Origin of the sequence: Streptomyces sp. NPDC020299 (genome assembly GCF_044387825.1) — a bacterium.
Classification (GTDB): Bacteria; Actinomycetota; Actinomycetes; order Streptomycetales; family Streptomycetaceae; genus Streptomyces.
The window spans coordinates 57,672-114,141 of the sequence record NZ_JBIRWL010000021.1 but is presented as its reverse complement, the minus strand read 5'-3'; the positions used below and the strand labels follow the sequence as shown (position 1 = coordinate 114,141).

Genomic DNA, 56,470 nt, shown 5'->3' with positions numbered 1-56,470 from the left:
CAGCGACAGCGCGTGGGCGTGGCCCTGGCTGCCGTAGCCGATGACCGCGACCTTGCGGCCCTGGATGATGGACAGGTCGGCGTCAGCGTCGTAGAACAGCTCGGCCACTTTGGGTTCTCTCCTTGGTGTGCAGGTGTTGCTCCCACCGTATGACGGCGGGCGGGAGGGAGGTTTCGGGATCTCGCGATACGGGCGGCCGGTGTCGCCCGGCCGCCGCAACGAGGGTTACGCCGACCGGTCGAGCGCGCGCAGCGACCGGTCCGTGATCGAGCGGGCGCCGCGGCCGATGGCGATCGTGCCGGACTGGACCAGTTCCTTGATGCCGTACGGCTCCAGCATCTTGAGCATGGCCGACAGCTTGTCGCCGCTGCCGGTGGCCTCGATCGTCACGGCCTCCGGGGAGACGTCGACGGTCTTGGCGCGGAAGAGCTGGACGATCTCGACGATCTGGGAGCGCGTCTCGTTGTCGGCGCGCACCTTCACGAGGACGAGTTCGCGCTGAACGGCCTGCGTGGGCTCCAGCTCCACGATCTTCAGCACGTTGACCAGCTTGTTGAGCTGCTTGGTCACCTGCTCCAGCGGCAGGTCCTCGACCTGCACCACGATGGTGATGCGGGAGATGTCGGGGTGCTCGGTGACGCCGACGGCGAGCGAGTCGATGTTGAAGCCGCGGCGGGAGAACAGCGCGGCGATCCGGGCGAGGATGCCCGGGGTGTTCTCCACCAGGACGGAGAGCGTGTGCTTGGACATGTCTGGTCTTCCTCTTCGCTCTTCCTGGCTCAGTCGTCTTCGTTGTCGCCGAAGTCGGGGCGGACGTCCCGGGCGGCCATGATCTCGTCGTTGGAGGTGCCGGCGGCGACCATCGGCCACACCATCGCGTCCTCGTGGACGATGAAGTCGACGACGACCGGGCGGTCGTTGACGGAGTTCGCCTCTTCGATGACCTTGTCGAGGTCCTCGGGGGACTCGCAGCGGATCGCGTGGCAGCCCATGGCCTCCGACAGCTTCACGAAGTCGGGGACACGGGTGCCGGCGCTCGGGCCCTTGGGCTCGTCGCCCGGGCCGGAGTGCAGCACGGTGTTGGAGTACCGCTGGTTGTAGAAGAGGGTCTGCCACTGGCGGACCATCCCGAGGGCGCCGTTGTTGATGATGGCGACCTTGATCGGGATGTTGTTCAGGGCGCAGGTGGTGAGCTCCTGATTGGTCATCTGGAAGCAGCCGTCGCCGTCGATCGCCCAGACCGCCCGGTCGGGCACGCCCGCCTTGGCGCCCATCGCGGCCGGGACCGCGTAGCCCATGGTTCCGGCGCCGCCGGAGTTCAGCCAGGTGGCGGGCTTTTCGTACTGGACGAAGTGCGCCGCCCACATCTGGTGCTGGCCGACGCCCGCCGCGAAGATCGTGCCCTCGGGCGCGAGCTGCCCGATGCGCTCGATGACCTGCTGCGGGGAAAGGGAGCCGTCCTCGGGCTGGTCGTAGCCGAGCGGGTAGGTCTCGCGCCAGCGGTTGAGGTCCTTCCACCAGGCGGTGTAGTCGCCCTTGGACCCCTCGCTCTGCTCCTTCTGCACCGCCTGGATCAGGTCGGCGATGACCTCGCGGGCGTCCCCGACGATCGGCACGTCGGCGGCGCGGTTCTTGCCGATCTCCGCGGGGTCGATGTCGGCGTGGACGATCTTCGCGTACGGGGCGAAGCTGTCCAGCTTGCCGGTGACGCGGTCGTCGAAGCGGGCTCCGAGGGCGACGATCAGGTCGGCCTTCTGCAGCGCGGTGACGGCGGTGACCGAACCGTGCATGCCCGGCATTCCCACGTGCAGCGGGTGGCTGTCGGGGAACGCGCCGAGCGCCATCAGGGTGGTGGTGACGGGCGCTCCGGTGAGCTCGGCGAGGACCTTGAGCTCGGCGGTGGCGTGGGCCTTGAGGACACCGCCGCCGACGTAGAGGACGGGCCGCCTGGCGGTGGTGATCAGCTTGGCGGCCTCGCGGATCTGCTTGGCGTGCGGCTTGGTCACCGGGCGGTAGCCGGGCAGGTCCATGACGGGCGGCCAGGAGAAGACGGTCTTCTTCTGGAGGATGTCCTTGGGGATGTCGACCAGGACCGGTCCGGGGCGGCCGGTGGAGGCGATGTGGAACGCCTGCGCGATCACCCGCGGGATGTCCTCGCCCTTGGTGACCAGGAAACTGTGCTTGGTGATCGGCATGGTGATGCCGACGATGTCCGCCTCCTGGAAGGCGTCCGTACCGATCGCGGAGGACACCACCTGCCCGGTGATCGCGACCAAGGGCACCGAGTCCATGTTGGCGTCGGCGATCGGGGTGACCAGGTTGGTGGCGCCGGGTCCCGAGGTCGCCATGCAGACGCCCACCTTGCCGGTGGCCTGCGCGTAGCCGGTGGCCGCGTGGCCGGCGCCCTGCTCGTGCCGGACCAGGACGTGGCGGACCTTGGTGGAGTCCATCAGCGGGTCGTACGCCGGGAGGATGGTGCCGCCGGGGATGCCGAATACCGTGTCAGCGCCGACCTCCTCGAGGGAGCGGATGAGGGACTGCGCGCCCGTGACGTGCTCGACGGGGGCGGAGTGCTGTCCTCCGGATCGGGGCCGCGGCTGCGGATGGTTGGCCCCGGTGGCCTGCTCGGTCATCGGCATTCTCTTCTCGATGCTGAGGTTTTTGCGAGGGTTTCGCGAAGTGTTTCGCGAGGTTTGTGCGGTGTACGACTGCTGTACGACAGGTGCCTGTGCAACAAAAAACCCCTCGTGCCGTAAGGCAAGCGAGGGGAGCGCGCCGGTGAGGGTCGCTGGGGTTTCCGGATCGTCCTCCGGTGGGTCCCAGCTCAGCCGACGCGCTGTCCAAGTACGAGGATTCGGGTGCGCATGGCACTGACCCTCCCCCCGACGCGCACCACGTGTCAAGTGGGTGGGACGGGAGTCTCATTATGTGAGCGTAGGGCACTGCCGCCTCCGAAGACCGCGGAGACACCGCCGGTGACACCACTGGTGTACACCCCCGCCGCACCGCCCGCGAAGGCCGGCGCCGGCTCGGCCGGTGCGTGCGGAACCGGATAGTGGCCGGATCCGAGCGCTCTGCGCAGCCGGTACTCGTCCAGCGGCCCGGAGAAGGCCATGCCCATCCCGTGGGTGCAGCCCATCGCGCGCAGCGCCGCGACCTGCTCGGGCAGGTCCACGCCCTCGGCCACGGACTGCAGCCCGAGGTCGGTGGCGATGCGGAGCAGCCCGCTTGTGATCTTGTGCAGCCGCGCCGACTCCACGACGCCCTCGACCAGGCCGCGGTCGAGTTTCAGTACGTCGACGGGGAGTCTGCGCAGTGCCGTGATCGCCGCGTAGCCGCTGCCGAAGCCGTCCAGCGCGATGCGGACGCCGAGCCGGCTGAGGGCGGTCAGGCGCCGCTCCAGCTCGTCCAGGCTGACCCGGGGGTCGGTGTCGGACAGTTCGAGGACCAGCGAGCCGGAGGCCAGCCCGTGCCGGGTGAGGAGGGCTTCCACCGAGCCGAGCGGCATGGAGCGGTCCAGCAGCCGCCGGGCGCTCATCCGGACGGACACGGGCACGGTGAGCCCGGTCGCGGCCCGCTCGGCGGCCTGTTCCACGGCCTCCTCGAGGATCCAGCGGCCGAGTTCCGAGGTCTTGTCGCTGTCCTCGGCCACCCGCAGGAACTCCGCCGGGGTGAACAGCACCCCTTGAGAGGAGCGCCAGCGGGCTTGCGCGGAGACCGATGTGATCCGGCCGTTCTCCAGGCACACCACCGGTTGGTGCAGCAGTGCGAACTCGCCGTCGTGCAGCGCGGCACGCAGCCGCGTGGCCAGCTCCGCCTTGCGCACCACGTCCTGCTGCATCTGGGGCTTGTACAGCTCGACGCGGCCCTTCCCGGCCGACTTGGCCCGGTACATCGCCAGGTCGGCGTTGCGCAGCAGCTCACCCGCGCCGAGGTCGGGTTCGGCGAAGGCGACGCCGATGGAGGCGTTGACGCGGACGTCGTTGCCGTCGATGAGGTACGGCTGGGAGAGGGTCAGCCTGAGGCGGTCGGCGAGCTCCAGGATGTTCCGCTCCCGGGCGGCACGGTCACGGGTGCCGTCCCCGACGATCAGGGCCGCGAACTCGTCGCCGCCCAGCCGGGACGCGGTGTCCCCGTGCCGGACCGCGTCCTGGAGTCTGCGGGCGGCCTGGACGAGCAGTTCGTCCCCGGCCTGGTGCCCGATCGTGTCGTTGACGGCCTTGAATCCGTCCAGGTCGATGAAGAGGACGGCCGTGCCGCGCAGATGGGCACCCCGGTCGGAGGCGCGGCGGCCGGACAGGGCCTGCTGCACGCGCTTGGTGAACAGGGAGCGGTTGGGCAGGTCGGTGAGCGGGTCGTGCTCGGCGTTGTGCTGGAGCTGCGCCTGCAGCCGCACTCTCTCGGTCACGTCCCGGCTGTTGAAGATGAGGCCGCCGTGGTGGCGGTTGACGGTGGACTCGACGTTGAGCCAGCGGCCCTCGCCGGACCGGAAGCGGCACTCGATGCGGGTGGTGGGTTCCTCGAGCGGGCTGGCGGCGAGGAAGCGGCGCACCTCGTGCACCACGCAGCCCAGGTCCTCCGGGTGGATGAGAGCGGCCAGTTCGGTGCCCACCAGTTCCTCGGCGGGCCGTCCGTAGACCCCGGCGGCGGCCGGGGAGACGTACCGGAGGATGCCGTTGGGCGCGGCGATCATGATGACGTCGCTGGAGCCCTGCACCAGGGAGCGGAAGTGGTTCTCCGTCTGGGCCAGTTCCTGGGTGAGGGTGATGTTGTCGAGCAGCATGATGCCCTGGCGTACGACGAGCGCGAGCACCACGCAGCCGGCGGTGATCAGCACCACGTGGTCGGGGCTGCGGCCGTCGAGGACGTTGTACAGGATGCCCAGCGTGCACACCGCCGCGGCCAGGTACGGGGTGAGCGCGGCCAGGGAGCCGGTCAGGGGCGGGGCCGCCGGGTACCGGCTGTGATCACCTCCCGGCGCGGGCTCGGGGGCGGTGGCCGCCGTCTTGTGGTGGCCGCCGCCGCGCTGTCCGGGCACGTGCTCGTGGACCACGCGCGTGTGGCCGTCGGCGGCACTCCGGTCCCGGTCGGCGTTCTGCTGACCCTGGTGCCGGGGAGCGGCCCAGGGGGCGTACGCCAGGAGCAGGGAGCCGGCGAACCAGCCCGCGTCGAGCAGTTGGCCCGAGTGGTAGCTGCTGTGCAGCAGCGGAGAGGTGAACAGGGCGTCGCACAGCACGGTCAGGGCGAGCGCGCCGATGGCGGTGTTCACCGCCGTGCGGTTGCCCGGTGCGCGCCGGAAGTGCAGGGCGAGCACCATGCTGACGAGCGCGATGTCGAGCAGCGGGTACGCCAGCGACAGGGCGGCGTGCGCCACGCTCGGCCCCTCGAACCGGGCGGCCTGGGCGAGCGCGAGGCTCCACGACAGGGTGAGCAGCGAGCCGCCGATCAGCCAGGCGTCCAGCGCCAGACAGATCCAGCCCGCCTTGTTCGCGGGGCGCTTGGCGAGGACCAGCAGCCCCACGATGGCGGGCGGCGCGAAGCACAGGAAGAACAGGTCGGCGTAGCTGGGACTGGGCACGGCCTGGTCCAGCACGACCTCGTACCAGCCCCAGACCGCGTTGCCCAGGGCCGCCATCGCCGACGAGAGGGCGAACAGCAGCCAGGCGGGTCGAAAGCGGACCCTGGGGCTGCGGGCGTAGAGGAAGCAGGAGACCGCGGCGGTGCCGGCCGCGCCGGTGAGCCCGAAGTCGCCCATGAACAGCGCGACTTCGTTCGAGCCCCAGCCGAACGCGGAACCGACGGCGTATCCCGCGCAGATCAGGGCCAGGACCAGCTGGTGGACCAGGCGTGAGCCGTCGCCGGATGCCGGCGGACGGGGCAGCAGCGTCCCCGACGGGCGCTGCGGGCGCAGTGCCGTGTCGAGGGTCGTCACGGGCGGGGGGCTCACCGGGCCCTCCCGGTCCGTGGGTGGTGGCTGGTGTGGTGGTGGCTGGTGTGGTGGCCGCGCTTGCGCGTGGCCTTGCGCCAGGGTCGCCGTCGGCGGCTCCGCCGCGTCGGATCGTTCGTCCATAGGCCGTGCATCGCCCGTCGCCCCCCTCACAAATTCTGAAATGTCCATCCCCGGCGCCGAACGGTCCGCGGCGCAGCCCCTGTCGGGACGATACACCAGTCTCGTCACTCAGGGACATAGCTTCTCTACGCTCCGTGACGATCAACGGCGAGGTGCGTACGCGCTGCGTCCACAAGGTCGCGGAGGGTACGCGAAACGGATTACGACCCTGCCGGGGAGCCTGTTGTAAGGATCACGTTGCGCAGGGGCTCCTGGTTCACGAAACGGCGCAACTGGTCTGCCAGCAGCCGTTCGGCGCGCGGCAGGAACGCCGAGGTGGGGCCGCCCACATGGGGGCTGATCAGCACGCCCGGTGCCCGCCACAGGGGGTGCGCCGGGGGCAGCGGCTCCGGGTCGGTGACGTCCAGGGCGGCGGTGATGCGCCCGGTGTCCAGCTCGGCGAGGAGCGCCTTGGTGTCGACGACGGGCCCCCGGGACACATTGACCAGGAGCGCCCCGTCCTTCATCCGGGCCAGGAAGTCGGCGTCGACCAGGCCTCGGGTTTCCGCTGTCAAGGGGGTGGCCAGGACGACGACATCGGCTTCCGGGAGCAGGGAGGACAGTTCGGTGAGCGGGTGCACCGGACCGCGCGCCGTGGTGCGCCTTGAGCGCGCGACGCGCGCCACCCGCGCGAGTTCGAACGGCGCGAGCCGGTCCTCGATGGCTGCGCCGATGGCTCCGTAGCCGACGATGAGGACGGTCCGGTCGGCGAGGGCCGGACGGAAACCGGCGCGCCATTCCCCCTTGTCCTGCGCCCGTACGAAGTCGGGGATGCCGCGCAGCGAGGCGAGGATCAGCGCGAGCGTGAGCTCGGCGGTGCTGGCCTCGTGCACCCCGCGCGCGTTGCACAGCCGCACGCCCGGGTGGACCTGGCTCAGGCCCCGTTGCACGTTGTCGACACCGGCGGAGAGCGTCTGCACGACCTGGAGCGAGCGCATGTACGGCAGCGGGCGTACGCACAGGGCGCTGGGCTTCATATAGGGCACGACGTAGAAGGCGCAGTCGGCCGGGTCCGCGGGGAACTCCTCCTCCCCGTTCCAGAACCGGTAGCGGAGTTCCTCGGGGAGCCCCTCGATCTCCTCGGCCGGGAGGGGGAGCCACACGTCAGCAGTCATGCTCTGGAGGCTATGTCAGGGACCTGCGGGCGCAGAGGTTAGGTTGGGGGCCGGTCAGAGGGAGGTTCACGGCAGGTGGAGCGCAGGACGATCGGCGCGGGGGCGCTCGCGGTGGGGTCCGTCGGCCTCGGGTGCATGCCGATGAGCTGGGCGTACAGCGGGTCGCGGCAGCGGGGCGAGGAGTCGGTCAGGGCGGTGCACCGGGCGCTGGACCTGGGCTCGACGCTCCTGGACACGGCCGACATGTACGGGCCCTTCACCAACGAGCTGCTGCTGGGCCGGGTGCTCAAGGAGCGGCGCGCGGACGCCTTCGTGTCGACCAAGGTCGGCCTGCTGGTCGGCGAGCAGCACATCGTGGCCAACGGGCGGCCGGGGTATGTGAAGCGGGCGTGCGACGCGTCGTTGCGCCGGCTCCAGACGGATGTGATCGACCTCTACCAGTTGCACCGCGCGGACCCCGAGGTGCCGGTCGAGGAGACGTGGGGTGCGATGGCGGAGCTCGTGCGGGCCGGAAAGGTACGGGCGTTGGGGCTGTGCGCGGTGGGTGCGCGGGCCGGCCGCCGTTCGGGCCGCGGGCTGCACGACGCCACGCTGCGGCAGCTCGAGCGGGTGCAGCAGGTCTTCCCGGTGAGCGCGGTGCAGGCCGAGCTGTCGGTGTGGTCGCCGGAGGCGCTGGCGGGGCTGCTGCCCTGGTGCGAGGCGCGGGGTGTCGGTTTCCTGGCCGCGATGCCGCTGGGCAACGGCTTCCTGACCGGGACGATGACCCCGGGCGAGGGTTTCGAGCGGGACGACGTCCGGGCCCGCCACCCCCGGTTCACGGCCGAGATGATGGCCGCCAACCAGCCGATCGTGGTCGGCCTGCGCCGTGTCGCGCGCCGGCACGGCGAGGAGGTGACCCCCGCCCAGGTGGCCCTGGCGTGGGTGCTGGCCCAGGGCCGCCATGTCGTCCCGGTTCCCGGCGCCAAGCAGGAGCGCTGGGTGGCCGCGAACGCCTCGGCGGCCGGGCTCCGGCTGACTGCGGAGGACCTGGCGGAGGTGGCGGGGCTGCCCGCGGCACAGGGGTCGTGGGACTGAACGCGCCGCGTGCCGGATGCGGGGGCGCGGAGTGGGAACCCGGCCCTCATGGGCGGTGTGTGAGAGACAGTGGAGGTTCCGCTGGAACCGCCGCTGTGAAGGGACCATGATCGTGCAACGTCGAGCTGTGACGGCCGCGTTGGCCGCTGCCGCGCTCCTGCTGGCGGCCGGCTGCTCCTCGGACGGGGGTTCGTCGCCGGGTGGCGGCGGGAGTACGACGGCGGGGGGAGCGTCGTCCGGTGCGTCCCCCTCGGGGCGGGCGGCCGAGCGGACACCGCCCGCCAAGGGCACGGTGCGGGTGGTGCGCACGGTCGCCGAGGGACTGAAGTCCCCGTGGGGCCTCGCTCCCCTGCCGGACGGCGGCCTGCTCGTCTCGTCCCGGGACGACGGGACGGTCGTCCGGGTCGACGAGAAGACGGGCAGGAAGACGGAGCTGGGCAAGGTCTCCGGGGTCTCCCCGGCCGGCGAGGGCGGCCTCCTGGGCATCGCCCTCTCCCCCGACTACGCCTCGGACCACATGATCTACTCCTACTTCACCTCGGCCTCCGACAATCGCATCGTCCGCATGCTCTACGACGAGCACAAGCCCGCCGGCGAACAGCTCGGCGCCCCCGACACGGTCTTCAAGGGCATCCCCAAGGGCTACATCCACAACGGCGGCCGGATCGCCTTCGGCCCGGACGGCATGCTCTACGCGGGCACGGGCGAGAGCGGACAGCGGGGCCTGGCCCAGGACAAGAAGTCGCTGGGCGGCAAGATCCTCCGGATGACCCCGGAGGGCGAACCGGCGACGGGCAACCCCTTCCCCGGCTCGCCGGTGTACAGCTACGGGCACCGCAATGTGCAGGGTCTCGCCTGGGACGGCGAACAACGCCTGTTCGCCTCGGAGTTCGGCCAGGACACCTGGGACGAGCTGAACGCGATCAAGCCCGGCGGCAACTACGGCTGGCCGGACGCCGAGGGCAGGTCGGACGACCCCCGGTACCAGAACCCCGTCGCCCAGTGGCACACCGACGACGCCTCCCCCAGCGGCATCGCCTACGTGGACGGCGTCATCTGGATGGCCGGCCTGAAGGGGCAGCGCCTGTGGCGCATCCCGCTGAACGGCACGAAGGCCTCGGCGGACCCGCAGGCCTTCCTCACCGGTACGTACGGCCGCCTGCGCACCGTGGCGGCGGCGGGCGGCGACAAGCTGTGGCTGGTCACCAGCAACACGGACGGCCGGGGCAAGCCGAAGAGCGGGGACGACCGGATCCTGGAAGTACGGGTGAAGTAAGGCGGCGACGCTCACTCCCCGGCACGCTCAGTCTTCGGCGGTGTCCTCCTCGGGTTGCTGCGGCAGCCGTACGAGGACCTGTCCGGAGGCGAGATCTATCGGCCCGCGTCCGGGATCGCCGTCGCCGACGTCCTCCCGGGTCAGCTCCAGCCGGTTCTGCTCGTCGCGGGTGTGTTTGCGGCCGGGCGCGAACAGCTCCTCGAAGACGTTGAACACGCGCTGCCTCCCCGGGCCGACATCCCATCCAGCGTAGGCCTCACCCCGCCGACCGGGACGTGGGTGTTTCGGCCGGAAACAGCCGCTGCCGATGCGCCACCGCCGCCGCCTCCCCCCGTCCGGAGACACCGAGCTTGGCCAGGATGTTCGACACGTGGACGCTTGCCGTCTTCGGGGAGATGAACAGTTCCTCGGCTATCTGGCGGTTGGTGCGGCCGGCGGACACCAGACGCAGGACGTCCCGCTCCCGGCTGGTGAGGCCGAGCGCCTCGGCGGGGTCGGTGGCGACTACCGGCCGCGGGGCACGGGCCGGGGTGAGGCGGGCGCGCTGGGCGAGCAGGGTGACGGCGTCGGCGAGCGTGCGGGCGCCCAGGTGGTCGGCGACGGCCCCGGCGAGGCGGAGCAGCTCCGCTGCGCGGTCGCGCTGGTCGTCGCCGCCGTCGGACAGCAGGGCCTGGGCGAGCCGGTGCCGGACGCGGGCGAGGTCGTAGGGGCGTTCCAGGCACTCGAAGGCGGTCACCGCCTCCGACCAGATGTCCGCGGTGTCCTCGCCGGTGGCGCGCAGCAGTTCGGCGCGGGTCCATCTCTCGTACGCGTGCCAGACGGGCAGGCCGGTGGTGAGTTTCCTGACGGCCTCCGAGAGTCGGTCCAGGAAGTCGGCCCGGCCCTCCGTCGTGGCGGGAAGGGTACGGGCGTCGGCCTCGGCGGTGGCGGCGGCCACCAGCAGGGGCCAGGCGTAGCGGTGGGTGCCGGGCGGGAAGCCGGGTTCCACGACGCGCAGCAGTTCGGCGCGGGCGTCGAGCAGTCTGCCCTCCGCCGCGGCGATGCCGATGGCGATGCGGGCCAGCGGCAGCCAGTGCTGGGGCATGGGGTCGTGGGGGCCGTAGTGGGCGCGGGCGGTGGCCAGATGGCGGCCGGCCTCGGCGATGTCGCCCCGGCCGAGCGCCAGGTCGGCGAGGCGGAGGGCGCCCATGCCCCGGGGTTTCGCGCTGTGTCCTACGGCGAGCGCGTTGGCCGCGGCCTCGTTGGCCTCGTCCCACTGGCCGAGCCCGTACTGCGCCGCGGAGAGGTTGCCCCACACCCACGCCTCGGTGTCCAGCAGGCCCAACTTGCGGGTGAAGGTGATCCCCTCCCGCAGGATCGGGAGGGACTCCCGGGCGCGGCCGACCGCCCCCAGTTCGCTGGACAGGTTCACATAGGCGCGGCCCGCGACGCGTGTGACGCCTTCCTGGAGTGCCTGCTCCTTGACCTCGCGCATCTGTGCGAGCCCGGCTTCGGCGTCGCCCGCGTCGACCATGAGGCCGCCGAGGGTGAGCCGGGCGTGCAGCTCGGTCTCCCGGGCGCCCACCATGCGCGCGTACTGCAGGGCCCGTTCGGCGGCGGCGAGGGCGTCGGGTCCGGGCTCGTGCAGCATGGACCAGTTGGCGACATAGGCGAGGACCTCGGCGTGCACCTCCGACGGCGGCAGTCCGCGGACCAGTTCCTGCGCGGTGGCCAGCTCCTTCCAGCCGTCGCCGCGGGCCTGGTCCTGGACCAGGCGGGAGCGCTGTACCCAGAACCAGGCGGCGCGCAGCGGGTCGTCCTCGTCCTCCAGCAGCCGCAGCGCCCGTTTGGCGATCTTCATGGCGCGTTCCCGTTCCCCGCAGAAGCGGCCCGCGACGGCCGCCTCCGCCATGAGGTCGAGGTAGCGCAGGGGTGTGGTGGCGGGGTCGCAGCCGCAGGGGGGATAGACCTCGGTGTAGTCGACGGGGCGCAGGGCTTTGCGTACGTCCTCGGGGACGGTGTCCCACAGCTCCATCGCCCGCTCCAGCAGGCGCAGTTGTTCGCTGTAGGCGTGCCGGCGACGGGCGACGACCGAGGCGTCCAGGACGGCCGGCAGGGCCTTGGCGGCGTCATGGGCGTGGTACCAGTAGCTGGCCAGGCGCATCACGCGTGCGTCGGCGGGGACGAGCGCCGGGTCGGCCTCCAGGGCCTCGGCGTAGCGGCGGTTGAGGCGGGAGCGCTCGCCGGGGAGCAGGTCGTCGGCGACGGCCTCGCGGACCAGGGAGTGGCGGAAGCGGTAGCCGTCGCCGGCGGGTGTGGCGCTGAGCAGGTTGGCGTTGACGGCGGCGCGCAGCGCCTCGATGAGGTCGTCCTCGGGCAGCCGGGCGACGGCGGCGAGCAGCCGGTATTCGACGGTGGAGCCGCCTTCGGCGACGATCCGGGCGATCCGCTGGGCGGCTTCGGGGAGTGCCTCGACGCGGACCAGGAGCAGGTCGCGCAGGGTGTCGGTGAGGCCCGTGCAGCAGCCTTCGCAGGAGGCGACGGCGAGTTCCTCCACGAAGAAGGCGTTGCCGTCGGAGCGTTCGAAGATCTCGTCGACCTGGGCGGGGTCGGGTTGGGTGGCGAGGATGCCGGCGATCTGGCGGCCGACCTCCTCGCGGGTGAAGCGGGCGAGTTCGAGGCGGTGGACGGTGCGCAGCCGGTCGAGTTCGGCGAGCAGGGGGCGCAGCGGGTGGCGGCGGTGGATGTCGTCGGAGCGGTAGGTGGCGAGGACGACGAGCCGGCCGGTGCGCAGGGTGCGGAAGAGGTAGGCGAGGAGGTGGCGGGTGGAGGCGTCGGCCCAGTGCAGGTCCTCGAGGGCGAGGACGACGGTGCGTTCGGCGGCGACGCGTTCGAGGAGGCGGGCGGTGAGTTCGAAGAGGCGGGCCATGCCCTGCTCGTCGTGCCTGCTGGAGGTGGCCTCGCCGAGTTCGGGCAGCAGCCGGGCGAGTTCCTCCTCCTGTCCGGCGGCCGCGGCGGCCAGTTCGCCGGGAAGGGCCTGGCGCAGGGTGCGCAGGGCGGTGGAGAAGGGGGCGAAGGGCAGCCCGTCGGCGCCGATCTCCACGCAGCCGCCCAGCGCGACCACGGCGCCGTGGCGGCAGGCGGCGGTGGCGAACTCCTCGACGAGCCGTGTCTTGCCGACGCCTGCCTCGCCGCCGACCACCAATGCCTGCGGCTCCCCCGCGGCGGCACGGGCGAGCGCGTCGTTCAGGACGCCCAGTTCGTCGGTGCGGCCGACGAATACGGGACTGACGGATCTGGTCTCCACGGGCCAGAGCATCGCATGCGGGCCGGATGGCGTGGGACGGGTTTTCCACAGCACCGGCACGCTTGTCGTACGACCATATGGGAGAGGGCGGCCGACCCCCGTCCGGCCGCCCTCCTCCGCCTCCGCCCTCATGCGGCGCGGGCGAGCCGGTCCCGGCGTGGGCGGTGGGTATGGGCCTCGGTCTCGGCGGCTCGGCGGGCCGCCTCCTCGCGGCGGGCCGCACGCCGGCCGCGGACGGCCTCGCGGGCCAGGCGCTCGGCCTCGGCACGGCGGTGCAGCTCGGTGGAACGGGCATGGTGCAGTTCAAGCTCGAACATGGTGACTTCCCTGGTGAGAGGTGGTTTCCGGATCGGTTCCGGTGATGACTCCACTGTCGTCTCCCAGGGGGGTGTGCCACATCGGGAAAGTTCCGCATCTTGGGCGGGCCGACGGGGCCGGGACACATGTAAGGGGCCTCAGACCGTCCGTGAGGTGTTCACGGACCGCCTAAGGCCCCTCAGATCGGGTGGTCGGCTCAGCTCGCGGAGGGCACGGCGAGCAGGGCGTCGGAGTACTTCAGGACGGCCAGGAGCAGGCCGATGACTCCGAGCGAGACGCCCGCCCAGGCGACCGACTTGATCCACGCGGCCTGCGGCTTCCCCGGGGCGCCGAAGGCGGGCCGGGCCAGGACCACGACGCCGGTGATCAGCGCGACCAGGGCGAACAGGCCGGCCCACAGCGCGGTGGTGTGCCAGGAGTCGCCGTAGACCTTGAGCTGCTCGGCGACGCCCGAACTCTGGGACATCTTCATCTGGCCGATGAGGGTCTCCCGCGAGGCGGCCACGGTGCCGATCCAGCCGCCGGTGAGCGAGACCACGCCCAGGGCGGCGGAGGCCACGGCACCGGCACCCTGTCCGACACCGGAGGGACCCGCCTCCTCGGTCACGCCGGCCGGCTCCTCGATGTCGCTCTCCTCGTTCTCGGCCGTCACCTGGCCGGCGGCACGCTCCTCCTCGGTCTTGGTGACGTCTGCCGTCGCCTCGCCCTTCTTGGCCTCGGCTCCGGTCTCGGCTTCGTCCACTGTCTTCGTTCCCATGCCTCGCACCGTACGGACGCTGTCTGAGAGGTCTCTTAATGATCGTCGTGGGCGGCACGCGCGCGTGCCGTACGCCACTCGGGGGCGAGCACCGCCCAGATCTCGGTGCTGGTGCGCACGCCCCGGTAGAGATCGTTTTCCCTGAGCACGCCCTCGCGGGTCATGCCCAGCCGTCGCGCCACGTTGATGCTGGGTTCGTTGGCCGACGACACGTACCACTCCACACGGTGCATGCCACGCTCGTCAAACGCCCATTCCAGCAGGACCCGCATACCGCGCGTGACCAGCCCGCGTCCGGCGGCGGAGGGCTCCACCCAGCAGCCGGCCTCGCAGACCCCGCCGGCCGTGTCCCAGACGCGGAACATCAGCCCGCCGACGAGCCTGCCGTCCAGCCACACCCCGTGCAGGCTGCCGGCGTCCGCGGCGCGCTTGTCGGCGTAGGTGCGCAGCCAGGAGCGGGCCGACTCCAGGTCCCTGACCACGTCCGGCAGACCGACGTGGCGGCCGATGAACTCCCGCCCCCGGTCGATGTTGGCGATGAGTTCCTCGGCGTGCCAGGTCTCCAGGGGGCGAAGCTCGGCACCGTCGTCACCCAGCGATATCGCGTACATCGCGCTGCTGCTCCTCCTGCAGTACCACCACGGCCTCCGTGAGCCTCTCACGCGGGACACGGCACTCGGGCGGCTCGATGCTGATGCGCGGGAGACGGCTCTCCAGCCAGTGCGGCAGCCACCAGTTGGCGCTGCCGAGCAGGTGCATCAGGGCGGGGACGAGGAGGGTGCGCAGCACGAAGGCGTCCAGGGCGACGGCGGAGGCCAGCGCGATGCCGAACATCGCGATCACCCGGTCGCCGCTGAGCACGAAGGCGAGGAAGACCGAGATCATGATGACCGCGGCGGAGTTGATCACCCGGCTGGTCTCGGCGAGGCCGACGCGGACGGCCCGCCGGTTGTCGCCGGTCTCGAGCCACTCCTCGTACATCCGGCTGACCAGGAAGACCTGGTAGTCCATGGAGAGGCCGAAGAGCACCGACACCATGATCACGGGGAGGAAGGGCTCGATCGGACCCGCCCTGCCGAGGCCGAGCAGCTCACTGCCGCAGCCCCACTGGAAGACGGCGACGACGATGCCGAAGGCGGCGGCGACGGCGGCGATGTTCATCACGGCGGCCTTCAGCGGGATGCCGAGCGAGCGGAAGGCGACCAGGAGCAGCAGGCAGCCGAGCCCGATGACGACCGCGACGAACAGGGGCAGCTTGCCGATGATCACGCCGGCGAAGTCGTCGTAGCTCGCGGTCACACCGCCGACGCGCACATCGAGCGAGGTGCCGGCCTCCGCGCGCGGGAGGACCTCGGTGCGCAGCCGGTCGACGAGCTCGCTGGTCCGCTGCGACTGGGGCGCGGAGTCGGGGACGACGGTGAGGTAGGCGGTGTCGCCGCCGCTGTCGTAGCGCACGGGCGTCACGGACGCGACGCCCTCGGTGGCGCGCAGGGTGGCGTCGAGGTTGTCGAGGGCCAGTCGGCCGGCGCCGCCGTCCACCCGTGTCACCAGGGTGAGCGGCCCGTTGACGCCGGGTCCGAAGCCCTCGGCGAGGAGGTCGTACGCCTGGCGTGTGGTGGACGGCTTCGGGTCGTTGCCCTGGTCGGAGGTGCCGAGGCGGAGGGCGAGCGTGGGCAGTGCGAGGAGGGCGATGACGGCCACGGCCGCGGAGCCGAGCAGCTTGGGGTGGCGTTCGACGAAGGCGGACCAGCGGGCGGCGAGGCCCGTGGGCAGCTCCGGCTGCGGTCCGTGCTCGGCCAGCCGGCGGCGCTCGCGCCGGCTCAGGGCGCGCGGGCCGATGAAGGACAGCAGCGCGGGCAGCAGGGTCACGGCCGCCGCGACGGTGAGCACCACGGTCAGCGAGGCGGCGACGGCGACACCGTTGAGGAAGCCCAGCCGCAGCATGACCATCCCGAGCAGGGCGATGCACACAGTGGCGCCCGCGAAGACGACGGCACGTCCGGTGGTGGCGACGGCGCCCACCGCGGCCTCGGTGACCTCCAGACCGCGCTTCAGTCCACGCCGGTGCCGGGTCACGATGAACAGCGCGTAGTCGATGCCGACGCCGAGCCCGATCAGCATGCCGAGCATGGGGGCGAAGTCGGCGACGGTCATGGCGTGGCCGAGCAGCACGGTCGCGGCGTACGCGGTGCCGACGCTCACCAGCGCGGTGGCGATGGGCAGCAGCGAGGCGGCGAGCGAGCCGAAGGCGAGGAACAGCACGACCGCGGCCACGACCACGCCGGCCGCCTCGGCCAGGTGACCGCCGGAGGGCTTCGTCAGCGCGATGGCGCTGCCGCCCAGCTCGACCTGAAGTCCGTCGGCCTCGGCGGACTTGGCGGCGCGTACGACGGCCCGGGCCTCGGACTTGCTGACGTCCTCGGCCTGCCGGTCGAAGGTGACGGTGGCGTACGCGGTGTGTCCGTCGCGGCTGATCCTGCCGGTGCCCGGTCCGTCGTACGGACTTGTCACCGCGGCCACGCCCGGCAGGCCGGCGATCCGGTCGAGGGCCTGGGTCATGGTCTGTTCGACGTCGGCGGCGCGGACCGTGCCGGAGGTGGTGTGCCAGACGACGGTGTCTCCGTCGCCGGCCAGGTCTGGGAAGCCCTGCCGCAACAGCTGGGCGGCGCGGCCGGATTCGGTGCCGGGTACCTCGTAGTCGTTCGAGTAGGCGGAGCCGGTGAAGGCCGCGGCCGCGGTCGCCCCGCCGAGGGCGAGGAGCCACAGCAGGACGGCTACCAGGCGGTGCCGGACACACCAACGGGCAAGGAATGCCACGGACGTGCTCCCAGGGGCGGAATGTGGGTCTTTGGCCGGGAACGATCGTCCAGAAATGGAACAGCCCGCAAAGAACGTGTGAGCAAGGGGAGTACAACTCTTGCAGGCGGAAGTGACCGATTACCGCGGTCCCGGGCTTGTGCACGCGACTGGGAGGCACATCACAGGACAGTCACGCTGACTCTGTCACCCCGCGGGGAAGTTCAGTCGAACTGGTCTCCGAGCGCCATGATCATCGTGCCCACGATCAGCAGCCACAGCGCCCGCCGGGTACGGCCCTTGGCCCCCAGCACCCCGGCGAGCGCGCACACGCCCGCACCGACGCCGTACGCGGCCGGCACGAGGGCCGGTACGTCGCTCAGGCGCATCAGCGACGCGGTGACACCGGCCAGCGTCAGCACGGCTCCGGTGCCGCCGGCCATCCAGCGGGCCCGGCGCGCGTCCTCGGCCGGGTCCTCGTCCTGCTCCTCGGCGAGGTCCTCGGCCTGGCCCTCCGCCTGGCCCTCTGTCCGGTCCTCCGTCCGGTCCTCCGTCCGGTCCTCCGCCTGATCCTCCGCCTCGTCCTCAGCGGGCTCCTCGGCAGGGACCTCTACGTCGTTCACCTCGGCTATCTCAGATCGCGTGCCGGAAGCAATACGTCCACTCATGGCGGGCGAGCGTAGTACCTGTCGCTGAGTGGTCCAGGTGCGGGGAGCGGCGTCGACTGCTATCGAACTCTTGCGCATACCTTCTCGGTACGCGGCACGCGAGGCGCCCGTTCAAAGCGGCAGGCAGGCGAACGGCCCCGGAGGTCCTGCCTCCGGGGCCGTACACCGTGCGGACTCAGCCCTCGCTGACGCCCAGCTTCTCCAGGATGAGCTCCTTGACGCGGGCCGCGTCGGCCTGGCCCCGGGTGGCCTTCATGACCGCGCCGACCAGGGCGCCGGCCGCGGCCACCTTGCCGCCGCGGATCTTGTCCGCGATGGCCGGGTTGCCGGCGATGGCCTCCTCGACGGCGGTGGTGAGCGCGCCCTCGTCGGAGACGACCTTCAGACCGCGCTTGTCGACGACCTCGTCCGGGGTGCCCTCCCCCGCGAGGACGCCCTCGATGACCTGCCGGGCCAGCTTGTCGTTCAGATCACCCTTCGAGACCAGCTCGGTGACCCGGGCGACCTGCGCCGGCGTGATCGCCAGCTCGTCCAGGGACGTGCCGGACTCGTTGGCGCTGCGCGCCAGTTCGCCCATCCACCACTTGCGGGCGGAGGCCGCGTCGGCACCGGCGTCGATCGTGGCGACGATCGGGTCCAGCGCGCCCGCGTTGAGGATCGCCTGCATGTCGGTGGCGGAGATGCCCCACTCGGCGAGCAGCCGGGTACGGCGGGCCAGCGGCATCTCGGGCAGCGCCGCCCGGATCTCCTCGACCCACTCGCGGGACGGGGCCACCGGGACGAGGTCAGGCTCCGGGAAGTACCGGTAGTCCTCGGCCTCCTCCTTCACGCGGCCCGAGGTCGTCGACCCGGTGTCCTCGTGGAAGTGCCGGGTCTCCTGGATGATCGTGCCGCCGGACGACAGCACGGCCGCGTGCCGCTGGACCTCGAAGCGGGCCGCGCGCTCCACGGACCGCAGCGAGTTGACGTTCTTCGTCTCGGAACGGGTGCCGAACTTCTCGGTGCCGTTCGGGCGCAGCGACAGGTTCACGTCGCAGCGCATCTGGCCCATCTCCATGCGGGCCTCCGACACGCCGAGCGCCCGGATGAGCTCGCGCAGCTCACGCACGTACGCCCGGGCGACCTCGGGAGCACGCTCGCCGGCGCCCTCGATCGGCTTGGTGACGATCTCGATCAGCGGGATGCCGGCGCGGTTGTAGTCCAGCAGGGAGTGGGACGCGCCGTGGATCCGGCCGGTGGCGCCGCCGACGTGCGTCGACTTGCCGGTGTCCTCCTCCATGTGGGCGCGCTCGATCTCCACGCGGAAACTCTCGCCGTCCTCCAGCTGCACGTCGAGGTAGCCGTTGAAGGCGATCGGCTCGTCGTACTGGGAGGTCTGGAAGTTCTTCGGCATGTCCGGATAGAAGTAGTTCTTCCGGGCGAAGCGGCACCATTCGGCGATCTCGCAGTTCAGCGCGAGGCCGATCTTGATCGCGGACTCGACGCCGGTCGCGTTGACGACCGGGAGCGCGCCGGGCAGGCCGAGGCAGACCGGGCAGGTCTGCGAGTTGGGCTCGGCGCCCAGCTCGGTCGAACACCCGCAGAACATTTTGGTCTTGGTGCCGAGTTCGACATGGACCTCGAGGCCCATGACGGGGTCGTACGACGCCAGCGCGTCCTCGTACGACACCAGGTCGGTCGTGGTGGTCACGGTGAAACTTCCCTCTCAGCCCAGCAGGACGTCGTCGTCGCCCAACCGCTTCAGCTCGCGGTAGAGGATGGCGAGGCCGGTGACGATGGCGGCGGCGGACACGGCGGCGTCGACCAGACGGAGCGTGTCGCTCTCGGCGCGGGCCAGCTTGGCCTGCTTGGCGACGCCGACCGCGCCGAACGCGGTGGTGGCCATGGACAGGTAGAGGCCGGACTTGGACTTCTTGAAGCCCTTGGCCTTCGACATTGCCTTGCTCACAGCGACGGAGCCTCCTCCAGGAGCGGGTGCCCCCACCTTTCCACGAAGGCGGCCTCCACCGCGGCACCGACCTTGTAGAGCCGGTCGTCCTTCAGTGCCGGGGCGATGATCTGCAGACCGACCGGGAGGTTGTCCTCCGGGGCGAGACCGCAGGGCAGCGACATGGCCGCGTTGCCCGCCAGGTTGGTCGGGATGGTGCACAGGTCGGCCAGGTACATCGCCATCGGGTCGTCGGCGCGCTCGCCGATCGCGAAGGCGGTGGTCGGGGTCGTCGGGGAGACGATCACGTCGACCTGCTCGAAGGCCTTCTCGAAGTCGCGCGTGATGAGCGTGCGGACCTTCTGCGCGCTGCCGTAGTAGGCGTCGTAGTAGCCGCTCGACAGGGCGTACGTACCGAGCATGACGCGGCGCTTGACCTCGGGGCCGAAGCCCGCCTCACGGGTGAGGGAGGTGACCTCCTCGGCCGAGTGGCCGCCGTCGTCGCCGGTGCGCAGGCCGTAGCGCAGGCCGTCGAAGCGGGCGAGGTTGGAGGAGCACTCGGACGGCGCGATGAGGTAGTACGCCGACAGGGCGAGGTCGAAGGACGGGCAGTCCAGCTCGACGATCTCGGCGCCCAGTTCCTTCAGCAGCTCCACGGACTCGTCGAAGCGCTGGATGACGCCGGCCTGGTAGCCCTCGCCGCGGAACTGCTTGACCACGCCGACACGCATGCCCGCCACGCTGCCGCTCAGGGCGGCCTCGACGACCGGCGGGACCGGGGCGTCGATGGAGGTGGAGTCGAGCGGGTCGTGGCCGGCGATCACCTCGTGCAGGAGGGCCGCGTCCAGGACCGTACGGGCACAGGGGCCGCCCTGGTCCAGGGAGGACGAGAACGCCACCATGCCGAAGCGGGAGACCGCGCCGTAGGTCGGCTTCACACCGACCGTGCCGGTGACGGCGGCCGGCTGGCGGATGGAACCGCCGGTGTCGGTACCGATGGCGAGCGGGGCCTGGAAGGAGGCGAGGGCGGCGGAGGAGCCGCCGCCGGAGCCGCCGGGGATCTTGGTGAGGTCCCAGGGGTTCCCGGTCGGGCCGTATGCGCTGTTCTCGGTGGAGGACCCCATGGCGAACTCGTCCATGTTGGTCTTGCCGAGGATGACGACGTCGGCGGCCTTCAGCCGCTTGGTGAGCGTCGCGTCGTACGGCGGGATCCAGCCCTCGAGGATCTTCGAGCCGACCGTGGTCGGAATGCCCTCGGTGGTGAAGATGTCCTTGAGCGCGAGCGGGACGCCGGCCAGCGGGCCGAGCTTCTCGCCGCGGGCCCGCTTCTCGTCCACGGCGCGGGCCTGGGCGAGGGCGCCCTCGCGGTCCACGTGCAGGAAGGCGTGCACCTTCTCGTCGACGGCCTCGATGCGCGCGAGGTGGGCCTCGGTGACCTGGACGGCCGTGAGCTCGCCGGAGGCGATCTTCTCGGCGGTCTGGGCCGCGGTGAGCTTGATGATGTCCGTCATGACTTCTTAGTCCTCCCCCAGGATCTGCGGCACCTTGAAACGCTGCTGCTCCTGGGCCGGGGCGCCGGAGAGCGCCTGCTCGGGGGTGAGCGAGGGACGGACCTCGTCCGGGCGCATGACGTTCGTCAGCGGGAGCGGGTGCGAGGTCGGCGGTACGTCTTGGTCGGCGACCTCGCTGACGCGGGCGACCGCGCCGATGATGTCGTCCAGCTGTCCCGCGAAGTGGTCGAGCTCTTCGGGCTTCAGCTCCAGACGCGCCAGCCGGGCGAGGTGGGCGACCTCCTCGCGCGTGATGCCAGGCATGCAGCGTTCCTCTGGGGTGAGTGTGTGTGGTTTGGGGCGGGGGGCTGGCGTCGCATTCCCGCCCTCCGCCCGGAGAGCGGGCCACGCGGCGTCTGGCGCGTGCGATCGCAAGGCGCCGGAGCGCCCTCGTGGCGGAGCCACGTGGGCGATTCGGCAACGCCGCGAGCGTGCGTGCCAGGCGTCGCGGGGCAGGCGGGAATGTGACGCCAGTCCCCAATCCTATGGGGCGGGGCGGCGTGCCCGTGAAACGGTTTGCCCTGTCACCGGCGGGAGTCCCAGGCGGGGCTGCGCAGGAAGTGGTTGTCGTACAGGTCCTGCACCTCGAGAAGGCTCTCCGGGGTGGCCTCGCCGAGGGCTATGCGCTGCAGGTGGCGGAAGTACTCGAAGCGCTCGACGCCCGGGGTGAGGACGATCAGCAGATCGGCGTCGGCGCCCGGCACGGCGGCGAAGGCGTGCGGCCTGCCGGGCGGGACGATGACGAGGTCGCCGGGGCCGGCGGTGACGACGTCCTCGCCGGAGAGGATCTCGGCGGCGCCGTCGAGCAGGAAGAACATCTCGGCGGAGTTGTCGTGCCAGTGCGGTTTGGCGCCGTCGGCGCCGCCCGTGAGGGTGACGCGCTGGGTGGACAGGGCGCCGCCGGTCGCGCTGCTGTCGGCCAGCAGGCGGATGGTGGTGGGCGCGCGGCCGACGACTTCGGCCTCGGCCTCGCGGACGATCACGGACTCGTCGAACTTCGGAACGAACAGCGACATGTCCAAACCCCCGGTCGATGCGGTTGACGTGCTCGGAAGAGTGCTGTGGTCAGACGAGGAAGAGCAGGGCGGCGCTGATCAGTACAACGACCGCGGTGGCGAAGTGGATCCCGAACGCGACGGCTTTCGTACCGCCGTGCCGCAGGACTATCAGCGTGTCGCCGAGCGGCAGGAGTGCCACGCAGAGCATGAACCAGGCCTCGGGGCGCGCCCCGGCGAAGGCCAGCAGTACCAGGCCCACCACACCGAACGTGCCGTCTTTGAGGCCCTTGTTGGTCAGGTAGGCGCCGGCGTCGCCGCCGGGGTCCGCCGGGACGCCGTAACCGGCGGCCGCGGGGCCGGGCTGGAACAGGAACCGGTAGCCGAGGAACAGGCAGAACACGTCGAGCACGATGGCCAGGGTGTACGCGGTGACGGTCATGTCGCTTCTCCTTGCTAGCAGCGCTAGGGACAAGAGCGAAGCTAGCAGAGCATCGACAGATTGGCTAGCGGTGCTAGAATCAAGAGCATGTCGATCCAGACGCGCCGGGAGCGCGAACGAGCGGAGCGCGAGCGGTTGATCGTCACGGCCGCGCGCGAACTGGCGGAAGCCGAGGGCTGGGACGCGGTGACGACCCGACGGCTGGCCGCCGAGATCGAGTACAGCCAGCCCGTCCTCTACAGCCACTTCAAGGGCAAGGACGCGATCATGGCCGCGGTCGCGGTGCAGGGCTGCGCGGACCTGGCCGTCGAACTACGGGCGGCGCGTACGGCGGCCGAGGGCGCCCGGGCCACGCTGACGGCGGTGGGCGAGGCGTACACCGCGTTCGCCCGGCGCCGGCCGGCCCTCTACGACGCCATCTTCACGCTCACCGTGGACCTGCCGTTCGCGACGCCCGAGGCCCCGGCAGCGTTGCAGGAGGCGTTCGGTGAACTGCTGCAGACCGTGCAGCCGATCGCGGCGGACGGGGACGACCTCGGCGCCCTCACGGAGACGTACTGGGCCTGCCTGCACGGGCTGGTCACGCTGATGCGCAGCGGCCGTCTGCCCGAGCACGCCCACGAGACCCGGCTGGCGCTGCTGATCGGTCACTTCACGGCGCGGGCGGACTGACGGGACTCCGCGGGAAGATCACTCGGCGGCCGGCAGAGCCGCCCGTGGCCGCTGCCATCCCCGCGGTCCGCGGGCCAGCAGCCAGGCGGTGGTCTCCTCGGGGGGCATCGCCGCGGCCACCAGCCAGCCCTGGACGGCGTCGCAGCCGAGATCCCGCAGGCGTTCCCAGGTCTCGTCGTCCTCGACGCCCTCGGCGACGACGAGCAGGCCGAGGGAGTGGGCGAGGTCGACCGTGCAGCGGACGATCGCCGCGTCCTGTGTGTCGACGGCCAGCCGGGCCACGAACGAGCGGTCGATCTTCAGCTCGCTGACCGGCAGCCGGCGCAGATGAACCAGCGAGGAGTACCCGGTACCGAAGTCGTCGAGGGACATCTTCACGCCGTGCCCGGTCAGTCCGGCGAGGGTGTCGGCGGCCCGCTGCGGGTCCTCCAGCAGCACGTGTTCCGTTATCTCCAGTTGGAGCGCTCCCGCGGGCACTCCGTGCCGGGCCAGCCGCGCGGCCACCGAGCCGGCGAAGCCGGGGGTGTGCACATCGCGCGGGGAGACGTTGACGGCCACCGGCACGAACAGGCCCTGCGCGCGCCACACGGCGACCTGCCCGAGGGCGGTCTCCAGTACGTACTCCGTCAGATGGGGCATCAGCCCCGAGGACTCGGCGATCGCTATGAACTCGTCCGGCGGCACCTTCCCGCGCTCCGGATGCACCCAGCGGACCAGCGCCTCCAGACCGGCCACCTGGCCGTCGAAGCGGACCTTGGGCTGGTAGTGCAGCTGGACCTCGTGCGCGTCCAGGGCCCGGCGCAGATCGCCCAGCAGACCCAGCCGGTCGGGCGTGTTGGAGTCCCGCTTGGACTCGTAGACCTCCACGCCCGTACGGTCCCGCTTCGCCTGGTACATCGCCACGTCCGCGCGGCGCAGCAACCCCTCGGCGTCCAGGGCGTGGTCGGGGAAGACGGCGACGCCCGCACTGGCCTCCAGGACGAGGGTGAGTCCGTCGAGGTCGAGCGGGGAGCTGAGGGCGGTGACGAGGCCGCGGGCGACCCGGGTCGCCGACGTGGTGGAGTCGGCGACGGGCAGTAACACGGCGAACTCGTCGCCACCGAGCCGGGCGGCCTCCGCACCACGCGGCAGCGCCAGGCGCAGCCGGTCCGCTATCTGCAACAGCAGCCGGTCACCGGCGAGATGGCCGAGGGTGTCGTTCACCGACCGGAAGCGGTCCAGGTCGATCAGCATGAGGGCGGCGCGGGCACCGATGCGCTCGGCGTCGTCGAGGGCCGTCCAGATCCGCTCCAGGAGCCACTGCCGGTTGGGCAGCCCGGTCAGCGGATCGCGCAACTGCTCCTCCGCCCGGGCCCGGGCTATCCACAGGGTGGAGTCGAGCGCGATGAGCGGGATGGCGAACAGCGGGAGCAGCAGCGGCTGGGCGACGGCGACCACGCAGACCAGCGGTGCGATGCCGAGCAGCGCCACGGCGACCAGGCCGTGCCGGACCAGGGCGGTGCGGGCGACGGTGGGCAGACCGACGCGCGGGGCGTGCAGGTACCACAACAGGATGCGGGTGACGCCGAGATAGGCGCACGCGACGAGGACGACCTCGGGGGCGGTGGTGACGGTCCAGCTCTCGGGATTCCAGGGCCGCTCGACGGTGGGTACGCGGCCGAAGGCGCCCAGCACCAGGGCGCCCGCGCCGATCCCGAGGATGTCCACCGCGCCCTGCAGTACCCCTTGGCGCCAGCGGTGGCGGCGGGCTATGCCGACCAGGACGACGACGGTGAGGCTGACCATGCCGGCGGGCACCCAGCCGTACAGCAGCAGGACGGCGCTGGTGAGGGCGGCGCCGGAACCGGTGCCACCCCACCAGCGGGAGCGGCCGAGCATGACCAGATGGCCGACGATGACACCGGTCAGCACGGCCAGGGACCAGCCGACGGTGCCGGACGGGAAGAGCGCGTGGTGGCCGGTGAACGCGCGGAGGAAACCGGCGCCCAGGGCGATGGCGGCGGCCGCCACGACGGCCGCGTGCAGCGCGGGCCAGGGCAGGGGCCGTTCGGGTTCGGCGCCCGGCAGGGCGGCGGGCTCGACGGCCAGGGGTACGGGGGCGGTGCGCGCGTCCGTCGCGGTGGGCGGCCCGGCGGCACGTCCCTGCGCGCCCGGGCGCTCCGCGGTCCGCCCCGGCCACCGGCTCGTCCGCCATGCGTCCGCCATGCGGCGCAGGCGCAGCCGGGAGTCCGGAGCGGCGCTCTCGGTCGGTTCCATTCCCGTCCCTCTCACAACCGGCGGTGCCCACGCCACGCGGCCCGACGCCCGACAACCCTCAGCGGCTCCGCGTTGGAAAGCCCTTCCCCTTGCCCCGCACGGGCAGGGGGATGCCCCGACCGCAGCTGGGCACGGCAGGCGCACACGTCAACAGTAGGCCGCGGAACGCTTCCACGGGCAGCGGTCGTCGACGGTTGCCCGAATGCACCCCGGCCACCCGTATGCATCTGATATGCGCCGTTCGGGAGGCCTTCAACCGCTACTCTTCGGTCGGAAGCGCGACTTCGGCCGCCGCCTCGGGGCCCTGTTCCAAAAGGACGCCGAAACCGTCCTCGTTCAGAACCGGCACCTTGAGTTGCATGGCCTTGTCGTACTTCGATCCCGGGTTGTCACCCACGACGACGAATGACGTCTTCTTCGATACAGAACCGGTCACCTTCGCACCTCGGCTCTGCAGCGCCTCCTTGGCGCCGTCGCGCGTGAAGTTCTCCAGCGTGCCGGTGACGACCACGGTGAGCCCTTCCAGCGGACGCGGCCCCTCGTCCTCGCCGGAGCTCGCCTCCTCCAGCGGGACTCCGGCCGCCTTCCACTTGCGGACGATCTCGCGGTGCCAGTCCTCGGCGAACCACTCCTTCAGGGCCGCGGCGATGATGGGGCCGACGCCGTCGGTGGTCGCCAGCTCCTCCTCGGTGGCCTGTTCGATGCGGTCGAGGGAGCGGAACTCGCGCGCGAGGGCCTGCGCCGCCACGGGCCCCACATGGCGGATGGAAAGCCCGTTCAGGAAGCGGGCCAGCGGACGGGTCTTGGCCTCCTCGATGTACTGGAGCAGCGCGAGGGTGTTCTTCTTGGGCTCGCCCTTCTGGTTGGCGAAGACCGTGACGACCTTCTCCTCGCCCGTCCTGGGGTCCCGCTTGGGCAGACCGCTGTTCGGGTCGAGCACGTACGCCTTGATGGGGAGCAGCGCCTCCACCGTCAGGTCGAACAGGTCGCCCTCGTCCACCAGCGGCGGGTCGGCCGGCTCCAGCGGGCGGGTCAGCGCCGCCGCCACCACCTGGCCGAAGTGCTCGATGTCCAGGCACTCGCGGCCGGCGAGATAGGAGACGCGTTCCCTCAACTGCGCCGGGCAGGTGCGGGCGTTGGGGCAGCGGAGGTCGATGTCGCCCTCCTTCATGGCCCGCAGCGGCGTACCGCACTCGGGGCACTCGCCCGGCATCACGAACTCGCGCTCAGTACCGTCGCGCAGGTCGACGACGGGCCCGAGGATCTCCGGGATGACGTCACCGGCCTTGCGGATCACCACGTTGTCGCCGATGAGGACGCCCTTGGCCTTGACGACGTCCTGGTTGTGCAGGGTGGCGAACTCGACCTCGCTGCCCGCGACCGTGACCGGCTCGACCTGGGCGTACGGCGTGACCCGGCCGGTGCGGCCGACGCCCACCTTGATGTCGATCAGCTTGGTGTTGACCTCTTCCGGCGCGTACTTGTACGCGATCGCCCAGCGCGGGGCGCGGGCCGTGGAACCGAGCCGGCCCTGGAGGCGGATCTCGTCGAGCTTGACCACCACACCGTCGATCTCGTGCTCCACGGAATGGCGGTTCTCGCCGTAGTACGCGATGAACTCCCGTACGCCGTCGAGGTCGTCGACCACCCGGTTGTGCCGGGAGGTGGGCAGGCCCCAGGTCCCCAGCAGGTCGTAGCCCTGGGAGAGACGGGTGAGGCCCTCGTAGCCCTCCAGGGCGCCGATGCCGTGGACCACCATGTGCAGGGGGCGGGTGGCGGTGACCCGCGGGTCCTTCTGGCGCAGCGAACCGGCGGCCGCGTTACGGGGGTTGGCGAAGGGCTTGTCACCGGCCGCCACCAGCCGTTCGTTGAGCTCCGCGAACTTCTCCATCGGGAAGTAGACCTCGCCGCGGATCTCCACCAGGTCGGGGACGCGGTCGCCCTTCAGACGGTCCGGGATCTCCGCGATCGTGCGGACGTTGGGCGTGATGTCCTCGCCCGTGCGGCCGTCCCCCCGGGTGGCGGCGCGGGTGAGGCGGCCGCGCTCGTAGGTGAGGTTGACGGCGAGGCCGTCGACCTTCAGCTCGCACAGGAAGTGGTACTCCTGCTCGCCGAGTTCGCGGGCGATGCGGTCGGCCCAGGTGGCGAGGTCGTCGTCGTTGAAGGTGTTGTCCAGGGAGAGCATCCGCTGGCGGTGTTCGACCGACGTGAACTCCGTCTGGTACGACCCGGCGACCTTCTGGGTCGGCGAGTCCGGCGTGCGCAGCTCCGGATACTCCTCCTCCAGCGCCTCCAGAGTCTTCAGGAGCCCGTCGAACTCGGCGTCGCTGATGACGGGAGCGTCCTTCACGTAGTACCGGAAGCGGTGCTCCTCGATCTGCTCAGCGAGCTGCGCGTGCTTCTCCCGTGCCTCGGCGGGCACTGCCGTCTCCGCCTGCTGCTTGTCGCCGGCCACCGTGTTGTCCTCCCGTTACTCTGGGTTGTCCGCGAGGGATCTCGCCGCCCGGACGCAGTGGGCGAGCGCCCGGCGCGCGTACTCCGGGGAAGCACCCGCGAGTCCGCACGCCGGGGTGAGGGTCACCGCCCGGGCGAGCAGCCCCGGATGCAGCCCCAGCCTGCGCCACAACGTCCTGACACCCATGACGCTACCGGCAGGGTCTGACAATGGGCCGTCCGTGCCCGGCACGACTCCGGTCAGGAGCCAGGTGCCGCCCTCCACCGCCTCGCCGATCGCGTCGTCGTCACGCTCGGTGAGAAGCGAGAAGTCGAAGGAGACCCCGGCCGCGCCTGCCCGGCGCAGCAGGGCGAAGGGCACGTCCGGGGCGCAGGAGTGGACCACGACGGGGTCCGGCGCGTGCACGCCGACCAGGTCGCGGAGGGTGGCCTCGACGACCTGCCGGTCCACCGCACGGTGGGTGCGGTAGCCGCTGGCGCTCTTCACCTGGCCGCGCAGGACGGCGGTGAGGGAGGGCTCGTCGAGCTGGAGCACGAGGCGGGCACCGGGGATGCGGCGGCGGACCTCGGCGAGGTGCTGGCGCAGGCCTTCGGCGAGGGAGGCGGCGAGGTCGCGGCAGGCGCCGGGGTCGGAGAGGGCGGCCTCGCCGTTCCTCAGCTCCAGGTTCGCCGCGAGCGTCCACGGGCCGACGGCCTGCACCTTCAGCGGGCCCTCGTAGTCCTGCGTGAACTCCTCCAGCGCGTCGAGGTCCTCTCCCAGCCAGGAGCGGGCCCGCTTGGTGTCCCGGCCCGGCCGGTCGCCGATCCGCCAGCCGCTGGGCTCCACGCGCGCGTACAGCTCGACGAGCATTCCGGCGGTGCGGCCGATCATGTCGGCGCCGGGGCCGCGGGCGGGGAGCTCGGGGAGGAAGGGGAAGTCCTCGAAGCTGCCGGTGGCTGTTTTGGCGGCTTCCCGGGCGTCGGTGCCGGGGAGGGAGCCGATGCCGGTGGCGGGGCCGAAGAGGTGGTTGTCGGTCACGGGTGAAGCCTACGTAGGGAGGGCGGGCCTTGGTTGTCTCGCCCCCGCCGCCCTTACCCTTCCCGTCCCCAGGGGCTCCGCCCCTTCGACCCCGCCAGGGGGCCGCGCCCCCTGGCCCCCCATCGGCCTGAACGGCCTCGTCCTCAAACGCCGGACAGGCTGATGGGAGCCGGCCGCGACGGGAGAGGAGAGCCGCGCCCTCCAGCCCACTCGCACGGGTGGTGGGTGGGCATGGGCCGGGGGTCTGGGGGCGGAGCCCCCAGACGGGAGTGGACCGCCTCGGCGTCGAACCCCGGACGGGCAAGCCGCGCTCGCGGAGTGTCACAGACCCGGTCGTACCGTCACGTCGTTGAGTTCCGCGTCCCTGGGGAGGTCCAGGGCGGTGAGGATCGTGGTGGCCACGGACTCGGGGGCGATCCACTGGGTGGGGTCGTACTCCTTGCCCTCCTGCTGGTGGACCTTGGCCTGCATGGGGCTGGTCGTGCGGCCGGGGTAGACCGAGGTGACGCGCACACCGTTGCCGTGTTCCTCGTGGCGGAGGGAGTCGGCGAGGGCCTTGAGTCCGTGCTTGGAGGCGGCGTAGGCGGACCAGCCGGCGTGGGCGGCGAGGCCGGCGCCGGAGTTGACGAAGACGACGTGGCCCCGGGCGGCACGGAGCTGGGGCAGGAAGTGGCGGGTCAGCTCGGCCGGGGCGATCAGATTGACGTTGAGCTGGTGGCGCCAGGACTTGGGGGTCAGGTCGCCCACCTCGCCGAGGTCGACGACTCCGGCGATGTGGAGGAGGGAGTCGACCCGCTCGGGAAGCGTCTGGTGGGAGAAGGCCCAGGACAGCCGGTCCGGGTCGGCGAGGTCGCCCACGAGCGTCCTCGCCCCGGAGAACTCGGCCGCCAGCTCCTTCGCACGGCCGGCGTCGCGCGCGTGCAGGACGAGTTCGTCCCCGCGCGCGTGCAGAAGGCGGGCCACGGCCGCGCCGATGCCGGAACCCGCCCCGGTGATCACATGAGTAGCCATGCGGCCATGCTCGCACCGCCCGCCGCTCACGCGACGTCCTGGTGCTCCTCCAGGTAGGCCAGCGCGGCCACCGGCTCCTCGGCGAAGAACATCAGGTCGGCCAGCGGGCGGGGCAGGAAGCCCTCGTCCTCCATACGGCGGAACTGTTCCTTCAGCCCGTCGTAGAAGCCCGCCGTGTTCAGCAGCACCACCGGCTTGTCGGTGCGGCCGTGCTTCTTCAGCTCCAGGATCTCGGTGGCCTCGTCGAGCGTCCCGGTGCCGCCCACCATGATCACGACCGCGTCGGCCTTCTCCAGCAGCAGCTTCTTGCGCTCGGCGAGGTCGCGGGCGATCACCATCTCGTCGGCACCGGGCCGCGCCCGGTTCGCCAGGAACCCGACGGAGACGCCGACGAGCCGGCCACCCGCCTCCTGCACCCCGTCCGCGACCACCTTCATCAGGCCGACGTTCGAACCTCCCCAGACCAGGGTGTGCCCCGCCTTGCCGATCAGTTCGGCGAACTCGCGCGCGGGGCGCGTGTAGCGGTCGTCGAGCTCGGCGGCGGAGAGGAAGACGCAGATTCGCATGCGGCCAGCGTACGAGGGAACAACCCGGGGGCCTCGAGCGCTCTCCTGTCATGGCTGCAGGACACACGATCACGATCGAGCAGGTCGAGCGGCACGTGCGCGTGCTGCACGGCGAGCAGGTGCTGGCCGAAAGCGACCGTCCCCTGGTGCTGCGGGAGACCGGCTGTCCGGTGCGGTACTACATCCCGCCCGAGGACGTCCGGCTGGACCTCCTCACCCCCTCCGACACCCACACGTACTGCCCCTTCAAGGGGACGGCCTCCTACTGGTCGCTCCCGGACGCGCCCGACCTGGTGTGGGCGTACCCCGATCCCAAGCCGGACGTCGCACCGATCAAGGACCACCTCTGCTTCTACGAGGTGGAAGTCGGCGAAGTCGGCGAAGTCGACGTGTCCTGACCGATGAGATCCGTGTCGTGGGGCAGTCTGCACAGGTATGGACAGGGAGACGCTTTCCGCCGACGGCACCCGCATCACCTACGAGACCACCGGCCGGGGCCCCGCGCTGATCCTCGTGAGCGGCGCGATGTCCACGGGCCACACCATGCTGCCCCTGGCACAGCGGCTCGCGAACCGCTTCCAGGCCGTCGTGTACGACCGCCGGGGCCGGGGCGAGAGCGGCGACACGGCGCCGTACGCGGTGGAGCGCGAGGTGGAGGACCTGGCGGCGCTGATCGACGCGGTGGGCGGTGAGGCGGTGCTGTACGGCATCTCCTCGGGCGGGGCACTCGTGCTGGAGGCGGCGGCGAGCGGGCTGCCAGTCCGTCAGGTGGCCGTCTACGAGACGCCGTACGCCCTCGATGAGCAGGACGCGAAGGGACGCGCCGAGTACACGCGGAACCTCACCGAGGCGCTGGAGCAGGGCATGCCCGGTGATGCCGTCGCGCTGTTCCTCCAGCTCACCGGACTGGCCGAGGGCATGATCGAGCGGGCCCGCCAGTCCCCCATGTGGGCCGACATGGAGGCGATCGCGCCGACCCTGGCCTACGACGACGCGGTGATGGGCGGTGGCCTGGCCCCCCGGGGCCGGCTGGCCGCGATCACCGTCCCGGTGCTGGCAGCGGCGGGCGGCGCGAGCCCCGACTGGCTCCGCGAGGCGACCCGCGCGGTCGCGGAGGCGGCGCCCCGGGGGACGTACCGCGAGCTGGCGGACCAGACACACATGGTGGACCCGGATGTGTTGGCGCCTGTGCTGACGGAGTTCTTCGGTGTTTGAGTGAGCGGGGCCCCGGCACGCTCACGTGAACGTCGTAGGACCGATTGGAACAGACGGCTCTTCACACACCTCCGCGCCAAAGCTCCCGCTCTGCCAGCGCGAAACGGCGCTCCAGATCCTCAAGACCTTCGAGTACCAGCCGCATCCTGCGCCGGAACGAAGGCCCGTGAGCCGACACCGTCAGATGCGTCAGCTCATGAACGAGAACGAGGTCCACAAGGGGGGGAGGCAGTTGCATCAGCGCCCAGTGCGCGGTGATGGTCCCGTCCGGGTCACAGGTGCCCCAACGCTCCTTGAGATCGCCTACGACCACTTCTCTGGGAGCCACACCTGCCCGCACGGCCAGAGGCCGCACACGAGTGGTCATCCATTCCGTGCCCCGTACGGTGTACCAGTCGGCGATGAGCCGTGCGCCTTCCCGAGCGGAGTCGCGCCGCGGGAGTTCCAGCCACCCATGGTGCATTCGTACCCGTGCGCCCGACCCGGCAGGCAGGACTCTCAACCGGTGGCGGCGGCCGAGATAGGCGAAGCTCGCTCCGCTGACCAGTTCCTTGCGGGGCTCACCTCCACTTCGCCTGCGCCGGTCGACCTCGCTCGCAATGCGCGGCAGCCGGGACCGGACGGCAGCCGCGACCTCCTGCGGGTCGGCACCAGGAGGCACCGCGAAGAGCACACCGCCGTCCTCGCGGATCTCGATCCCGAGCGTCCGGCGGCGCGGCCGTACGACGACTTCCCACGTCCACTCGCCCGGCAGGGGGAGCGACGTGAGGGCAGACTGCACGGACACACTCACTCGGCATTGGTACCACTCGGCACCGACAACGGCTGGGACCGGTGCCCCTGATCACGCGTGCGGCCGCCCCTCGTACCGCAAGAAGTCGCCACGCCGCTCCACGGCGAGTTCCTGCAGAGCGGCGGCCATGTCTGCGGTGTCGTCCCAGTCCATGTGCAGGTGAGCGGCCACTTTGAAGCGCAGTTCCTTGCGGGCCTCGATACGGGCGTCGGCCTGGGTCACGAAGTGCGGTGCCCGCACCAGAACCGCGATGTCCGCCGTGAGGAGACAGGCCGCCACGTACAGGTCCACGTCGGCGGGCAGAGGTGTCGAGCCCGCCTGCTCCAGTTCCCTCACCAGCGCCCGATACACCGGCCGTTCCGTCAGCGGGTCGAGGCTCGGGCCCGTCTCCTCGACGTCCACAGTGATCTCGCCGACGAGCCGTGCCAGGTCGGCCGCGGCCTGCTCGAAGTCCTGGCGCATCCGTTGGACGATCTCTTCCAGGCGTGCGCTGAACGGCTCGTAGCGGGCGCGGTCCGTGCCGATCTTCGCCGTGATGTAGGTCCGCAGGCGGCTGACCATGTACCTGGTCCTGGCGCGGGCGTCGGGGTTGGCGTCGACCCGCTCCATGAACTCGGGTGCGCTCAGCTCGACAGGGGGTACGCGCAGTTCGACGCCGGTCACCCGCAGGTGGTCGGCGATGAGCCTGCGCACCTTCGCCCCGTACCGGCGCGGGCTGAACTCGTCGCGTCCGTCGAGGTAGCGCTGGCGCGCCAGGTACTGCACCTCGCCCAGCAGGCCTGCGAACCGCTCGTACCTCAGTGCGTACGGCCGGGGCAGGACGGCGCTCAGAGCCGTCAGGAAGTCTCGCGCGTGTTCGTCGAACTGCCCGCGCGCGAGCGGGTCCTCCAGCACGTCGAGCAGTGCCTCGCGGCGCTGTTCGTCGGACAGGGAGAGGACGCCGCGCTCGTCGTACGACGCCAGTCCGTGGCCGTCGAGGAAGCGGGCGACACGGCTGTGGAGATCGCCGAGAAGCCGGTCCGCGGCGGCGTCCGCCTTGAGCAGCAGCCCCTCGTCGGTGGGCGGTGTCCCCTCGAAGTCGGGGCGGAGGTGGTCGACGGAGACGTTGTCATAGCCGTAGACCTCCCGCAGGTGGTGCTCCTCGTAGGCGCGCAGGGAGCGGGCCAGCTCGACGCCGATGCCGACGAAGTCGACGAGCGTTCCCCACCGCTTGCGCGGATACGGCCGGTTGGTGCGGGCTACGGCCTGGAGCAGACCGGCGCCGGAAAGGGCGCAGTCCAGGTAGAGGATCTGTTCGACGGGGGCGTCGAAGCCGGTGAGCAGCATCGACTGGACGACGAGAAAGGCGAGGGGCTCCGCTGTCTCCCGGTCATCGTGGTCGTCACGGTCGTCGTCCGCGGTGTCTTCCGCTCCCGGGTGCTCAAGCCAGAACACGTCTGTAACGGGGCCTCCGGCGGCACCGTGCGCCTGCCCCGACGCACCGTGGGGCTCGACGGGCCAGGAGGGGTCGGCGGCCGCGGCCAAGGGGTCCCCGAGACCCGTCTTGAAGCGCTCGACGTACGCGTCCTGCCGCGACTTCAGCGTCCACTGCCGCCAGTCGGGAGGATCCTTCCTCGGGTCGCCGTGGATCACGACCGCCGCGTCGATGGAGGCGAGGACATCCCGGTGCGGCAGGACGGTGAGCAGCTTCCGCATCTCGTCGTCGGCGCCGAGGGCTACCATCGGGTCGTGGGCGATGGCGGGGTCGAGCGCGTCGAGCTGCGCGAGCAGCCGGTCCCGGGCGTCGAGCAGCGCGTCGCGGTAACGGACGGCGGCCAGCCGGGACACCGCCGCCAGCTGGGCTCCGAAGCGGTCGGGCAGGGCGTTCACCGCCCAGTGCCGCAGCATGAAGTCGGCCTTGTACGCGATCACCGAGGACGCCTCGAGGACTTCCTTCCTGCGAGCGAACTTCCGCAGCACCTGCTCGCGCCGCTCCGGGTCGTCGGGCACCTGCTCGTCGAACTTCACGTCGAGCGCGGCCTTCTCGATCACTTCCAGCGGCGCGTCGTACGCCTCGTAGCGCACGGGAACGACGGAACGGTCCAGCTCGGCCTCGCGCAGTGTGTAGGCGTCGACCAGCTTCCCGAAGATGTCCTCGGTCTCCTTGCGGGTGCCCCGGATGATGGGCGTGCCGGTGAATCCGACGAGGACGGCGTTCGGCAGTAGGGCGCGCAGCCGGACGTGCAGCCAGCCGGCGTGACCCCGGTGGGCCTCGTCGACGAGCACGACGATGTCGTGGCCGGGGTTCGCGGGCCGCTCGTCGGCGGGGGCGTCCTTGTCGGCCCCCTGCGGCAGGAGATCGTCCGCGCGGCTGTCGTAGGCGGTGTCGTCCCGCTGGGCCTTCTGGAGCATGACCAGGACGACGTCCGGTACGCGTACGGCGAGCTGGGCGCGCGCGTCGGCGACGCCGTCGGCCCGGTGAACGGTTTCCTCGGTGGCCGCCAGCGACGACCGGATCTGCTTCTCCAGGTCGATCCGGTCGGTGACGATCACGATCTTGTGCCGCTTGAGCTCGTTGTCGTTCCTGAGGTGACGCACCAGGAAGGCCATGGTGAGGCTCTTGCCGGACCCCTGGGTGTGCCAGACGACACCGCCGCGCTGGTCGACGTCCCGCCTCGCCGCCACCGCCCGCCTGCGCTCCCGGAGCCGATGGGCGAGTCTGTGCACGGCCTTGAACTGCTGGTAGCGGCCGATCACCTTGAGCGTACGGTGCCCCTGACCGCGCTCGGTGGTGAAGTCCCGCACGAGCGTGAGGAGATGACCGGGCCGAAGCACTCCTGCGGCGAGCACGGCCATGTCGGTGTCGCAGCCGTCGGCGGGCGCGGGCTCGGTGGTCCGCCACGGGGTGAAGTACTCGGGCGTCGAGGTGACGGTGCCCAGCTCGGCGTACGTCCGGTCGGTGCCGACCAGCACCTGCGCGAACCGGGTGAACTCCGCGACGGGGGCTGGGGATTCAAGGCTCGCGTAGCCGCAGACCTGCCCTACCGCCTCGTCGAGCGCGGCTCTGCTCCCCTCCCTGCCGCCGGAGGTGAGCGGGGCCTTGCACTCGATGACGACCCAGGGCAGCCCGTTGACGAACAGCACCAGGTCGGGAGTCACGGGCCCCCCGCCCTTCCGCTCCACGCGGAACTGGCTCACCGCGAGGAGGTCGTTGCGGCCCCCGTTCTCCCCGTCCCAGTCGACGAGTTGTACGTGCTCGGGGTCGCCCTTCCGCCAGCCGGGCAGCACGCGGGCGTTGACGCCCTTGCGCAGCAGCCGGGTCACGGCGAGGTTGCCGCCCACACCGCGATCCACCGGCCCCTGCCCGGGGGCAGAGCCGAGCACGAGGGCCAGGAGGTAGTCGAGTTGGGCGGCAGTGAGCCAGGTGCCGCCGCCGTTCGGGAGCGTGTTGATCCGGGACACGGCGTCCCGGAACCGGTTGGCGTAGACGACGTCCGTGAACGTCTCGCGTCCGGACGGGCCGGGCGCGGTGGCGGGTTGGCCGGACGGCGCGCCCTCCAGGTGCTCCCATCCGAGTTCGACCAGCTGCCGTATCAGCGGCTTCTCGGTCTTGTCGTACTCCGGTTGCTCCCGCCGACCCACCGCTGGACTCCCTGCCGTCACCGTGCGCCCCAGCGTCGTCATGGGACGTACGGGAGACTCTACTCACGGGCGGGGATGCGACCAGGGGCGTTTTGGCCTCGTGATCAAGCCACGAGGGGTCCAGGGGGCAGAGGACCACTGCCACAAACCGCGCGTGGTCCGCTTGCCGGGTTTCTCGTCAGTAAGCGTGACGCCAGCCGAAGCCGGACAGGGGCGCCGCACCAGTGGGCTGGTCAGCAAAGCCACGGCCAGACCGCGGTCAGGGCCGTACGTCCAGTGGCCGCTCGCCCGATCGCCGTGGAGCGATGATCCGGTAGTGGTTGTCGAAGGACAGGATCGTGGGTCGCTGAAGCCGCCAGGCCAGGCTTGCGTTGACGGCATCGGTCAGGCCGATCGCCTGCCCCATGTAGTCGCGCTGGATTTTCTCCGCCTCACCAAGGAGCTTTGCGTCAACGACGGGGACGCGCGCGTAACCCGTACCAACGAGGGCCCGCAAGCGAGATACGGCCTCTACGGCCTCCTTCTCCGAGGCCTGCTGATGCAGGAGGTAGTCCAGCTCGGCGAGAACGAGAGGGGACAGGACGAGAATCCTGGCCGCCCCGAAGGCATTGATTCCGTCCTGGTGCCGCTCGTCGCGACGGTTGAAGGCTGCGAGCAGCATGCTGGTGTCGGCAACGGCGAGGTTGACGGGCTCGGTCACGTAGAGCTCCCGCCCCGCAGGTATTCGTGCACGCGGCTTGCCAGGTCGGGCGGCCCGTCGAAAAGCCCCCACTCCTCGACCGCGTCACCGACGGTCCCCTCGGGGATGACGAGCTTTCCCGCAGCCCATTCGATGGCGAGCGCCTCGGGGGTTCGTCCGTCGAGGGCGGCGAGGTCGCGGAGGACACCTGCCATCGCGCCCGAGACCGTGACGTGAGCCTGGATCGGCTCAGGGTCCTGGGGCGGCAGGGCCTGGTTGTCTGCTGCCGAGATCATTGGATACTCCTTTGGCTCCGGCTGTTCCGACTCTATATGCCAGGGGTCGAGTGCAAATGATCCGAATTTGAGGGGTCCGCGCGGCCGGACAGGGGCGTGTCTCCGCTCCGAGCGCAAGGACAGCGCTCCGGACCGTTCAGCCCGTCAGGCGGCGAGCCCGGCCGCGGAACCACTCCTGTACGGCGGGCCCGGTGGAAGGGCCAGCTCGAACCAGATCGTCTTGCCGGCCGGTCCGTACGGCCCCTGGCCCGTCCCGCAGCCGCCCCAGCGGTCGGCGAGCAGGTCGAGGATGAGGAGGCCTCGCCCGTTGGGCGCGTGCGCGGGAACGGCCAGGGGTGGCACGAGTGTCGGCAGGTCGGGGCTCATGTCCCAGACGCTGACGCGGAGTACGGGTTCCAGCCAGTGCAGGCGGACGAACGCGGGCCCCTTGGTGTGCCGCACCGAGTTGGTCGCGAGTTCGGACGTCAGCAGTTCCGCCCGCTCGACGAGTTCGGCAAGACCGTGGGCGGTCAGGACGGCGCGGAGGGTGAGGCGGGCGATGCCGGGCGCGCGGGGGTCGCAAGGGAAGTGGAGTTCGTAGCTCCAGGGGGCGGTGAAGGGGAGCGGGGCGGGGTGCGGTGGGGGTTCGGGATCGTCGTGGACCGTGAGGGCGGTGGGGGTAGTGGGGGGTTGGGTCACGCGGCACCTCCGTTGGTGCGGGTGGCTGTGGTGTGCGCGGTTGTGAACCGCGCGGGTGGGCCGTGGCCTTCGGCTCCGGGTGGGTGCGGTGTCTCTGTCGGCGCGGGCGCCGCCCTCCGGATGGGCGGGTGGTCGTACCGGTGCGCTTCCGCTGGGTGGGGCAGGGGTGGTGGCCTGAGTCACAGGCTAGCCTCAGCGCTAAAACGCGTGCTACCTCAGTCACCAAAACGAGTGTTAATCAGGATTGCTGTGGACGGCCCCACACCGAGATCGGCAAACTTTGCGCGCGAGCAAGGAGTTGACCTATGGCACCACGCCACGCACCAACGATTCGTCAGCGGCGCTTCGGCGCTGAACTTCGACGGCTCCGTGACTCCGTCGGCATGTCCGCCCCTGTCGCCGCCGAGAGGCTGGGAGTGGATCGCACGATGATCTCCAACATTGAGTCCGGCCGCTTCGGCATCAGCGAAGACCGTCTACGCCGCTTGGCGAGCATCTACGAGTGCGACAACAGCGAGTTGATCGACGCTCTTGCCGTCATGACCGGAGGACGTGCGCGGGGATGGTGGGACGAATACCGAGGCAAGATCCCGCCCGACTTTCTGGACGTAGCGGAGCTTGAGCACCACGCCACGTGCCTGCGCACTCTCCAGACGGCCCACGTCCCTGGGCTGTTCCAAACAGAAGAGCACGCCCGCGCCCTGTTCGACCTCTTCGTCCCGTCACTGCCAAGGCTGGAGGTCGAGTTGCGCGTCGCCCATCGCCTGGCTCGGCACGAGGTGGTGGCGGGCGCCCCCGGCGTGCCCTACACAGGCTTGGTCTACGAGGCAGCCCTCCACCTTCGGGTCGGCGGTCGCCAGGTGGCCAAGGCCCAACTGAGTCGTCTACTGGAAGAAAGCGAGCGCCCCAACGTCAGGCTGCTGGTGATCCCGCTGACAGCCGAAGGATTTCCCATGGCCGGGGACACCATCATGTACGCAGCCGACGCGAGTCCTCATCTGGACACCGTCCAGGTGGACTCGCCCATCGGCGCGGTCTTCTTTGACTCGCCCACCCAACTGTCCAACTTCCGTCGGCGGCTGGACTTGGTCGAACAGGTGGCGTTGAATCCGGAGGAGTCCAGGAATCGGATCCTTGAGATCGCCAAAGAGCTGTAAGAGGTGCCCCCCATTGCACAGGTTGAAGTGGATCAAGTCCTCGTTCTCGGAGGCTTCGGGCAACGCCTGCGTCGAGATAGCCGCACCGAGCCCCGAGGGCATCGTCCTGCGCGAGAGCGCGAGCCCGGCCCGCGTTCTCACCACGGACCGGGCTGCGCTGGGGGCGCTCGTGACGAGCGTCAAGGCGGGGCTCGGCAGTTGAGCAGGCGGCTCCGCTCAGGCTGCGGAAGGCTCGACATGCCCGAGCAGCAGGTCCTCGACCACCGCCCGTTGAACAGCCCTCAGCTTGGTGATCTGCTTCTCCAATGCCCCAGAACGCCTCCTGACCGCACGAATCGGCCCGAGCAACCGCTCCTGTTCCTCCACCGGGGGCACCGGAATGGGCATCGCCTTCACCTGGGTCGAGTTGATCGACGCGAGGTTCGTGGTCTGCTTGCCCACACGCTGGAAGTAGGCCCGTCCCGCGGGCGACGCCGTGTACAGCGCGAGGAAGTCCGACGACAGCCGCTCACCGCAGCGAACCCGGAACACGTGGTTCTGGTGGAGGCAGGACTCGATGCGTCCGTCCCAGACCGCACCTCGGCCGAGTTTGTCCAGGTCCCCGCCCTCGGTGAGCAGCAGATCCCCCTTCTTCAGGGCGTACCGCTCGTACTGAGCACGGAGAATCCGGACCCGCTTGACCTCCGCTGTGTCGATGCTCCCGTCCAGGACGTTGGCGACGCGCAGGTACGGCAACTCGACGGTTCCGTCACCGACGGGCTCAGCACCGAGGGTCACCCCGGCGGCGACGGTTGCGATTTTCTTGAGCGGGACCTCGTCCCACAGTTCCCCGCACGACAAAGCCTCAGAAGACAAGGCCTGCTCGGCCAACCTCAGCTTGCCAAGCGTCCGCTCCAACGCCCCAATCCGCCGCTCGAAGGTGGCATGCGCGGCAACAATCCGGCGCTGTTCGTCCAGCGGTGGCAGTGGAACCTCAAGCCCTTCGACAAGCGGTCCGCTGATCTTGACCATGCTGTCGCTCGTTCCCCTTGCTCCAGCCCGCACAACCCTACGAATCGCGTTCGACCGAAGCACAAGCTCAAGGTAAGCAGGCAGACACCGCGTCTCATCCGGCCGTAGCCGCATCATGAGGTCCGGGTGAATGCACGGATGACCGGTGTGAACGTAGCGACCGACAAGCCCGACCAATTCCCGGGTGTTCGCGCGGCTGATCAAGAGGTCCCCGTCGGCCAAAAGGCAGCGGCGGGCCGTGGGCGTATCGGGAATGTTCTTCAATTGCACTGGCGCAAAGCCGTTCGACGTCAAGCATCCCAGTCCAAGGGCCTGGAGACCGGTCCACTCGGGAACATCCTTCGGCGAATACCCGTTCCTCGGCTTCTGTACAAGTACAGACCCCAGCCGGACCGTACGCGCATAGTCGCTGCTACCGCCCATAACCCAACTCCTCCAGCCACTCCCCCAGCTCCCCCTGCGCCGCCTCGCTCGCCCCCTCCAGCTCGCTCAGCGACACCGCGTACTTCTCCACCCACCGGCGGAACACCGCGACCAACTCCCGGCGCCCCACCGCGAACGCCGCGTCCACCCTCCCGGACACGTCCTCGTTCAAGACGTCCAGGACGATCTCCTTCGTCCGCTGCTCGTCCGCCAGGACGGCCTCGGCCGCCGCCTTGAGGTCCTTCAGGAAGAGGTCGTCCAGCGCCTTGCGCTTCTTCGTCACAGCCGTGCGTACCTTGCGGCAGACCACCACCTCCCGCTCAAGCCGGGCGAGTTCCTCTTCCGAAACCGGCTCAGCCGACTCGGCGGTGTCCGCCGCGTCGGCCTCCTCCTCGCCGTCCTCGGCGGGCTTCGCCGCCGCCAGCGCGTCCAGCGCCTCCTTGTAGGCCGCGTCCGCCGCCGCGGCCTCCGTCTCCACCACCGCGTACCGGTCGAGGAACTCGGGGATGAGGTGGCGTACGACGGGCTGGTCCATCGCGCGGCGGCGGTCCGTGGCCGTCACGGTCTGTTTGCGCGCGGTGGTGCCCGTGCTCACCGCGCCCTCCGCCGGCTTGACGATCGCCTCCGTCGAGTCGACCCAGCCTTCGAGGACGCGGGCGAAACCGCCGGCCGCCAGAGCCTTCATGTCGTAGCGCGCGTGGGTCCACCAGTCCGCGACGATGCCCGCCGTGCGGTAGTCGTCGATCACGCCGACCCCGCCGATCGCCTCGATGAAGCCGTCCAGCAGGCCGGAGCGCAGGTTCATCAGCAGGCGGTCCTCGGCCAGCTGGGCGAAGAGCTTCGAACCCTCCGCCCACCAGGCGGCATAGGCGGTCCGAAGTTCCGCCTCCTTCGCCGCCGTCAGGTCGGCGATGCGCTCCACCGTGGCCTCGGGACCTTCCGGCAGGAAGTCGTAGTACGCCGGGTCGTCATCGCGCTCCGCGAAAAGGGTCGACGCGTCCACCCCGTACGCCTCGAAGAGCCCCGACCGGGCCGTCACCTCCGCGACCGGCACGCCCCCGTACAGGTGGGCCCGTACGTCCTGCGGCTCGGGCGGGGGCGAGTTGTCGACCCAGCGGCGGATGTTGAGGTTCGCGCCTTCGGCGAGAAGGTCGGCGACAGTGACCCAGCGTGAGTAGCCGGGCAGCTCGCGCCCGTCCTTGAACACGGTGACGATCTTCTCTACGTGCTCGGGGCCCAGCTCGTTCTGGTTGCGGCCCACCGTGAAATCGCGGTCGGCGTTGATGAAGAGGACCTTCTTGCGCCGGTCCGCGTCCGGCTTCCTGCGAGGCCGCCGGAGCACGAGCACACAGGCCGGGATGCCGACGCCGTAGAAGAGGTTCGGACCGAGGCCGATCACCGCTTCCACGCAGTCGTCACGGAGCAGTTCCTCGCGGATGTCCCTCTCCTTGCTGCCGCGGAAGAGCACTCCGTGGGGCATGACGACCGCGACCATGCCGTCCTCCTCCAGCACCGAGATCATGTGCTGGACGAACATCAGGTCGGCCTTCTTGCCCTTCTCTGGCGCCCAGCCCCACTTCATACGGGTGCCGTGCACCCCGTCCGCGGCGGCCACCGCCTGCTGGTCGTACGGCTGGGAGAAGGGGGGGTTGGAGAGGACTTTGGTGAAGGTGAGCAGGCGCTTGCCGGCGTCGAGGTGGAGGGGCTCGGTGAGGGTGTCGCCGTGCTGGAGGTCGAACTTGCGGATGCCGTGCAGCACCATGTTCATACTCGCCATGGACCAGGAGGCCGGGTTGCGGTCCTGACCGTTGATGCCGAGCTCGTCCGGATTACCGCCGTGCTCCTCCACGTACTCGCGGGCCGCGATGAGCATGCCGCCGGAGCCCATGCAGGGGTCGTAGACGCTCTCGGTGGGCTTCGGGTCGAGCAGCCGCACCAGCATCCGCACGACCGAGCGCGGGGTGTAGAACTCGCCGCCGCTCTGGCCGGCGCTGTCCGCGAACCGGCCGAGCAGGTACTCGTAGGCAGCGCCCAGCATGTCGGGGAACTCGAAGTCCTCGTTGCGCAGCCGGTAGATGCTGAAGTGCCGGATCAGGGACAGCAGTTCGTTGGTGGTGAAGCGGGGCTTGTTGCCGACGACCGCGTTGAACTCGATGTGGGAGGCGACACCGGTCAGCCGCGAGTTGCCCTCCTGGAGAGCAGCGAGCGCCTTGTCGAGGTACTCGCCGGCCTGGACGACCTTGCCGTCGGGTCCCTTGGTCTCGGCGGTGAGCGCCTCGATCCCGGGAACGGTCTGCTCGGGGTGCTCGGGGTCGAGTACGTGCGGGCCGGTCCACCAGCGGGCGCGCGGCGGGACGTAGAAGACCTTGGTGTAGAAGTCGGGGTTGTCGGCCCGCTGCAGGGCCTTCGTCTTACTGCCCGTCTCCTTCAGCCGCTCCCGGTACGTACGCTCCCAGGCGGGCTGGAACTCGTCCGAGGCCCGCTTCAGGAACAGCATCCCGAAGATGTAGTCCCGGTAGTCGGAGGGCTCCATCCGGCCGCGGAGGATGTCGGCGGCGGCGAACAGGTGCCGTTCCAGCTGAGGAAGGGTGATGCGGGCCACGCGCCGGTCCTTCGGTGGGGAGTGGTGGAGGGTCGTCGAGCAATCGTGCCAGGGCAGCCTAGACGGCCCACCAGCGCGGGCGGAAACCACCGCAGCAGCGCCTTTCGGCCATGTGGTCGGCTACCTCGACCGGTCGTCCACGATGCCGAGGCTGACGAGCAGCCGCCATACGTCGGAGGACGGGTCCCGGTTGAGGACGGGGCAGTCCTCGGCGTGACCGGAGCGTGCGGCCCACTTCCTCTCGGACTCCGGCACACTGCCGCGCGGCACCTGCTTGGGCTTGCGGTTGTCGGCCTTGCAGTCACCGTGCTCGCACTGGCTGACCAGGCTTCTCGCGTGCGCGACCGCCTTCTTCGCCGCGTCGTCGTCCAGCGCCTCACGACGGTCGCCCTTGACGCTCTTGTCGTTCTTCACGTCGAAGGACTTGAACGCGGGGTGCGCCGCCCGCAGCTTCTTCACGACCTCCTTGTTGCTGCCGCTCTGCCGCCCGCTCATCGCCTGGAAATGCAGAAGCAGCCACAGATCGAAGGACGGGTGCGAGAAGCAGACCTGGATGTTGGCCGCGGCCGCCTCCTTGACCGCCTTCGGAATGTCGTGGTGCTCGTCCCGGTCGAACAGCACCCACGCCTCCTCGCCCGCGGCCTGCTTGTGGTCGCGCACAGCGGCGACGGCCCTGGAAGGGATGAGACCGTTCTTGGCACTGATCGGGTGGATCAGGAACGGCTGTCGCTCATCGTCGCCACCGTCCCCGTAACGGGCGTTGAGGTGGTCGAGGTACTGCGGCTCGGTGACCTCGCCCTCGCAGGCGATGAAGAGAACCCGCTGTTCCTTGGAGACCGGCGGCCGGTACGGAACGGGTGCGAACTGGTCGTTCCGGCTTCCCCTGCGCTTCCGTGGCATCCCCGCTCCGCCAGCCCCGCCGACACCGCTGTCCTGCTGTTGTCCGCCCCGCCTGCTCACGCTGTTTCCTTCGCCTCCCGCCAGGACAGTTCACGAGCGATCGCTCCCGCGCCGACACGCGGTACACCGCCGTAGCGGCCACGCAGGTATCCGCTCTCCAGGTCCTCGTCCTCCGCCGGGTGGGCGGCCGTCACGGGATAGATGCTGGTAGCCCCCGAGCGTTCCTTCGCCGCGATCCACACCTGTTCCCGGTCCAGCGGGCGATCCAGTACCGCGCTGCCGAGCAGGGTGGCGTCATGCGTGGTGAAGACGAGCTGGGCGTTGTTCGGGTTGGCCTTCGGGTCCTGAAAGATCCGTACGACTTCCGCGGCCAGGGTGGGATGAAGGCTGGAGTCGAGTTCGTCGACCAGCAGGGTCGTGCCGTTGTCCAGCACGGTGAGCATGGGGCCGAGGAACGCGAACCAGGCGTGGGTGCCAAACGATTCCTCGCGCAAAAACTCCAGCGGGACGTCCCCGCCGTCCGGGGTGCGGTGCCTGAGCCGGATGCCGCCGGACTCGGGATCGACGTCGATGCCGGTGATGCCCAGATCGGCGATGGCGAGGAGCTGGAGGATCCGCTCGCGGTAGGCGAGCCTCTTGTTCTTCGGGCTCTTGTCGGTCAGCATCCGCTGAGTGAACGTCGTACGGCCCGTGATGTCCTCACCGGGCGTGACCAGCCACAGGTTGTCGAGGAACCAGCTGTGCAGCGCCGAGAGCACGGGATGGTTGAGGGTGGCTCCAGCGGACAGGAACAGCGCGTCGGTCCGCGTGTACGCCACCAGGTCGTCCCGGCGAGGCCCGGTGAAGGCGGCTCCTTCGAAGAGGAACTCGGGACCCTCGGATTCCGGCCGGTTGGCCTCCCGGTCGAACCAGACCTGGCGCTCACCGTCGGGGTAGGCGTGCAGCCACTCCGCTTCGACACGCTCGTCGGACAGTTCGAATCCGTAGGTGTAGCGGACCTTACGGTGGTGCCCCAGAGCGAGATCGACCTCGAAGAGGGTTGTCTCGTCAACGCTCTCCTGGTCGAGTTTGAAAGGCTGGCGAGGGACGCCGGGCTGCTTGGGCCAGTCGGCGAACGACGTGCGCACCGCTTCCCGCATGGCCGTCATGGCGCTGAGCAGATTGGTCTTCCCCGACGCGTTGGCACCGAAAACGCCCAGGACAGAGAGTCCTGGGACCGGTCGGTCGTCGTAAACCAGACCGGTGTCGCGCGCGATGCCCTCCTTGAGCACGGTGCCGATCAACGACAGCTCGCACTCGTCACGAATCGAGCGGTGATTGGCCACCCGAAAACGGAGGAGCACCCTCGACCTCCTGGCGGACGGGGAGGCGCCCCCGTCACTCTCGTACTCTTGCGGACGATCCGCAGGGGAAGCCTATGACGGTGGCTGGTCCTGGGCCAGTCCCGAAGATCATTCAGGCGAGAGCCGTAGCCCGCACCGTCTCCGAGATCGTCGCCGAGCCCACCACGCGCGTGCCGTCGTACAGGACGATCGCCTGACCGGGGGCCACGCCCCGGACCGGCTCCGCGAACCGGACCTCCAGGGAGCCGTCGACCAGTTCGGCGGTGGCCTCGGTCTCGCCGCCGTGGGCGCGGAGCTGGGCGGTGTAGGTGCCCGGGCCGGTGGGGGCGGCGCCGCACCAGCGCGGCTTGATCGCCGTCAGGCCGGTGACGTCCAGGGCGGCGGCCGGACCGACCGTCACGGTGTTGTCCACCGGGGAGATGTCCAGCACGTAGCGAGGCTTGCCGTCGGGGGCCGGGGTGCCGATCCTGAGGCCCTTGCGCTGGCCGATGGTGAAGCCGTACGCGCCCTCGTGCGTGCCGAGCTTGGCACCGGACTCGTCGACGATGTCGCCCTCGGCCTTGCCCAGACGTCCGGCCAGGAAGCCCTGGGTGTCGCCGTCGGCGATGAAGCAGATGTCGTGCGAGTCGGGCTTCTTGGCCACCGCCAGGCCTCGGCGCTCGGCCTCGGCGCGGATCTCGTCCTTGGTGGTGACCGTGTCGCCGAGGGGGAAGAGCGCGTGGGCGAGCTGGCGGTCGTCCAGGACGCCGAGGACGTAGGACTGGTCCTTGGCCATGTCGGAGGCGCGGTGCAGCTCGCGCGTGCCGTCCTCGCCCACGATCACCTTGGCGTAGTGGCCGGTACAGACCGCGTCGAAGCCGAGGGCGAGGGCCTTGTCCAGGAGCGCGGCGAACTTGATCTTCTCGTTGCAGCGCAGGCACGGGTTCGGGGTGCGGCCGGCCTCGTACTCGGCGATGAAGTCCTCGACCACGTCCTCGCGGAAGCGGTCGGCGAGGTCCCAGACGTAGAACGGGATGCCGATGACGTCGGCGGCCCGGCGGGCGTCGCGGGAGTCCTCGATGGTGCAGCAGCCCCGCGCTCCGGTGCGGAACGACTGGGGGTTCGCGGAGAGCGCGAGGTGGACGCCGGTCACGTCGTGGCCCGCCTCGGCCGCGCGGGCGGCGGCGACGGCGGAGTCCACGCCGCCCGACATGGCGGCGAGGACGCGGAGGGGGCGGGTGCGCTGCGGGGTGTCCGGGGTGTCAGTCATAGCCCCTCCAGGGTACGGGGGCGTGGGAACCGGAAGCCCCGCATATCCGTTGACGATCACATGGGGGTGACAGAGGTGGGTGCGGCGAGGGGCGACTCCGATCGGCGGCTGGGGCGGCGGGCCCTGCTCGTCGGCGGGCTCGCGGCCGCCGCGGGCACGGCCGCGCTCGCCCGCGAGGAGCTCTCGCACCTGTGGTGGCGGCTGCCGGGGGTGGAGAAGCCGCGGGTGGCGGGCGCGGTGGACTTCCGGGGTGCGCGCTGGGTGGCGGCGTCCGCGGCGAACTACCGGCGGGCGGACCGGCCGGACGACTATCCGGTGGACCGGGTGGTCGTCCATGTCACGCAGGGCGACTACGCGAGCGCGGTGAAGGCCTTCCAGGACCCGGCGCACCAGGCGGCGGCGCACTACATCGTGCGGAAGGACGGGCGGCTGACCCAGCTGATCCGCGAGCTGGACGTGGCCTTCCACGCGGGCAACCGGGAGTACAACGAGCGGAGCGTCGGCATCGAGCACGAGGGGTTCGTGGAGCACGCGTCCTCCTTCACGGACGCGATGTACGCGACCTCGGCGCGGCTGACGGCCGCGATCTGCGGGCGGTACGGCATACCCGTGGACCGGGAGCACATCATCGGGCACGTCGAGGTGCCGGGGACGGACCACACGGATCCCGGCCGGTACTGGGACTGGGACCGGTACCTGGGCCTCGTACGCCGACAGGTGTGACGTACATCACGTGACGGGTCAGCTGTGAGGCGACTCCGTGGCGCACGTGCCCGATATGCCCCTCGGTGTGGGTGTGACCTGGCGCACGGCAACTTGGCTTTGATTCAACGCAGTTGAGCGAGATGGCCGCTCACGGCGGTCTCACAGCCCGCGCGGCTTCCCCCCAGCTTGGGCTCAGTCCTTACATAGTCCATACGTCAAACATCCGGGGCCATGGCTGACATCACCGAGCCCGACACCACTGCGGGCGGAAGCGACAACGGCACCCACGTCAAGCGCGGGCGCGCCAAGCAGGAGCACACCAAGGGCAGCAGGGTTAAGGGCGGCAAGGGCCTGCACCGGCGGAAGTTCCTCGGCGGGATGGCCGGGTTCGGGCTGGCGGCGGCCGGGGCGGCCGGCACGACCTTCGCGATGCTGCGCAACGGCAGCGACAAGGCGTCCGCGGCGTCCGGCACGCTCACCGTCCCGGACCTCCTGGAGGGCACCACCTCGGACGGCACCACCACCTTCACTCTGGAGGCGAAGACGGGGACCAGCGAGGTGGTCTCCGGCGTCACCAGCGACACCATGGGCTACAACCAGTCGTACCTCGGCCCGACCATGAAGTGGACCAAGGGCGACACGGTACTGCTGAACATCACCAACAGCCTGGGCGCGGACACCACCGTCCACTTCCACGGCGCCCACGTCCCGGCCAAGATGGACGGCGGCCCGCAGGTGGCCTTCGCCGACGGGGAGACCTGGGCCCCCACCTTCGAGGTGAAGGACGAGGCCAAGACCCTCTGGTACCACCCCCACGCCCTGGGCACGACGGCCGAGCAGGTGGTGGCCGGACTGGCCGGGATGATCATCGTCGAGGACGACTCGGACACCTCCGCCGCCCTGCCCAGCGACTACGGCGTCGACGACATCCCGATCATCCTCCAGTGCCTGGCCGCCGACACGTCCGGGGACGTCAAGTACAACCTGACCGGCTATCTCAGCAGCGGCCTCGTCTACCCGGTGCTGTGCAACGGCACGAACGTCGACGACACCACGCTCACCTTCGAGGCGACCAAGACCCGCACCCGCTTCCGGATCCTGAACGCCTCGCCGTCCGACATCATCACCGTCCAGCGCAGCGACGGCGGCACGATGACGCAGATCGCCACGGACCAGGGGTATCTGGCCGAGGCCGCCGAGGTGACCTCCGTCCGTCTGGTGGCCGGCGCCCGCGCCGAGGTCGTCATGGACCTCACCGAGGACGTCACGCTCCAGGCGGTGATCACCACCGGCTGGGTGCGCGGCGGCAGCGGCACCTACGACTTCCTCACCGTCACCGCGAGCGGCAGCGACACCCCGGACGACCTGCCCAGCACGCTCAACACCATCGACCGGTACGACACCAGCGACTTCACCGCCCGGACGATCACGCTCGGCCAGAGCGGCGCCACCATGCTGATCAACGGCTCGGCCGGGACCACCATGTCCTCCATGGCCATGATCAGCACGACGCTCGGGTCCAAGGAGATCTGGACCATCAAGAACAACACGCAGCTGGAGCACTCCTTCCACCTGCATGACGTGCCGTACCAGCTGATCTCCGTCGACGGCACGGATGCCAGCGGCGTCCAGCTCGGCTGGTACGACACCTACGAGGTGGTGGGCGGCGGAACGATCAAGATCGCCATGGAGTTCACCGACTTCGCCGACGACACCTACATGTACATGCTCCACTGCCATCTGCTCCAGCACGAGGACGAGGGCATGATGGCGTCCCTGATGGTGACGGATGACGGTTCATCCACCACCAGTACGAGCAGCAGCGACTCGACAGCCTCAGCCAGTCCGAGCGCATCGGCAACGGCTTCGGCGACCGCGAGTGCGACCGCGACGGCGAGTGCCAGCGCCACCGCGAGTGCCGGCGCGACGGACAGTTAGGCCACGCCGGCCCTCAGCCCGGCCGTCAGGTCAGCCCCGCGGCGCGTGCACGCTCCACCGCGGGGCCGATCGCCTTCGCGACCGCTTCGATGTCCGCCTCGGTCGAGGTGTGGCCGAGGGAGAAGCGCAGGGTGCCGCGGGCCAGGTCCGGGTCGGTGCCGGTGGCCAGCAGGACATGGCTGGGCTGGGCGACACCGGCCGTGCAGGCCGAGCCGGTGGAGCACTCGATGCCCTGCGCGTCGAGCAGGAGCAGCAGGGAGTCGCCCTCACAGCCGGGGAAGGTGAAGTGGGCGTTGGCCGGGAGCCGGTCCACCGGGTCGCCGCCCAGGATCGCGTCGGGGACCGCCGTGCGGACCGCCTCGATCAGGGCGTCGCGCAGGGCGCCGATCTCGCGGGCGAACCACTCGCGCTGCTCGGCGGCGAGGCGGCCGGCCACGGCGAAGGAGGCGATGGCAGGGACGTCCAGGGTGCCGGAGCGGACGTGGCGCTCCTGGCCGCCGCCGTGCAGGACGGGTACGGGGGCCCACTCGCGGCCGAGGACGAGGGCGCCGATGCCGTACGGGCCGCCGATCTTGTGGCCGGAGACGGTCATCGCGGCGAGGCCGGACGCGGCGAAGCCGACGGGGACCTGGCCGAAGGCCTGGACGGCGTCGGCGTGCAGGGGGATGCCGAACTCACCCGCGACGTCGGCCAGCTCACGGACCGGCAGGACCGTGCCGATCTCGTTGTTGGCCCACATGACGGTGGCCAGGGCGACGTCCTCGGGATTGCGGGCGATGGCCTCGCGCAGGACCTCGGGGTGGACACGGCCGTAGGAGTCGACCGGGAGGTACTCGACGGTGGCGCCCTCGTGTTCGCCGAGCCAGTGGACTGCGTCCAGGACGGCGTGGTGTTCGACGGGGCTGGCCAGTACGCGGGTGCGGGCCGGGTCGGCGTCGCGGCGGGCCCAGTACAGGCCCTTGACGGCGAGGTTGTCGGCCTCGGTGCCGCCGGAGGTGAAGACCACCTCGCTCGGGCGGGCGCCCAGCGCGTCCGCGAGGGTCTCGCGGGATTCCTCGACCGTACGGCGGGCCGTGCGGCCGGATGCGTGCAGGGAGGACGCGTTGCCGGTGATGCTCAGCTGGGCGGTCAGTGCCTCTGCCGCCTCCGGGAGCATCGGGGTGGTCGCGGCGTGGTCGAGGTAAGCCATGGTGAGCCCGATTCTACGGGGCACCTCGGCGGTGGTCGCGGCTCGTCCAGGCCGCTTCCCACGCGCTCGTACGGCTCGCCAAGCTCCCTGGAGCTCTGCGGGAGTTCCCTAGAAGCTCCAGGACACGGTGTTGTCCACCTGCATGAAGGCCACCAGGACCAGCAGGTCGGCGACGCCGAGGCCCATGCCGAGCAGGGCGCGGCCACGGCGGGCGGTGCCCCGCCACAGGGCCACACCGGCCAGGACGATGGCGATCGGGCCGAGGAACAGGTTCAGGACGAGGAGGCCGAGGAGGCCGAGGATGAAGGACGCGACGGCCATGCCGTCGGCGTCGCGGACGGCGGTACGGCGTGTCGCCGGTGCGGTGAGTTGCATGGTGGTCGGCTCCCGACGGAACAGAGGGACGGATGAGTGGTGGACGGATGGCGGGCGGGTGCGGGTCAGTTGGCGGACGTGCCGCGCCGGCGGCCGTGGCGTTCGCGGAGCGCGAAGACGCCGAGCCAGGTGGCGATGACGACGGCGGCGATGGCGCTGAAGGTCAGCGGCACGTGGGCCACGGTGCCCAGGACGAGGCCGAACAGCAGGAGAGCCGCGACGATGAACAGCATGGGATGGATCCCCCTTTCCGAGGAGTTCCGAGCAGCTCCGAGGTACTCCGAGGTGCTCGCGTGAAGCTTCGGTGAACAGTTGTGGTTACACTTGTTCACTGACTTCTGAGTCTAGCGCTCCCCAAGGCTTTTCAATTCCAGAGAACAGTTGTTAACTGGATGACATGAGTCACACCCTCGGGATCCGGCAGGCCCAGAAGCAGAAGACCCGGCAGGCGCTCCTGGACGCGGCGTTGGGGCTGCTGGAGGGGCAGAGCCTGAGCAGCCTGGGCCTGCGCGAGGTCACCCGCGCCGTCGGAGTCGCGCCCACCGCGTTCTACCGGCACTTCCGCTCCACGGCGGACCTCGGCGTGGCCCTGGTCGACGAGGCGCTGGGCAGCCTGCACCCGATGGTGCGGACGACGGTGTCCTCGGCGGGCGACAGCGAGGAACGCATCGCGAAGGCCGTCGAGTTGATCGCGCACCACGTCGACGCGTTCCCCGCGCACGTCCGTTTCATCGCCCGCGAGCGCCACGGCGGGGTCCAGCCGGTACGGGAGGCCATCCGGGCCCAACTGGCCCGGTTCGCCGAGGAGGTGAGGGCCGAGCTGGCCAAGGATCCCGAGGCGGAGGGGTGGAGCGACGACGATCTGCTGATGCTCGCGCACCTCTACGTCGACCAGATGCTGATCACGGCCTCCCTCTTCCTGGAGGCACAGGAGACCCAGGGGTCCCAGGGGTCCCAGGACGCACCGGCCACCTCCGAGGAGGAGCGGGAGCGCGTCACCCGGCTCGCGACGCGGCAGCTGCGGCTGATCAGCGTCGGCCGACACCACTGGCACGACTGACCAGCGCCGACGCGCAGGGGCGGCGGGCCCGTTCACCGGACCCGCCGCCCCTGCGGTACGAAACCCCCGTCAGCCCTGCTGAGCCTGCTGCCCCTGCCCCGGCTGCCCGCCGCCGGGCCCGCCGCAGCCTCCGCCCTGACCGCCACCGGGGCCGCCCTGGCCGCCGCCGGGCGCACCGCTCGGCATGCCGGAGGGGGCACCCGAGGGGGCTCCGGTCGGCTTGCCCGAGGCCGCGCCCGAAGGGGCGCCGGACGGTGCACCGCTCGGCGCGCCGCTCGGGCGCCCGGACGCGCCGCCGGTCGGCATCCCGGACGGTGGTTGGCAGCTCTGCTGGGCGGAGCCGCTACCGGAGGACGAGGAGTCGCCCGAGCCGCACGCGGTCAGCAGCAGCGGGGAGAGCGCGAGCAGGGCGACGGCCGGGACGAGGCGTGCACGCTTCATGAGAGCCAGCTCCAGAGAGGGTGAGGAAGTCCTGAGGCGGGCACTCAATCAACGGCGCTTAGGGCGTTCTTGGGTACTTCCTGTGACCGCCCTGTCCACCGGGTAAAGCGCACCCCAAGTACCCGCTCTCACCTGGTCTTTCGACTGCGAGCCGGGCCTACTCACTGGTACAGGTCCGTGACAGAACGCGCCGCGGCCGGCAGTTCGGCGCGTGCCTCGGGCGGCGCGAGGACCTCCACCCCGTCGGCGAACGCGAGCAGTTGGCGGACCGCGCGGACGGACGGATAGCTGAGCCTTGCGGTCACCCACTCCCCCTCGCCGTCGTCGTCGGGGAGTCCGGCCAGGAAGGATGCCGTGATCCGGACGAACATGTCGAGGCGCTCCCGGCGCACCCGTACGGTGACCTCCACGCCCCCCGGCGACTCCTCGACCTGTTGCCGCAGCACCTCCCAGGCGTCGGCGAGTTCGACGCCGGGCCGGCGGCGCACGGGGTCGTCCAGGACCCGGGCGGAGTGCACCCGGTCGGCGCGGAACAGCCGCGGCCTGCCCCGCCGGTCGGCGACCAGGTACCAGATGCCCGCCTTGGCGACCAGGCCGTAGGGGTCCACGGTGTACGTGTTCGGCTCCTGCTCCCCGCTGTGCCGGTAGCGCAGGCGCAGCCGCCGGTCGGCGAACACCGCGTCCTGCAGTGTCTCCAGGTCGACGGCCCGTTGCGGCCCGCTCTTCCAGCGGGTGGCGTCGACCAGGATCCGGCGGCTGGTCACCTCGGCGGCCGGCCGGTGCGGCGCGGGCAGGGCCGCCATCACCTTGCGCAGCGCCGAGCCGAGGGCGGCGTCCAGGCCGAGGGCGGCGTGCGCGCCCTGGGCGGCCAGGATGAACAGGGCGCGGGACTCGTCGGCGGTGAGACCGGTGACGTCCGTACGGAACCCGGCGAGGAGTTCGATGCCGCCGTGCCGCCCGCGTTCGGCGTACACCGGGACGCCGGAGGCGGACAGTGCCTCGACATCGCGGTAGATGGTGCGCACCGACACCTCGAGCCGCTGGGCGAGTTCGTGTGCCGGGACCCGGCCCCGGGTCTGCAGGAGGAGCAGGATGGACAGCAGGCGGTCGGACTTCACCCGGCCAGGATCACGCCGTCGGACACCTCGTGCCAAATGTTGACGGCGGATGTCAGGTTATCCGGCGATGCTCGCTCCGACGACTCGACGACTCGACGATCCGACGACTCGACCACTCGCCGACTCAAGGAGAGGCACCCCATGGACATCATCGACCCCCGCCCCCTGTACGCCCGCGCGACGGAGCAGATGGCGGCCCTCGTCAAGACCGTGCGGCCCGAGCAGCTGTCCGGCCCCACGCCCTGCGCCGAGTTCGACGTACGCACCCTGCTCAGCCACGTCGTCGGCGGCACCCGGCGGATCGCGGTGGTCGGCGAGGGCGGTGACGGCCTCGCGGTCCACCCGTTCGCCGAGGGTGTCGAGGACGCCGACTGGGCGGCGGTGTACGACGAGGCGCGCACCCGGGTCCTCAAGGCGTGGGAGAGCGACGAGCGGCTGACGGCCCCGGTCCGCGTACCGTGGGGCGAGGTCCCCGGCCACGCCGCGCTGTCGGGGTACGTCATGGAACTCGTGACGCACACCTGGGACCTCGCCGAGTCCATCGGCCACCCGCACGAACTCGACCCGGAACTCGCCGAGTTCGCCCTCGCCATAGCCCGCCGCGTTCTGCCGGACCCCCGGCGCGACGCGGACACCCCCTTCGCCGACGTGGTCGAGTCCCCCGAAGACGCCGACGCCTACACCCGCCTGGCCGCCTGGCTCGGCCGCGTCCCGCTCAGCTGAGCCTGGCGCGGGCCAGTTGGCGGGACTGGGCGACCAGGCGGTCCGTGCTGTCCCAGACCTCGGCGTCCTCCTCCAGGAAGCCGCCGGCCAGGTTGCGGGTGGTGATCGCGACTCGCAGCGGGCCCGGCGCGGGGCGGTGGCGTACGTGCACGGTCAGTTCGACCGTGGGGACCCAGCCGGACAGGCCGATCTCGAAGGCCGTCGGGGGCAGCGCGTCCACCGCGAGCAGCAGCGCGAAGGGGTCCGCGTCCCGGCCGTCGGCGAGGCCGAACCAGGAGCGCATCTCCCCCTTGCCGGAGGGGGCGCCGAGTGCCCAGCCGAGGGTGGCCGGGTCCAGCTTGAGCATCAGGCGGTCGGTGATGGCGGAGCTTCCCTCGACCGGGGCCGGACCGTCCTCGGGGCCGAAGCACTGGTCCATGGGCGGGATCGCGGGCGGCGTGGCCGTCGTGCGGACGTCGTCGGGGAGGGAGTCGAGGTCGCCGTAGGAGGCGAGGACGCGGATCCGCTCGACCTCGCCTCCCGCCTCGTCGTACTGGAAGAGGGACGCCTGGCCGGTGGAGAGGGTGCGGCCGGTGCGGACGGTCTCGGTGCGGACGACCGCCGGGCCCGGCTGGGAGGCGGTGAGGTAGTGCGCCGAGATCGTGAAGGGGTCGGGGTGCGGGAGGGTGTCCGCGAGGGCCCGGCCGAGCACGGCCAGCAGATAGCCGCCGTTGACCGCGTTGATGATGGTCCAGCCGGCGGAGAGGTCGATGTCGTAGACCCCGGGCTCGCGCCGCGTGACCGCGGTGTCGCGGTCGAACTCGCTGGCGCCGATCACGGCCCGCGTCGGGGCGGAGGCTGCTTCTGGCATGGGTGAACCGTACAACAGGAAATTACTAAGCGGTAGCTTTGGATGTTGCGTGCGCATGACGAGACGCGGACGGCAGGACGGCGCCTGTCGGGTGAGATCCCGGCAATTGTTCGGTAAGTGTCCGGACACGTCCGTAACCCGGAGACCTTGATCCCCCTCTATGAAGGCATGAGCCTCACCGGGACTGCGTTCCTCTACACGACGATCGTGCTGTCCGTCGTCGCCCTCGTTCTGCCGCTCGCCCTGTGGTCGAGGATTCGGGGGCCCAAGGCGCTGCGCGTCGCGGCCCGGGTGCTGATGCTGCTGTTCGCCCAGGGCACGGCGGTGACGCTGGTGTTCCTCCTCGTCAACAACTCCAACAACCTCTACGACAACTGGGCCGACCTGCTCGGCACCGGCAACCACGTCCAGCAGGCCGCCGACCTCGGCCGGGACGGCACCGGCGGCATAGCGTTCAAGCGGCTGCCCAAGGTCAAAGCGGCCTTCCAGGCCGCCGACGGCCCCGGTATGCGCGCGGCCGGCGGGGTCCGCGTCACCCAGCTCAAGGGACGGGTGTCGGGCGTGAACGCCGAGGTCTACGTCTGGCTGCCGCCGCAGTACGACGAACCCGCCTACCGCCACCACAGGTTCCCGGTCGTGGAGCTGCTCCCGGGCTACCCCGGCTCGGCGAAGGCCTGGTTCGGCTCCATGAAGGCCCACGAGCAGCTGCTGCCGCTGATGAAGAACGGCCAGGTCGCGCCGTTCATCCTGGTGGCGCCGCGCACCAATCTGCTGGCCGGGGTGGACACGGGCTGCGCCAACATCCCGGGCACGGTGAACGCCGACAGCTGGCTGAGCATCGACGTGCCCAAGATGGTCATGGACAACTTCCGCGCCGAGCCCGCGCCGTCCGGCTGGGCGGTCGCCGGGTACTCTGCGGGCGCGCACTGCGCGGTCAAGCTGGCCGTCGCCCACCCCGACCGCTACCGCGCCGCCGTGAGCCTGTCCGGGTACAACGACCCGATCGGCGAACGCAACTCGCTCGCCGCGCAGTCCCCGGCCCTGCGCGCGGCGAACAATCCTTACCTGCTCCTCAAGAAGTCGGCCGTGCCGCCCCGCATCGCGCTGTACTCCTCCGGCGAGTCAGGCGACGGCTACCAGGCGGGCGTGGCCCTGGAATCGATCGCCAAGGCGCCGACGACCGTGCACGTGGTGTTCCTGCCGCGCAGCGCCGGCGGCCACACCATGGCGCTGTGGCGTCCGCAGGTGGTGCCCTCCTTCCGCTGGCTGACCCTCCAGATGGGCAAGAACCGGCCGCGGAAGGCGGCCATGGACGGCTCTACCGGCTCTACTCCTCTGACACCGTCGACCGGCGGTTCCACGCGCGCGGCGCTCGCCAGTGGTACCGCATCGCGAGCAGGCGCAGCACGAAAGCGGTGACGACGGCGAGAGCGGTGGTGTACGGGGTCAGCAGGTCGTAGTGGATGCACAGCACCACCATCGAGGCGCCGACGATCGCCGGGACCGCGTACAGGTCACGGTCCCAGCGCAGCAGCGACGGCACCTCGTTGGCGAGCACGTCCCTGAGCACACCGCCGCCGACGGCGGTGGCCAGGCCGAGGGCCGCCGAGGCGGTGAGGTTGAGGCCGTAGTCGTACGCCTTGGTCGTGCCGGCCACGCAGAACAGGCCGAGGCCGGCCGCGTCGAAGACGTTGACCGCGACCTGGATGCGCTCCACGTGCGGGTGCAGGAAGAACACCAGGACCGCGGCGAGCAGCGGGGTGATGAAGTACCCCTGGTCCGTGAACGCGGCCGGCGGTACGGCCCCGATCACG

The 56,470-nt window shown here is 70.8% G+C and carries 52 protein-coding genes (2 of these 52 only partly in view); 12 read left to right on the top strand and 40 right to left on the bottom strand.

Going from position 1 to position 56,470, the window contains the following annotated elements:
* From ilvC to ACH45E_RS38530, 5 genes are all read right to left on the bottom strand, one after another.
* A protein-coding gene (gene ilvC / locus ACH45E_RS38550) for a ketol-acid reductoisomerase (protein WP_361451996.1) crosses the window boundary here: on the bottom strand, window positions 1–108 show its 5' end (the start). 891 nt of this gene lie to the left of the window's left edge; only the first 108 of its 999 coding nucleotides appear in the window; its start codon is at window positions 106–108; the stop codon falls past the left edge of the window.
* A gap of 117 nt (window positions 109–225) precedes the next feature.
* Window positions 226–750: an acetolactate synthase small subunit gene (ilvN, locus tag ACH45E_RS38545; protein ID WP_361451999.1), complete on the bottom strand. Its 525-nt coding sequence runs from the start codon at window positions 748–750 to the stop codon at window positions 226–228.
* 29 nt (window positions 751–779) lie between these two features.
* On the bottom strand, window positions 780–2,633 hold the full coding sequence (locus ACH45E_RS38540; protein ID WP_361452002.1) for an acetolactate synthase large subunit: 1,854 nt from the start codon (window positions 2,631–2,633) through the stop codon (window positions 780–782).
* 266 nt (window positions 2,634–2,899) lie between these two features.
* Complete coding sequence (locus ACH45E_RS38535) at window positions 2,900–5,947, bottom strand: EAL domain-containing protein (RefSeq protein WP_361452005.1); 3,048 nt, start codon at window positions 5,945–5,947, stop codon at window positions 2,900–2,902.
* A gap of 323 nt (window positions 5,948–6,270) precedes the next feature.
* Complete coding sequence (locus ACH45E_RS38530; RefSeq protein ID WP_361452008.1) at window positions 6,271–7,224, bottom strand: 2-hydroxyacid dehydrogenase; 954 nt, start codon at window positions 7,222–7,224, stop codon at window positions 6,271–6,273.
* 75 nt (window positions 7,225–7,299) lie between these two features.
* Between ACH45E_RS38530 and ACH45E_RS38525 the strand changes: the two genes are divergently transcribed.
* Both ACH45E_RS38525 and ACH45E_RS38520 read left to right on the top strand, forming a co-directional pair.
* On the top strand, window positions 7,300–8,298 hold the full coding sequence (locus ACH45E_RS38525) for an aldo/keto reductase (protein WP_361452011.1): 999 nt from the start codon (window positions 7,300–7,302) through the stop codon (window positions 8,296–8,298).
* A 106-nt stretch (window positions 8,299–8,404) separates the two neighbouring features.
* Window positions 8,405–9,574, top strand: coding sequence for a PQQ-dependent sugar dehydrogenase (locus tag ACH45E_RS38520; protein WP_361452014.1), 1,170 nt, complete (start codon window positions 8,405–8,407; stop codon window positions 9,572–9,574).
* 27 nt (window positions 9,575–9,601) lie between these two features.
* Here ACH45E_RS38520 and ACH45E_RS38515 read toward each other — a convergent pair whose 3' ends face one another.
* From ACH45E_RS38515 to ACH45E_RS38455, 13 genes are all read right to left on the bottom strand, one after another.
* On the bottom strand, window positions 9,602–9,790 hold the full coding sequence (locus ACH45E_RS38515; protein WP_361452017.1) for a DUF6191 domain-containing protein: 189 nt from the start codon (window positions 9,788–9,790) through the stop codon (window positions 9,602–9,604).
* A gap of 40 nt (window positions 9,791–9,830) precedes the next feature.
* On the bottom strand, window positions 9,831–12,872 hold the full coding sequence (locus ACH45E_RS38510) for an AAA family ATPase (RefSeq protein ID WP_361452020.1): 3,042 nt from the start codon (window positions 12,870–12,872) through the stop codon (window positions 9,831–9,833).
* Window positions 12,873–12,988: 116 nt separating this feature from the next.
* A complete protein-coding gene (locus ACH45E_RS38505; protein WP_361452023.1) occupies window positions 12,989–13,177 on the bottom strand; it encodes a hypothetical protein in 189 nt (62 codons plus the stop codon).
* A gap of 197 nt (window positions 13,178–13,374) precedes the next feature.
* Window positions 13,375–13,935, bottom strand: coding sequence for a hypothetical protein (locus ACH45E_RS38500; RefSeq protein ID WP_361452026.1), 561 nt, complete (start codon window positions 13,933–13,935; stop codon window positions 13,375–13,377).
* A 35-nt stretch (window positions 13,936–13,970) separates the two neighbouring features.
* Complete coding sequence (locus ACH45E_RS38495) at window positions 13,971–14,546, bottom strand: GNAT family protein (RefSeq protein WP_361452029.1); 576 nt, start codon at window positions 14,544–14,546, stop codon at window positions 13,971–13,973.
* Window positions 14,524–16,752 (bottom strand): MMPL family transporter, encoded by a 2,229-nt coding sequence (locus ACH45E_RS38490; RefSeq protein ID WP_361452032.1) that lies wholly within the window; start codon window positions 16,750–16,752, stop codon window positions 14,524–14,526. Before ACH45E_RS38490 ends, ACH45E_RS38495 begins: the two co-directional genes overlap by 23 nt.
* Window positions 16,753–16,955: 203 nt before the next feature.
* A complete protein-coding gene (locus ACH45E_RS38485) occupies window positions 16,956–17,399 on the bottom strand; it encodes a hypothetical protein (protein ID WP_361452035.1) in 444 nt (147 codons plus the stop codon).
* Window positions 17,400–17,574: 175 nt separating this feature from the next.
* A complete protein-coding gene (gatB, locus tag ACH45E_RS38480; protein ID WP_361452037.1) occupies window positions 17,575–19,089 on the bottom strand; it encodes an Asp-tRNA(Asn)/Glu-tRNA(Gln) amidotransferase subunit GatB in 1,515 nt (504 codons plus the stop codon).
* A gap of 15 nt (window positions 19,090–19,104) precedes the next feature.
* Complete coding sequence (locus tag ACH45E_RS38475; RefSeq protein WP_361452040.1) at window positions 19,105–19,347, bottom strand: hypothetical protein; 243 nt, start codon at window positions 19,345–19,347, stop codon at window positions 19,105–19,107.
* Window positions 19,344–20,837, bottom strand: coding sequence for an Asp-tRNA(Asn)/Glu-tRNA(Gln) amidotransferase subunit GatA (gene gatA / locus ACH45E_RS38470; protein ID WP_361452043.1), 1,494 nt, complete (start codon window positions 20,835–20,837; stop codon window positions 19,344–19,346). Before gatA ends, ACH45E_RS38475 begins: the two co-directional genes overlap by 4 nt.
* Window positions 20,838–20,843: 6 nt before the next feature.
* Complete coding sequence (gatC, locus tag ACH45E_RS38465; protein ID WP_031117542.1) at window positions 20,844–21,140, bottom strand: Asp-tRNA(Asn)/Glu-tRNA(Gln) amidotransferase subunit GatC; 297 nt, start codon at window positions 21,138–21,140, stop codon at window positions 20,844–20,846.
* 260 nt (window positions 21,141–21,400) lie between these two features.
* Window positions 21,401–21,892: a cupin domain-containing protein gene (locus ACH45E_RS38460; RefSeq protein ID WP_361452046.1), complete on the bottom strand. Its 492-nt coding sequence runs from the start codon at window positions 21,890–21,892 to the stop codon at window positions 21,401–21,403.
* Between the two features lie 49 nt (window positions 21,893–21,941).
* Complete coding sequence (locus ACH45E_RS38455) at window positions 21,942–22,313, bottom strand: DUF4267 domain-containing protein (protein ID WP_361452049.1); 372 nt, start codon at window positions 22,311–22,313, stop codon at window positions 21,942–21,944.
* A gap of 87 nt (window positions 22,314–22,400) precedes the next feature.
* On the opposite strand from ACH45E_RS38455, the gene ACH45E_RS38450 reads away from it, so the two are divergent.
* Window positions 22,401–22,985 (top strand): TetR/AcrR family transcriptional regulator, encoded by a 585-nt coding sequence (locus ACH45E_RS38450; RefSeq protein WP_361452052.1) that lies wholly within the window; start codon window positions 22,401–22,403, stop codon window positions 22,983–22,985.
* Between the two features lie 18 nt (window positions 22,986–23,003).
* Here the strand turns inward: ACH45E_RS38450 and ACH45E_RS38445 are convergent, their stop codons facing one another.
* From ACH45E_RS38445 to ACH45E_RS38425, 5 genes are all read right to left on the bottom strand, one after another.
* Window positions 23,004–25,241, bottom strand: a complete 2,238-nt coding sequence (locus ACH45E_RS38445; protein ID WP_361452055.1) for a bifunctional diguanylate cyclase/phosphodiesterase — start codon at window positions 25,239–25,241, stop codon at window positions 23,004–23,006.
* Between the two features lie 259 nt (window positions 25,242–25,500).
* Window positions 25,501–27,696, bottom strand: a complete 2,196-nt coding sequence (gene ligA, locus ACH45E_RS38440) for an NAD-dependent DNA ligase LigA (protein WP_361452058.1) — start codon at window positions 27,694–27,696, stop codon at window positions 25,501–25,503.
* Window positions 27,697–27,711: 15 nt separating this feature from the next.
* Window positions 27,712–28,713 (bottom strand): methionine synthase, encoded by a 1,002-nt coding sequence (locus ACH45E_RS38435; RefSeq protein ID WP_361452061.1) that lies wholly within the window; start codon window positions 28,711–28,713, stop codon window positions 27,712–27,714.
* Between the two features lie 321 nt (window positions 28,714–29,034).
* A complete protein-coding gene (locus ACH45E_RS38430) occupies window positions 29,035–29,724 on the bottom strand; it encodes an SDR family oxidoreductase (RefSeq protein ID WP_361452064.1) in 690 nt (229 codons plus the stop codon).
* A 26-nt stretch (window positions 29,725–29,750) separates the two neighbouring features.
* On the bottom strand, window positions 29,751–30,290 hold the full coding sequence (locus ACH45E_RS38425) for a TIGR00730 family Rossman fold protein (protein WP_361452067.1): 540 nt from the start codon (window positions 30,288–30,290) through the stop codon (window positions 29,751–29,753).
* 50 nt (window positions 30,291–30,340) lie between these two features.
* On the opposite strand from ACH45E_RS38425, the gene ACH45E_RS38420 reads away from it, so the two are divergent.
* Together ACH45E_RS38420 and ACH45E_RS38415 are read left to right on the top strand one after the other, a co-directional pair.
* Window positions 30,341–30,688 carry a DUF427 domain-containing protein gene (locus ACH45E_RS38420; RefSeq protein ID WP_361452070.1) on the top strand — a complete coding sequence of 116 codons (348 nt, stop codon included), beginning with the start codon at window positions 30,341–30,343 and terminating at the stop codon, window positions 30,686–30,688.
* A 37-nt stretch (window positions 30,689–30,725) separates the two neighbouring features.
* A complete protein-coding gene (locus tag ACH45E_RS38415) occupies window positions 30,726–31,505 on the top strand; it encodes an alpha/beta hydrolase (protein WP_361452073.1) in 780 nt (259 codons plus the stop codon).
* Between the two features lie 61 nt (window positions 31,506–31,566).
* Here ACH45E_RS38415 and ACH45E_RS38410 read toward each other — a convergent pair whose 3' ends face one another.
* The 5 genes from ACH45E_RS38410 to ACH45E_RS38390 all read right to left on the bottom strand — a co-directional run bounded on the left by ACH45E_RS38410 (window position 31,567) and on the right by ACH45E_RS38390 (window position 37,572).
* Entirely contained in the window at window positions 31,567–32,286 is a 720-nt protein-coding gene (locus tag ACH45E_RS38410; RefSeq protein ID WP_361452076.1) for a YgjP-like metallopeptidase domain-containing protein, read from the bottom strand.
* A gap of 63 nt (window positions 32,287–32,349) precedes the next feature.
* Complete coding sequence (locus ACH45E_RS38405) at window positions 32,350–35,961, bottom strand: type I restriction endonuclease (RefSeq protein WP_361452079.1); 3,612 nt, start codon at window positions 35,959–35,961, stop codon at window positions 32,350–32,352.
* A 217-nt stretch (window positions 35,962–36,178) separates the two neighbouring features.
* Window positions 36,179–36,619, bottom strand: coding sequence for a PIN domain-containing protein (locus ACH45E_RS38400; protein ID WP_361452082.1), 441 nt, complete (start codon window positions 36,617–36,619; stop codon window positions 36,179–36,181).
* Entirely contained in the window at window positions 36,616–36,894 is a 279-nt protein-coding gene (locus ACH45E_RS38395) for a hypothetical protein (protein WP_361452085.1), read from the bottom strand. The genes ACH45E_RS38400 and ACH45E_RS38395 overlap by 4 nt, the downstream gene beginning before the upstream one ends.
* Before the next feature lie 144 nt (window positions 36,895–37,038).
* A complete protein-coding gene (locus ACH45E_RS38390; RefSeq protein ID WP_361452088.1) occupies window positions 37,039–37,572 on the bottom strand; it encodes an ATP-binding protein in 534 nt (177 codons plus the stop codon).
* A 305-nt stretch (window positions 37,573–37,877) separates the two neighbouring features.
* Between ACH45E_RS38390 and ACH45E_RS38385 the strand changes: the two genes are divergently transcribed.
* Window positions 37,878–38,729, top strand: a complete 852-nt coding sequence (locus tag ACH45E_RS38385; protein WP_361452091.1) for a helix-turn-helix transcriptional regulator — start codon at window positions 37,878–37,880, stop codon at window positions 38,727–38,729.
* A gap of 13 nt (window positions 38,730–38,742) precedes the next feature.
* Window positions 38,743–38,931 carry a DUF397 domain-containing protein gene (locus ACH45E_RS38380; protein ID WP_361452094.1) on the top strand — a complete coding sequence of 63 codons (189 nt, stop codon included), beginning with the start codon at window positions 38,743–38,745 and terminating at the stop codon, window positions 38,929–38,931.
* Between the two features lie 14 nt (window positions 38,932–38,945).
* On the opposite strand, the gene ACH45E_RS38375 is transcribed toward ACH45E_RS38380, so the two are convergent.
* From ACH45E_RS38375 to mnmA, 5 genes are all read right to left on the bottom strand, one after another.
* Window positions 38,946–39,740 carry a restriction endonuclease subunit S gene (locus ACH45E_RS38375; RefSeq protein ID WP_361452097.1) on the bottom strand — a complete coding sequence of 265 codons (795 nt, stop codon included), beginning with the start codon at window positions 39,738–39,740 and terminating at the stop codon, window positions 38,946–38,948.
* A 412-nt stretch (window positions 39,741–40,152) separates the two neighbouring features.
* The gene (locus ACH45E_RS38370) at window positions 40,153–42,765 is read right to left on the bottom strand and encodes a class I SAM-dependent DNA methyltransferase (protein ID WP_361452099.1); all 2,613 of its coding nucleotides are present in this window, start codon (window positions 42,763–42,765) and stop codon (window positions 40,153–40,155) included.
* 120 nt (window positions 42,766–42,885) lie between these two features.
* The gene (locus ACH45E_RS38365) at window positions 42,886–43,665 is read right to left on the bottom strand and encodes an RloB family protein (protein WP_361452102.1); all 780 of its coding nucleotides are present in this window, start codon (window positions 43,663–43,665) and stop codon (window positions 42,886–42,888) included.
* A 56-nt stretch (window positions 43,666–43,721) separates the two neighbouring features.
* Window positions 43,722–45,008 carry an ATP-binding protein gene (locus ACH45E_RS38360; RefSeq protein ID WP_361452105.1) on the bottom strand — a complete coding sequence of 429 codons (1,287 nt, stop codon included), beginning with the start codon at window positions 45,006–45,008 and terminating at the stop codon, window positions 43,722–43,724.
* A gap of 112 nt (window positions 45,009–45,120) precedes the next feature.
* Window positions 45,121–46,257 carry a tRNA 2-thiouridine(34) synthase MnmA gene (gene mnmA / locus ACH45E_RS38355; protein ID WP_361452108.1) on the bottom strand — a complete coding sequence of 379 codons (1,137 nt, stop codon included), beginning with the start codon at window positions 46,255–46,257 and terminating at the stop codon, window positions 45,121–45,123.
* Between the two features lie 60 nt (window positions 46,258–46,317).
* Between mnmA and ACH45E_RS38350 the strand changes: the two genes are divergently transcribed.
* Both ACH45E_RS38350 and ACH45E_RS38345 read left to right on the top strand, forming a co-directional pair.
* Window positions 46,318–46,980: an N-acetylmuramoyl-L-alanine amidase gene (locus tag ACH45E_RS38350; RefSeq protein WP_361452111.1), complete on the top strand. Its 663-nt coding sequence runs from the start codon at window positions 46,318–46,320 to the stop codon at window positions 46,978–46,980.
* Window positions 46,981–47,193: 213 nt separating this feature from the next.
* Window positions 47,194–48,900, top strand: coding sequence for a multicopper oxidase domain-containing protein (locus ACH45E_RS38345; protein ID WP_361452114.1), 1,707 nt, complete (start codon window positions 47,194–47,196; stop codon window positions 48,898–48,900).
* Between the two features lie 25 nt (window positions 48,901–48,925).
* Here ACH45E_RS38345 and ACH45E_RS38340 read toward each other — a convergent pair whose 3' ends face one another.
* The 3 genes from ACH45E_RS38340 to ACH45E_RS38330 form a co-directional block, all read right to left on the bottom strand.
* Window positions 48,926–50,089, bottom strand: a complete 1,164-nt coding sequence (locus ACH45E_RS38340; protein WP_361452116.1) for a cysteine desulfurase family protein — start codon at window positions 50,087–50,089, stop codon at window positions 48,926–48,928.
* A gap of 108 nt (window positions 50,090–50,197) precedes the next feature.
* The gene (locus tag ACH45E_RS38335; protein WP_361452119.1) at window positions 50,198–50,464 is read right to left on the bottom strand and encodes a DUF4190 domain-containing protein; all 267 of its coding nucleotides are present in this window, start codon (window positions 50,462–50,464) and stop codon (window positions 50,198–50,200) included.
* A gap of 65 nt (window positions 50,465–50,529) precedes the next feature.
* The gene (locus ACH45E_RS38330; protein ID WP_361452122.1) at window positions 50,530–50,697 is read right to left on the bottom strand and encodes a hypothetical protein; all 168 of its coding nucleotides are present in this window, start codon (window positions 50,695–50,697) and stop codon (window positions 50,530–50,532) included.
* Between the two features lie 164 nt (window positions 50,698–50,861).
* On the opposite strand from ACH45E_RS38330, the gene ACH45E_RS38325 reads away from it, so the two are divergent.
* On the top strand, window positions 50,862–51,524 hold the full coding sequence (locus ACH45E_RS38325) for a TetR family transcriptional regulator (RefSeq protein WP_361452125.1): 663 nt from the start codon (window positions 50,862–50,864) through the stop codon (window positions 51,522–51,524).
* A gap of 69 nt (window positions 51,525–51,593) precedes the next feature.
* Here ACH45E_RS38325 and ACH45E_RS38320 read toward each other — a convergent pair whose 3' ends face one another.
* Together ACH45E_RS38320 and ACH45E_RS38315 are read right to left on the bottom strand one after the other, a co-directional pair.
* Entirely contained in the window at window positions 51,594–51,965 is a 372-nt protein-coding gene (locus ACH45E_RS38320; RefSeq protein WP_361452128.1) for a hypothetical protein, read from the bottom strand.
* A gap of 161 nt (window positions 51,966–52,126) precedes the next feature.
* Window positions 52,127–53,083, bottom strand: a complete 957-nt coding sequence (locus ACH45E_RS38315; protein ID WP_361452131.1) for a YafY family protein — start codon at window positions 53,081–53,083, stop codon at window positions 52,127–52,129.
* Between the two features lie 141 nt (window positions 53,084–53,224).
* On the opposite strand from ACH45E_RS38315, the gene ACH45E_RS38310 reads away from it, so the two are divergent.
* Window positions 53,225–53,806, top strand: a complete 582-nt coding sequence (locus ACH45E_RS38310) for a TIGR03086 family metal-binding protein (protein WP_361452134.1) — start codon at window positions 53,225–53,227, stop codon at window positions 53,804–53,806.
* Here the strand turns inward: ACH45E_RS38310 and ACH45E_RS38305 are convergent.
* Window positions 53,799–54,656, bottom strand: a complete 858-nt coding sequence (locus tag ACH45E_RS38305; RefSeq protein ID WP_361452137.1) for a thioesterase family protein — start codon at window positions 54,654–54,656, stop codon at window positions 53,799–53,801. The genes ACH45E_RS38310 and ACH45E_RS38305 overlap by 8 nt on opposite strands.
* 168 nt (window positions 54,657–54,824) lie before the next feature.
* Between ACH45E_RS38305 and ACH45E_RS38300 the strand changes: the two genes are divergently transcribed.
* Window positions 54,825–56,075, top strand: a complete 1,251-nt coding sequence (locus ACH45E_RS38300; protein WP_361452140.1) for an alpha/beta hydrolase-fold protein — start codon at window positions 54,825–54,827, stop codon at window positions 56,073–56,075.
* On the opposite strand, the gene ACH45E_RS38295 is transcribed toward ACH45E_RS38300, so the two are convergent.
* Window positions 55,984–56,470 carry the 3' portion of a trimeric intracellular cation channel family protein gene (locus ACH45E_RS38295; RefSeq protein ID WP_361452143.1) on the bottom strand. The gene runs 170 nt beyond the window's last position, so 487 of the gene's 657 nt are visible here — the last part of the coding sequence; its start codon lies off the right edge, out of view; the stop codon is at window positions 55,984–55,986. The two genes, ACH45E_RS38300 and ACH45E_RS38295, sit on opposite strands and share 92 nt — an antisense overlap.

Coding starts and splice junctions, on each gene's coding strand:
- ACH45E_RS38420 (WP_361452070.1), top strand. CDS start 30,341: ATGGCTGCAGGACACACGATCACGATCGAGCAGGTCGAGCGGCACGTG.
- ACH45E_RS38510 (WP_361452020.1), bottom strand. CDS start 12,872: ATGCTCTGGCCCGTGGAGACCAGATCCGTCAGTCCCGTATTCGTCGGC.
- ACH45E_RS38320 (WP_361452128.1), bottom strand. CDS start 51,965: ATGAAGCGTGCACGCCTCGTCCCGGCCGTCGCCCTGCTCGCGCTCTCC.
- ACH45E_RS38310 (WP_361452134.1), top strand. CDS start 53,225: ATGGACATCATCGACCCCCGCCCCCTGTACGCCCGCGCGACGGAGCAG.
- mnmA (WP_361452108.1), bottom strand. CDS start 46,257: ATGACTGACACCCCGGACACCCCGCAGCGCACCCGCCCCCTCCGCGTC.
- ACH45E_RS38345 (WP_361452114.1), top strand. CDS start 47,194: ATGGCTGACATCACCGAGCCCGACACCACTGCGGGCGGAAGCGACAAC.
- ACH45E_RS38500 (WP_361452026.1), bottom strand. CDS start 13,935: ATGGGAACGAAGACAGTGGACGAAGCCGAGACCGGAGCCGAGGCCAAG.
- ACH45E_RS38330 (WP_361452122.1), bottom strand. CDS start 50,697: ATGCTGTTCATCGTCGCGGCTCTCCTGCTGTTCGGCCTCGTCCTGGGC.
- gatC (WP_031117542.1), bottom strand. CDS start 21,140: ATGCCTGGCATCACGCGCGAGGAGGTCGCCCACCTCGCCCGGCTGGCG.
- ACH45E_RS38350 (WP_361452111.1), top strand. CDS start 46,318: ATGGGGGTGACAGAGGTGGGTGCGGCGAGGGGCGACTCCGATCGGCGG.
- ACH45E_RS38425 (WP_361452067.1), bottom strand. CDS start 30,290: ATGCGAATCTGCGTCTTCCTCTCCGCCGCCGAGCTCGACGACCGCTAC.
- ACH45E_RS38385 (WP_361452091.1), top strand. CDS start 37,878: ATGGCACCACGCCACGCACCAACGATTCGTCAGCGGCGCTTCGGCGCT.
- ACH45E_RS38340 (WP_361452116.1), bottom strand. CDS start 50,089: ATGGCTTACCTCGACCACGCCGCGACCACCCCGATGCTCCCGGAGGCG.
- ACH45E_RS38450 (WP_361452052.1), top strand. CDS start 22,401: ATGTCGATCCAGACGCGCCGGGAGCGCGAACGAGCGGAGCGCGAGCGG.
- ACH45E_RS38460 (WP_361452046.1), bottom strand. CDS start 21,892: ATGTCGCTGTTCGTTCCGAAGTTCGACGAGTCCGTGATCGTCCGCGAG.
- ACH45E_RS38395 (WP_361452085.1), bottom strand. CDS start 36,894: ATGATCTCGGCAGCAGACAACCAGGCCCTGCCGCCCCAGGACCCTGAG.
- ACH45E_RS38520 (WP_361452014.1), top strand. CDS start 8,405: ATGATCGTGCAACGTCGAGCTGTGACGGCCGCGTTGGCCGCTGCCGCG.
- ACH45E_RS38300 (WP_361452140.1), top strand. CDS start 54,825: ATGAGCCTCACCGGGACTGCGTTCCTCTACACGACGATCGTGCTGTCC.
- ilvN (WP_361451999.1), bottom strand. CDS start 750: ATGTCCAAGCACACGCTCTCCGTCCTGGTGGAGAACACCCCGGGCATC.
- gatA (WP_361452043.1), bottom strand. CDS start 20,837: ATGACGGACATCATCAAGCTCACCGCGGCCCAGACCGCCGAGAAGATC.
- ACH45E_RS38430 (WP_361452064.1), bottom strand. CDS start 29,724: ATGGCTACTCATGTGATCACCGGGGCGGGTTCCGGCATCGGCGCGGCC.
- ACH45E_RS38405 (WP_361452079.1), bottom strand. CDS start 35,961: ATGACGACGCTGGGGCGCACGGTGACGGCAGGGAGTCCAGCGGTGGGT.
- ACH45E_RS38365 (WP_361452102.1), bottom strand. CDS start 43,665: ATGCCACGGAAGCGCAGGGGAAGCCGGAACGACCAGTTCGCACCCGTT.
- ACH45E_RS38375 (WP_361452097.1), bottom strand. CDS start 39,740: ATGGTCAAGATCAGCGGACCGCTTGTCGAAGGGCTTGAGGTTCCACTG.
- ACH45E_RS38335 (WP_361452119.1), bottom strand. CDS start 50,464: ATGCAACTCACCGCACCGGCGACACGCCGTACCGCCGTCCGCGACGCC.
- ACH45E_RS38505 (WP_361452023.1), bottom strand. CDS start 13,177: ATGTTCGAGCTTGAACTGCACCATGCCCGTTCCACCGAGCTGCACCGC.
- ACH45E_RS38540 (WP_361452002.1), bottom strand. CDS start 2,633: ATGACCGAGCAGGCCACCGGGGCCAACCATCCGCAGCCGCGGCCCCGA.
- ACH45E_RS38325 (WP_361452125.1), top strand. CDS start 50,862: ATGAGTCACACCCTCGGGATCCGGCAGGCCCAGAAGCAGAAGACCCGG.
- ACH45E_RS38445 (WP_361452055.1), bottom strand. CDS start 25,241: ATGGAACCGACCGAGAGCGCCGCTCCGGACTCCCGGCTGCGCCTGCGC.
- ACH45E_RS38305 (WP_361452137.1), bottom strand. CDS start 54,656: ATGCCAGAAGCAGCCTCCGCCCCGACGCGGGCCGTGATCGGCGCCAGC.
- ACH45E_RS38415 (WP_361452073.1), top strand. CDS start 30,726: ATGGACAGGGAGACGCTTTCCGCCGACGGCACCCGCATCACCTACGAG.
- ACH45E_RS38455 (WP_361452049.1), bottom strand. CDS start 22,313: ATGACCGTCACCGCGTACACCCTGGCCATCGTGCTCGACGTGTTCTGC.
- ACH45E_RS38485 (WP_361452035.1), bottom strand. CDS start 17,399: ATGAGTGGACGTATTGCTTCCGGCACGCGATCTGAGATAGCCGAGGTG.
- ACH45E_RS38530 (WP_361452008.1), bottom strand. CDS start 7,224: ATGACTGCTGACGTGTGGCTCCCCCTCCCGGCCGAGGAGATCGAGGGG.
- ACH45E_RS38495 (WP_361452029.1), bottom strand. CDS start 14,546: ATGTACGCGATATCGCTGGGTGACGACGGTGCCGAGCTTCGCCCCCTG.